The sequence below is a fragment of the Bradyrhizobium glycinis genome (assembly GCF_016031655.1).
GTDB classification, from domain to species: domain Bacteria; phylum Pseudomonadota; class Alphaproteobacteria; order Rhizobiales; family Xanthobacteraceae; genus Bradyrhizobium; species Bradyrhizobium glycinis.
The window spans coordinates 57,672-113,904 of record NZ_JACCHQ010000007.1 but is presented as its reverse complement, the minus strand read 5'-3'; the positions used below and the strand labels follow the sequence as shown (position 1 = coordinate 113,904).

General features: G+C 61.2%; 55 protein-coding genes and 2 pseudogenes (2 of these 57 only partly in view). 33 read left to right on the top strand and 24 right to left on the bottom strand.

Annotation, left to right across the window (positions count from 1 at the left end):
• On the bottom strand, nt 1-2,840 hold the 5' portion of the coding sequence (locus HZZ16_RS13145; RefSeq protein ID WP_197948876.1) for an acyl-[ACP]--phospholipid O-acyltransferase. 565 nt of this gene lie to the left of the window's left edge; 2,840 of the gene's 3,405 nt are visible here — the first part of the coding sequence; the start codon lies at nt 2,838-2,840; its stop codon lies beyond the left edge, outside the window.
• Nucleotides 2,841-3,172: 332 nt separating this feature from the next.
• Nucleotides 3,173-3,439, bottom strand: coding sequence for a hypothetical protein (locus HZZ16_RS13140; protein WP_197948875.1), 267 nt, complete (start codon nt 3,437-3,439; stop codon nt 3,173-3,175).
• Between the two features lie 51 nt (nt 3,440-3,490).
• Between HZZ16_RS13140 and HZZ16_RS13135 the strand changes: the two genes are divergently transcribed.
• Nucleotides 3,491-4,111: a TetR/AcrR family transcriptional regulator gene (locus tag HZZ16_RS13135; RefSeq protein ID WP_197948874.1), complete on the top strand. Its 621-nt coding sequence runs from the start codon at nt 3,491-3,493 to the stop codon at nt 4,109-4,111.
• 8 nt (nt 4,112-4,119) lie between these two features.
• Here HZZ16_RS13135 and HZZ16_RS13130 read toward each other — a convergent pair whose 3' ends face one another.
• The 3 genes from HZZ16_RS13130 to HZZ16_RS13120 form a co-directional block, all read right to left on the bottom strand.
• The gene (locus HZZ16_RS13130; protein WP_197948873.1) at nt 4,120-5,430 is read right to left on the bottom strand and encodes a GGDEF domain-containing protein; all 1,311 of its coding nucleotides are present in this window, start codon (nt 5,428-5,430) and stop codon (nt 4,120-4,122) included.
• Nucleotides 5,431-5,672: 242 nt separating this feature from the next.
• Nucleotides 5,673-6,977 (bottom strand): nicotinate phosphoribosyltransferase, encoded by a 1,305-nt coding sequence (gene pncB / locus HZZ16_RS13125; RefSeq protein ID WP_197948872.1) that lies wholly within the window; start codon nt 6,975-6,977, stop codon nt 5,673-5,675.
• A gap of 99 nt (nt 6,978-7,076) precedes the next feature.
• Nucleotides 7,077-7,997, bottom strand: coding sequence for a LysR family transcriptional regulator (locus HZZ16_RS13120; protein WP_197948871.1), 921 nt, complete (start codon nt 7,995-7,997; stop codon nt 7,077-7,079).
• Between the two features lie 100 nt (nt 7,998-8,097).
• Here HZZ16_RS13120 and pcaH point away from each other — a divergent pair, with 100 nt between their 5' ends.
• Nucleotides 8,098-8,886 (top strand): protocatechuate 3,4-dioxygenase subunit beta, encoded by a 789-nt coding sequence (gene pcaH, locus HZZ16_RS13115; protein WP_197948870.1) that lies wholly within the window; start codon nt 8,098-8,100, stop codon nt 8,884-8,886.
• Between the two features lie 5 nt (nt 8,887-8,891).
• Nucleotides 8,892-9,518: a protocatechuate 3,4-dioxygenase subunit alpha gene (gene pcaG / locus HZZ16_RS13110; protein ID WP_197948869.1), complete on the top strand. Its 627-nt coding sequence runs from the start codon at nt 8,892-8,894 to the stop codon at nt 9,516-9,518.
• Nucleotides 9,519-9,542: 24 nt separating this feature from the next.
• Here pcaG and HZZ16_RS13105 read toward each other — a convergent pair whose 3' ends face one another.
• Both HZZ16_RS13105 and HZZ16_RS13100 read right to left on the bottom strand, forming a co-directional pair.
• On the bottom strand, nt 9,543-10,151 hold the full coding sequence (locus HZZ16_RS13105) for a LabA-like NYN domain-containing protein (protein ID WP_197948868.1): 609 nt from the start codon (nt 10,149-10,151) through the stop codon (nt 9,543-9,545).
• Between the two features lie 348 nt (nt 10,152-10,499).
• Nucleotides 10,500-11,405, bottom strand: a complete 906-nt coding sequence (locus HZZ16_RS13100; protein WP_197948867.1) for a helix-turn-helix domain-containing protein — start codon at nt 11,403-11,405, stop codon at nt 10,500-10,502.
• 51 nt (nt 11,406-11,456) lie between these two features.
• Here HZZ16_RS13100 and pobA point away from each other — a divergent pair, with 51 nt between their 5' ends.
• Nucleotides 11,457-12,629 carry a 4-hydroxybenzoate 3-monooxygenase gene (pobA, locus tag HZZ16_RS13095; RefSeq protein WP_197948866.1) on the top strand — a complete coding sequence of 391 codons (1,173 nt, stop codon included), beginning with the start codon at nt 11,457-11,459 and terminating at the stop codon, nt 12,627-12,629.
• Between the two features lie 214 nt (nt 12,630-12,843).
• On the opposite strand, the gene HZZ16_RS13090 is transcribed toward pobA, so the two are convergent.
• Nucleotides 12,844-14,994, bottom strand: coding sequence for an adenylate/guanylate cyclase domain-containing protein (locus HZZ16_RS13090; protein WP_197948865.1), 2,151 nt, complete (start codon nt 14,992-14,994; stop codon nt 12,844-12,846).
• Between the two features lie 20 nt (nt 14,995-15,014).
• Entirely contained in the window at nt 15,015-15,686 is a 672-nt protein-coding gene (locus HZZ16_RS13085; RefSeq protein ID WP_197948864.1) for a hypothetical protein, read from the bottom strand.
• Nucleotides 15,687-16,100: 414 nt separating this feature from the next.
• Between HZZ16_RS13085 and HZZ16_RS13080 the strand changes: the two genes are divergently transcribed.
• A complete protein-coding gene (locus HZZ16_RS13080; protein ID WP_197948863.1) occupies nt 16,101-16,370 on the top strand; it encodes a hypothetical protein in 270 nt (89 codons plus the stop codon).
• 757 nt (nt 16,371-17,127) lie between these two features.
• Here the strand turns inward: HZZ16_RS13080 and HZZ16_RS13075 are convergent.
• Nucleotides 17,128-17,415, bottom strand: a complete 288-nt coding sequence (locus tag HZZ16_RS13075) for a hypothetical protein (protein ID WP_197948862.1) — start codon at nt 17,413-17,415, stop codon at nt 17,128-17,130.
• A gap of 167 nt (nt 17,416-17,582) precedes the next feature.
• On the opposite strand from HZZ16_RS13075, the gene HZZ16_RS13070 reads away from it, so the two are divergent.
• From HZZ16_RS13070 to HZZ16_RS13000, 15 genes are all read left to right on the top strand, one after another.
• Nucleotides 17,583-18,080, top strand: coding sequence for a pilus assembly protein N-terminal domain-containing protein (locus HZZ16_RS13070; protein ID WP_197948861.1), 498 nt, complete (start codon nt 17,583-17,585; stop codon nt 18,078-18,080).
• Nucleotides 18,081-18,495: 415 nt separating this feature from the next.
• Nucleotides 18,496-18,705: a Flp family type IVb pilin gene (locus HZZ16_RS13065; protein ID WP_197948860.1), complete on the top strand. Its 210-nt coding sequence runs from the start codon at nt 18,496-18,498 to the stop codon at nt 18,703-18,705.
• Nucleotides 18,706-18,992: 287 nt separating this feature from the next.
• Nucleotides 18,993-19,499 carry an A24 family peptidase gene (locus HZZ16_RS13060; RefSeq protein WP_197948859.1) on the top strand — a complete coding sequence of 169 codons (507 nt, stop codon included), beginning with the start codon at nt 18,993-18,995 and terminating at the stop codon, nt 19,497-19,499.
• A 1-nt stretch (nt 19,500) separates the two neighbouring features.
• Nucleotides 19,501-20,457, top strand: coding sequence for a Flp pilus assembly protein CpaB (cpaB, locus tag HZZ16_RS13055; protein WP_197948858.1), 957 nt, complete (start codon nt 19,501-19,503; stop codon nt 20,455-20,457).
• Complete coding sequence (locus tag HZZ16_RS13050; RefSeq protein WP_197948857.1) at nt 20,457-21,653, top strand: CpaE/TadZ family protein; 1,197 nt, start codon at nt 20,457-20,459, stop codon at nt 21,651-21,653. Before cpaB ends, HZZ16_RS13050 begins: the two co-directional genes overlap by 1 nt.
• Entirely contained in the window at nt 21,650-23,080 is a 1,431-nt protein-coding gene (locus HZZ16_RS13045; RefSeq protein WP_197948856.1) for a TadA family conjugal transfer-associated ATPase, read from the top strand. The genes HZZ16_RS13050 and HZZ16_RS13045 overlap by 4 nt, the downstream gene beginning before the upstream one ends.
• Nucleotides 23,077-24,009, top strand: a complete 933-nt coding sequence (locus HZZ16_RS13040; protein ID WP_197948855.1) for a type II secretion system F family protein — start codon at nt 23,077-23,079, stop codon at nt 24,007-24,009. Before HZZ16_RS13045 ends, HZZ16_RS13040 begins: the two co-directional genes overlap by 4 nt.
• Nucleotides 24,006-24,893 (top strand): type II secretion system F family protein, encoded by an 888-nt coding sequence (locus HZZ16_RS13035; protein WP_197948854.1) that lies wholly within the window; start codon nt 24,006-24,008, stop codon nt 24,891-24,893. Before HZZ16_RS13040 ends, HZZ16_RS13035 begins: the two co-directional genes overlap by 4 nt.
• A 39-nt stretch (nt 24,894-24,932) precedes the next feature.
• Nucleotides 24,933-25,358 (top strand): hypothetical protein, encoded by a 426-nt coding sequence (locus HZZ16_RS13030; RefSeq protein ID WP_197948853.1) that lies wholly within the window; start codon nt 24,933-24,935, stop codon nt 25,356-25,358.
• Between the two features lie 9 nt (nt 25,359-25,367).
• A complete protein-coding gene (locus HZZ16_RS13025; protein WP_197948852.1) occupies nt 25,368-26,735 on the top strand; it encodes a pilus assembly protein TadG-related protein in 1,368 nt (455 codons plus the stop codon).
• Nucleotides 26,735-27,151, top strand: a complete 417-nt coding sequence (locus HZZ16_RS13020) for a TadE family protein (protein ID WP_210342451.1) — start codon at nt 26,735-26,737, stop codon at nt 27,149-27,151. Before HZZ16_RS13025 ends, HZZ16_RS13020 begins: the two co-directional genes overlap by 1 nt.
• Nucleotides 27,152-27,552: 401 nt before the next feature.
• Nucleotides 27,553-29,178, top strand: coding sequence for a type II and III secretion system protein family protein (locus HZZ16_RS13015; protein ID WP_197948850.1), 1,626 nt, complete (start codon nt 27,553-27,555; stop codon nt 29,176-29,178).
• A gap of 11 nt (nt 29,179-29,189) precedes the next feature.
• The gene (locus tag HZZ16_RS13010; protein WP_197948849.1) at nt 29,190-29,588 is read left to right on the top strand and encodes a hypothetical protein; all 399 of its coding nucleotides are present in this window, start codon (nt 29,190-29,192) and stop codon (nt 29,586-29,588) included.
• Nucleotides 29,589-29,694: 106 nt separating this feature from the next.
• A complete protein-coding gene (locus HZZ16_RS13005; RefSeq protein WP_197948848.1) occupies nt 29,695-30,231 on the top strand; it encodes a tetratricopeptide repeat protein in 537 nt (178 codons plus the stop codon).
• A gap of 144 nt (nt 30,232-30,375) precedes the next feature.
• A complete protein-coding gene (locus HZZ16_RS13000) occupies nt 30,376-30,846 on the top strand; it encodes a hypothetical protein (protein WP_197948847.1) in 471 nt (156 codons plus the stop codon).
• Nucleotides 30,847-30,848: 2 nt separating this feature from the next.
• On the opposite strand, the gene HZZ16_RS12995 is transcribed toward HZZ16_RS13000, so the two are convergent.
• Nucleotides 30,849-31,562, bottom strand: coding sequence for a PilN family protein (locus HZZ16_RS12995; RefSeq protein WP_246510098.1), 714 nt, complete (start codon nt 31,560-31,562; stop codon nt 30,849-30,851).
• 164 nt (nt 31,563-31,726) lie between these two features.
• Between HZZ16_RS12995 and HZZ16_RS36995 the strand changes: the two genes are divergently transcribed.
• Nucleotides 31,727-31,840, top strand: a complete 114-nt coding sequence (locus HZZ16_RS36995) for an excalibur calcium-binding domain-containing protein (RefSeq protein WP_311974133.1) — start codon at nt 31,727-31,729, stop codon at nt 31,838-31,840.
• Nucleotides 31,841-33,277: 1,437 nt separating this feature from the next.
• A complete protein-coding gene (locus HZZ16_RS12985; protein ID WP_197948846.1) occupies nt 33,278-34,942 on the top strand; it encodes a methyl-accepting chemotaxis protein in 1,665 nt (554 codons plus the stop codon).
• A gap of 957 nt (nt 34,943-35,899) precedes the next feature.
• Here the strand turns inward: HZZ16_RS12985 and HZZ16_RS12980 are convergent.
• Complete coding sequence (locus HZZ16_RS12980) at nt 35,900-36,094, bottom strand: hypothetical protein (RefSeq protein ID WP_197948845.1); 195 nt, start codon at nt 36,092-36,094, stop codon at nt 35,900-35,902.
• A gap of 1,028 nt (nt 36,095-37,122) precedes the next feature.
• Nucleotides 37,123-37,395: a hypothetical protein gene (locus HZZ16_RS12975; protein ID WP_197948844.1), complete on the bottom strand. Its 273-nt coding sequence runs from the start codon at nt 37,393-37,395 to the stop codon at nt 37,123-37,125.
• A 366-nt stretch (nt 37,396-37,761) separates the two neighbouring features.
• On the opposite strand from HZZ16_RS12975, the gene HZZ16_RS12970 reads away from it, so the two are divergent.
• The 3 genes from HZZ16_RS12970 (at nt 37,762) to HZZ16_RS12960 (ending at nt 39,231) form a co-directional block, all read left to right on the top strand.
• A complete protein-coding gene (locus tag HZZ16_RS12970; RefSeq protein WP_197948843.1) occupies nt 37,762-38,205 on the top strand; it encodes a hypothetical protein in 444 nt (147 codons plus the stop codon).
• Nucleotides 38,206-38,364: 159 nt separating this feature from the next.
• The gene (locus HZZ16_RS12965) at nt 38,365-38,649 is read left to right on the top strand and encodes a hypothetical protein (protein ID WP_197948842.1); all 285 of its coding nucleotides are present in this window, start codon (nt 38,365-38,367) and stop codon (nt 38,647-38,649) included.
• Nucleotides 38,650-38,784: 135 nt separating this feature from the next.
• Entirely contained in the window at nt 38,785-39,231 is a 447-nt protein-coding gene (locus HZZ16_RS12960) for a CHRD domain-containing protein (protein WP_197948841.1), read from the top strand.
• Between the two features lie 53 nt (nt 39,232-39,284).
• On the opposite strand, the gene HZZ16_RS12955 is transcribed toward HZZ16_RS12960, so the two are convergent.
• The 4 genes from HZZ16_RS12955 to HZZ16_RS37915 all read right to left on the bottom strand — a co-directional run bounded on the left by HZZ16_RS12955 (nt 39,285) and on the right by HZZ16_RS37915 (nt 42,132).
• On the bottom strand, nt 39,285-39,650 hold the full coding sequence (locus HZZ16_RS12955; protein WP_197948840.1) for a VanZ family protein: 366 nt from the start codon (nt 39,648-39,650) through the stop codon (nt 39,285-39,287).
• Between the two features lie 94 nt (nt 39,651-39,744).
• Nucleotides 39,745-41,337 (bottom strand): EAL domain-containing protein, encoded by a 1,593-nt coding sequence (locus HZZ16_RS12950; protein WP_197948839.1) that lies wholly within the window; start codon nt 41,335-41,337, stop codon nt 39,745-39,747.
• 245 nt (nt 41,338-41,582) lie between these two features.
• Nucleotides 41,583-41,747, bottom strand: coding sequence for a hypothetical protein (locus HZZ16_RS12945; protein WP_197948838.1), 165 nt, complete (start codon nt 41,745-41,747; stop codon nt 41,583-41,585).
• A gap of 253 nt (nt 41,748-42,000) precedes the next feature.
• A complete protein-coding gene (locus HZZ16_RS37915) occupies nt 42,001-42,132 on the bottom strand; it encodes a hypothetical protein (protein WP_283815804.1) in 132 nt (43 codons plus the stop codon).
• A gap of 702 nt (nt 42,133-42,834) precedes the next feature.
• Between HZZ16_RS37915 and HZZ16_RS12940 the strand changes: the two are divergent.
• A pseudogene (locus HZZ16_RS12940) lies at nt 42,835-43,636 on the top strand (IS5 family transposase).
• A 1,264-nt stretch (nt 43,637-44,900) separates the two neighbouring features.
• Here the strand turns inward: HZZ16_RS12940 and HZZ16_RS12935 are convergent.
• A complete protein-coding gene (locus HZZ16_RS12935) occupies nt 44,901-45,116 on the bottom strand; it encodes a hypothetical protein (protein ID WP_197948837.1) in 216 nt (71 codons plus the stop codon).
• A gap of 5 nt (nt 45,117-45,121) precedes the next feature.
• Complete coding sequence (locus HZZ16_RS12930; protein ID WP_197948836.1) at nt 45,122-45,301, bottom strand: hypothetical protein; 180 nt, start codon at nt 45,299-45,301, stop codon at nt 45,122-45,124.
• A 981-nt stretch (nt 45,302-46,282) separates the two neighbouring features.
• Here HZZ16_RS12930 and HZZ16_RS12925 point away from each other — a divergent pair.
• From HZZ16_RS12925 to HZZ16_RS12915, 3 genes are all read left to right on the top strand, one after another.
• Nucleotides 46,283-46,471 carry a hypothetical protein gene (locus HZZ16_RS12925; RefSeq protein WP_197948977.1) on the top strand — a complete coding sequence of 63 codons (189 nt, stop codon included), beginning with the start codon at nt 46,283-46,285 and terminating at the stop codon, nt 46,469-46,471.
• A 390-nt stretch (nt 46,472-46,861) separates the two neighbouring features.
• Complete coding sequence (locus tag HZZ16_RS12920) at nt 46,862-47,137, top strand: hypothetical protein (protein ID WP_197948835.1); 276 nt, start codon at nt 46,862-46,864, stop codon at nt 47,135-47,137.
• A 58-nt stretch (nt 47,138-47,195) separates the two neighbouring features.
• Nucleotides 47,196-47,630: a hypothetical protein gene (locus tag HZZ16_RS12915; protein WP_197948834.1), complete on the top strand. Its 435-nt coding sequence runs from the start codon at nt 47,196-47,198 to the stop codon at nt 47,628-47,630.
• Nucleotides 47,631-48,236: 606 nt separating this feature from the next.
• On the opposite strand, the gene HZZ16_RS12910 is transcribed toward HZZ16_RS12915, so the two are convergent.
• Both HZZ16_RS12910 and HZZ16_RS12905 read right to left on the bottom strand, forming a co-directional pair.
• The gene (locus HZZ16_RS12910) at nt 48,237-48,899 is read right to left on the bottom strand and encodes a hypothetical protein (RefSeq protein WP_197948833.1); all 663 of its coding nucleotides are present in this window, start codon (nt 48,897-48,899) and stop codon (nt 48,237-48,239) included.
• Between the two features lie 39 nt (nt 48,900-48,938).
• A complete protein-coding gene (locus HZZ16_RS12905) occupies nt 48,939-49,679 on the bottom strand; it encodes a metallophosphoesterase family protein (RefSeq protein WP_197948832.1) in 741 nt (246 codons plus the stop codon).
• Between the two features lie 182 nt (nt 49,680-49,861).
• Here HZZ16_RS12905 and HZZ16_RS12900 point away from each other — a divergent pair, with 182 nt between their 5' ends.
• On the top strand, nt 49,862-50,470 hold the full coding sequence (locus tag HZZ16_RS12900) for a transglutaminase-like cysteine peptidase (RefSeq protein WP_197948831.1): 609 nt from the start codon (nt 49,862-49,864) through the stop codon (nt 50,468-50,470).
• A gap of 139 nt (nt 50,471-50,609) precedes the next feature.
• Nucleotides 50,610-50,847, top strand: a pseudogene (locus tag HZZ16_RS12895) (transposase); the annotation flags it as partial.
• Here HZZ16_RS12895 and HZZ16_RS12890 read toward each other — a convergent pair.
• From HZZ16_RS12890 to HZZ16_RS12880, 3 genes are all read right to left on the bottom strand, one after another.
• Nucleotides 50,842-52,137: an O-antigen ligase family protein gene (locus HZZ16_RS12890; protein ID WP_197948830.1), complete on the bottom strand. Its 1,296-nt coding sequence runs from the start codon at nt 52,135-52,137 to the stop codon at nt 50,842-50,844. The pseudogene HZZ16_RS12895 and the gene HZZ16_RS12890 sit on opposite strands and share 6 nt — an antisense overlap.
• 161 nt (nt 52,138-52,298) lie before the next feature.
• Complete coding sequence (locus HZZ16_RS12885) at nt 52,299-52,607, bottom strand: hypothetical protein (protein WP_197948829.1); 309 nt, start codon at nt 52,605-52,607, stop codon at nt 52,299-52,301.
• Between the two features lie 70 nt (nt 52,608-52,677).
• Nucleotides 52,678-53,283, bottom strand: coding sequence for a hypothetical protein (locus tag HZZ16_RS12880; protein WP_197948828.1), 606 nt, complete (start codon nt 53,281-53,283; stop codon nt 52,678-52,680).
• Nucleotides 53,284-53,617: 334 nt separating this feature from the next.
• On the opposite strand from HZZ16_RS12880, the gene HZZ16_RS12875 reads away from it, so the two are divergent.
• Nucleotides 53,618-54,967, top strand: a complete 1,350-nt coding sequence (locus HZZ16_RS12875) for an undecaprenyl-phosphate glucose phosphotransferase (RefSeq protein ID WP_197948827.1) — start codon at nt 53,618-53,620, stop codon at nt 54,965-54,967.
• 222 nt (nt 54,968-55,189) lie between these two features.
• A protein-coding gene (locus HZZ16_RS12870) for a polysaccharide biosynthesis/export family protein (RefSeq protein WP_311974131.1) crosses the window boundary here: on the top strand, nt 55,190-56,233 show its 5' portion. The gene runs 66 nt beyond the window's last position; 1,044 of the gene's 1,110 nt are visible here — the first part of the coding sequence; the start codon lies at nt 55,190-55,192; its stop codon lies beyond the right edge, outside the window.

Below are 56,233 nucleotides of genomic sequence, written 5' to 3'. Positions count from 1 at the left end.
GCCATCGGCGTATTCATCGCCAGCACCGGCGCCGTCTCGGTGACGCCGTAGCCTTCGAGGATGCGGATGCCGTAGCGCTCCATGAACACCTGCCGCGTGCGGTCCTTGACCGCCTCGGCGCCGGCGATCACCAGACGCAGGGTGCGGAAGTCGTAAGGGTGCGCGGAGCGGGCATAGCCGGTCAGGAATGTGTCTGTGCCGAACAGGATCGTGGCGCCGGTCTGGTAGATCAGCTCGGGCACGATCCGGTAGTGCAGCGGCGAGGGATACATGTAGATCGGAATGCCCGCCAGCATCGGCATCATCATTCCGCCCGTGAGTCCAAACGAGTGGAACACCGGCAGCACGTTGAACACCTTGTCGTTGGCATTGGCGTCGACCCGCGCCAACGCCTGCGCCGCGTTGGCGAGGATGTTGCGATGGGACAGCACCACGCCCTTTGGCGTGCCTTCCGAGCCCGAGGTGAACAGCACGACGGCGGGATCGTTGGCCTGGCGGGGCACGCGCGGCGCGGTGCCGGCGAGCAGGCCCTTGATCTTGTCGGCGATGCCGATCGAAGCGCGGACGTCCTCGAGATAAACCACGCGCGCCTCGGCCGAGATCGCGGCCATCAGCTTGTCGAGCTTGCCCTTCTCGATAAAGGCCTTCGAGGTCAGCACGGTCTTGACCTGCGCGGCCTTCATGGCGGCGAGCACGTTGACCGGGCCGGCCGAGAAGTTGAGCATCGCCGGCACCCGGCCGATGTTCTGTAGTGCCATGAAAACGACGGCAACGCCTGCGGAGTTCGGCAGCAGCACGCCGACATTCTCGCCGACGGCGGTGCCGCTTTCCAGCTTCCGGCTCAGCACCTGGGCGCCGAGGATCAGCTTGCGATAGGTCAGCTTGGTGCCGAGCGCATCCTCGATGATGACCTTGCCGGTGTCGCGGTCGCGATAGGCGTGTCCGAGTGCTTCGAACAGCGTGTGATCGAGCATGGCGTTCTTGACGAGGGCGTCAATCATGACGTCCTGCAGCGCGGCGCCGGCGGCATTGCGGCGTGCCTTGCCCTTGAGCGTTTCGTCGACCGGAAGCTTGACCGGCGGCAGGATCGTGACCGTTACGCGCGGAAACCAGGACCGCTTGATCTGGCTGGAGTTGAGATAGCTGAGATAGGAGCGCTGTGCGCCTTCGATCCGGACCGGCACGACCACGGCGTCGGCCTTGTCCGCGATCATCGCGGTGCCATCATACACCTTCATCAGCGAACCGGAGACGGTGATCCGTCCTTCCGGGAAGATCACGACGGGCTCGCCCGCGGCGACGAGCTTGATCAGGTCGCGCGCGGCCAGCGGCTTGGTCGGGTCCATGGTGTAGTGCTTGACGACGCGCAGGAACGGCTTGGCCCACCAGGCCTTGGCGATGCCGGTATCGACCGCAAAGCTCGCGTCGATCGGCAGCACGGCGTGCAGCAGCGGGCCGTCGATCAGGCTGACATGGTTGGGCGCGATCAGCATGCGCGTCCCCGGAGGCGGCAGATTCTCGAGCCCGCGAATCTCAGTGCGGAGCAGGGCGCGGAATAGCAGTCCGCCGAAGTCGCGCACGCCTTCCTTGCCCCACTTGGTCAGCACGAACCACACCGCGCCGAAGCTGGCGACGCCGAGGCCGAAGAAGATCCAGCCGATATGGAGACCGGCCGCCTGCAACAGCGCGACGAACAGCGAGCCGACCACCATGAAGGCGGCCTGCAGTACGTTGCCGGCGGCGATGATGCGGGCGCGCTCGGAAGGTTCCGACCAGGCCTGGACCGCGGCAAAGGACGGAACGACGAACAGGCCGCCGCCGAACGCGAAGGCGACGAAGTCGGCCAGCATGCGCAAGCCCGCGAACGAGGTGGCGAAGCCGAGCGCGGTGACGTCGTGACCCTTGGCGGTCACGCCGATGGCCCAGGCGAGATCGAGGCCCGCAAACCCCATGATGATGGCGCCGATCGGCACCAGCGCGAGGTTCGGGCGAACATGGCTGAGGCTGGCGGCAAACAGCGAGCCTATCGCGATGCCGATGGCGAAGATGGCAAGGCACAGCGTCACGACGCCCTCGGTGCCGCCGACCACCTCCTTGATCAGCGCCGGCAGCAGCGACAGCACGATGGCGCCGACCAGCCAGAACCAGGAGACGATCACGGTGCCGTCCCAGAGCCGTCGGTCGGCGTAGAGCGTCCTGAGCAGGCTCACCGTCGAGGTCCAGGGATTGGCGTCGACGGGCAGCTCAGGCGCGGAAGGCGTCGTCTGCGGAATGCGGGATGCGAACGCCCAGGACAACACAGCCAGCACGACCACGGCCGATGCGACCCAGCCCATATGCGCGGAGCCGGCGACGAACTGGCCACCCGCGACGGTGCCGAGCAGGATCGCCATGAAGGTTGCGCCCTCGACCAGCGCGTTGCCGGTCGCGAGCTCGCCGAGCTCGAGCTGATCCGGCAGCATCGCGTATTTCACGGGGCCGAACAGGGCGGCGATGGTGCCGAACAGCGCGAGCGCGGCGAACAGGAGCGGCACCGAATGCAGGAAGAAGCCGGCAGCGGCGAAGCAGGCTGCGAAGATCTCGACGAATTTGAGCCGCCTTGCGACGACGGACTTGACGTATTTGTCGGCGAGCTGGCCGCCGAGCCCGGACAGGATGAAGTAAGGGAAGATGAAGACGGCGCCTGCCACCGTCACCAGCGCATCGCCGTGGCCGGTCGCGGCACTGTAAAGCAGGATGATGACGAGTGCATTCTTGAGCACGTTGTCATTGAGCGCCGAGAAGAATTGCGCCCAGAACAGCGGCGCGAAGCGGCGTGACGACATCAATTCCCTGATCATGACTAGTCCTGTTTTGGCAAGGCAGACTGAGGTTGTTAAGTTGTCTAACGAAACGTCACGACCGGAATCGCATGGGGCGAAGGATTTGCGCGGCAACGAAGTTGCTGGCCTGCTCCGTCCCCTCGGTTCCTCCGATCCTGTTGGTCTCCAATTGGTATCGTTAGGTTCGCGAATATCCGGTCGAGGCCGCGTCGGTGAGATCGCCGGGGCGACAAGCAAAGCTGAGCCGCCTCATGTTGACCAGCGGATCGCCCGCGAATGTCCGGACAAAGTGAGTTCTTCCTTGCGACCAGATCCGGGATTCGAATTTCAGCGGCACGGCTGCACCCGTCTCAGGTGAGATGGGCGAGGTGGCGAAACGGCGAGAGGCGGCCGAGCAGGCTGAACCGGCGCCGCTCCTGACGCGCACGGGCGCGATTGGCCCGCCACATCCGGAAGGTCGCCCGGCGCTCGGCGAGCACGCCGGCGACGTCGCAGGCATTGGCGATGCGATTGATGGGCGCCATGGCGAACCGCAGCAGAGCCCGGCCGAGAGCGGTCGCGAGGGCGGCGGCGTCATCGACGAAGGTGGCGGCGATATCGAGAGCAAGGGTTTGCATTTTCCAGGTCTCCAGGTTAAATTGAACAATGTTCACATGAGTAGCTTGAGAATGAACAATGTTCAAGAAGAATCGCTGCGGGACCAGAAAAAATTTCGGCGCCGGCTCCAGATCGTCGAGATCGCCCGCGGCATCATCTCAGCTAGGGGACTGAGATCGCTGAAGGTTCGGGACGTGGCGGAAGCGGCCGGCTGCTCGGTTGGCAGCGTCTATAACGAGTTCGGCGACTTCGACGGCGTCATCCTGACGGTGAACCGGGAAACGGTTCAGGCGCTCACGGCCCGGCTCCGGGCTGTTCCTGCCGAGGATCCGGTCCGCCAGCTCTATGGGCTCGCCGAGACCTATCTCGACTTCTTCGCCGCGCACGCCAATCTGCTGCACTCCCTGTTCGAGCATCGGATGGAGGACGATCGTCCCTATCCGGACGACATCCTCCAGATGGTGATGGATGCCTTCGCGCTGATGCATCCACCCCTGGTGCGGCTATTGCCGGATGCTGACGACGTGAAGATCGCGCTGCTGTCGCGCACGCTGTTTTCCGCCGTGCATGGCATCATCTCGCTCGGCCTCGAGGAGCGCATGGTGGCCGTGCCGTCGCAGATGCTGCGCCAGCAAGTCGAGCAGTTCGTCGAGACGCATCTCAGAGGACTCGGAATTCTGCCCCTGCGGTGACGACGCCATTACCCTCGTGCAGCGAGCGCCTCGCGTGGGCGTGGCGCAACGACGACAACGTCCGATCGCCCGTTCTCGACCTGAACGCGGTTGCGGCCCTTTTCCTTAGCGCGGTAGCAGGCCGCATCCGCGCGTCGCATCGCATCCTCGAGCGTGATGTTGCCGTCGGCGATGCAGGCAACGCCGATGCTGGCGGTCACGGCAAAGCAGCGGTCGTCCCAGGCGAAATTGAACAGCTCCAGCGACCGGCGCAGACGCTCGGCGATGTCGACGGCATCGAAGGGCGAGCATTGCGGCAGGATCAGGCCGAATTCGTCACCGCCGAGCCGGGCCACCAGATCATGCGCATGCCGGTCCTGCTGCAGCAGGCGCGAGACCTCGCGGAGCAGGCGGTCGCCGGCGAGGTGGCCGCAACTGTCATTGACATTCTTGAACTGGTCGAGGTCGAGCAGGATGAGGGCGAGCGCACCCGCTGCGCCATTGTCCAGCTCAGCTTGCAGGCGCGCCTCGAAGGCGCGGCGGTTGGAGAGGCCGGTCAACCAATCGTGCGATGCCTGCCAGGCCAGACGCTCCTTCTCGGCATGCAAGGCGTCTTCGAATGACTGCCGCTGCCGCACCAGCCGGCGCGTATGCCAGATCAGGAGCAGGATCAGCATTGCTGCGGTGAGGATGTTGATGCCCGTCAGCGTCAGCTTGATCGCCCGGGATCCTTCACCGAGGACGGTGGAGAACCGCTTGGCGTGCACCGTGAACTGGGCATTGAGCTCCGACAGCCGCGACGACAGGAATTGCAGGCGGTCGTGCTGAATGGGACCTTTCTCCAGCTCGGATCGGATGACCTCTCCGAACACGCTGAGCTCCAGCAGTATGGGATCGGTGGCGGCCCATTCCCTGATCGCGTCCCGGAGGAAGCTGACGCGATTGAAATAGCGGAACAGCCAGATCAGTCCCGGGACGTCATCCGGATGGTTGCCGCCTTGCAGAAAGCCGATGCGGGCGGCCTCGACGTCGACCGGATCGCGCTCCAGCGCCCAGCGCGCGAACTCGTCGCCGATGGGAACGGCGAGCGAAGCCTGATATTGCGCGAACTGACTCGGTTCGCCCGAATGCAGGTAGAGATTGAGGAAATAGACCGCGTTCTTCTGCGAGCGTGACCAGAGTGCTTCGCCCGCGACATAGGCGCGGACCGACGACATCACCTCGAGACTGAATCCGGCGATCGCCGCCTGCAGCACGACGACCATCACGAAAGGCGAGACGAGCTTGATGACGTGAAGGAGGTTGCCGCCCTCCGCCGACGCCGCTGTTCTGCGAAACACACTGGTCCCCAAATCGATCGACGCGCCCTGCAGGGCGTTGCGCCTGCAACGCAAAGTAGACGAGTTGGTTGCTTAACTCGACCTGAAACGTGCGGAGAACTCCGTCGCAGGGTGAAGCCGTTCTGAAGCAGGCGCCCGCAAATCGCTTCAAATGCCGGCGAACGGGCAACTGGCGCGGTATCAACGAACGATGCCGCGCATTCGTCGTGCGCGATTTACTCGATGGAGAGTTTGGCGAGGCGCTACACCAGCACCGGCTTGCGCACGCGACCGGCGTCGCCGAACACGCGCAGATAACGCTCGATTTCCGAGGGCAGGCCGGTCGCCTTCTCCGGATTGTCGGAGAGCTTGACGGCCGGACGGCCGTCGACCGATGAGACCTTGCAGACCAGCGAGATCGGATCGAGGCTGATGGAGCCGTCCGGCGTGCAGCCGACGAAATCGTTGGTGAGATTGGTGCCCCAGCCGAAGGAGAGCCGCACGCGCCCTGCGAAATGGCGATAGGTGTCCTCGATCGAGCCGACGTCCATCGCGTCCGAGAAGACGAGCAGCTTGTCCTTTGGGTTGCGGCCCTGCTTCTGCCACCAGGCGATGATCTCCTCGCCGGCCTGGATCGGCGGCGCGCTGTCGGGGCGGAAGCCGGTCCAATCGGCGACCCATTCCGGTGCATCGCGGAGGAAGGCCCTGGTCCCAAAGGCGTCGGGCAGCGCGATCAGGAGGTTGCCGCCGTAAGTCTGACGCCACTGGTCGAGAATGCGGTAGGGCGCCCAGCGCAATTCCTCGTCGTCCCTGGCGAGCGCGGCTGCCACCATCGGCAGCTCGTGCGCGTTGGTGCCTATGGCTTCGAGATCGTTGTCCATCGCGAGCAGCACGTTGGAAGTGCCGATGAAGGACGGGCCCAGGCCTTCCTTCACCGCCTCGACGCACCAGCGCTGCCAGAGGAAGCCGTGGCGACGGCGCGTGCCGAAGTCGGAGAGCCGCAGGTTCTCGAGCTGGCGCAGCCGTTCGACCTTGGTCCACAACTTGGCCTTGGCGCGGGCGTAGAGCACGTCCAGCTCGAAGCGGCCGCGGCCCTTCATGGCCGCACGCGAACGCAGCTCGTTGAGGATCGCAAGCGCCGGAATCTCCCACATCGTGGTGTGGGTCCAGGGGCCGTGGAAATGCAGTTCGTACTGGCCCTCGACCTTGCGCAGCTCGTATTCAGGCAAGCGGAATTCCGCCAGCCAGCGGATGAAATCCGCCGAGAACATATGGGTCTTGCCGTAGAAGGTGTTACCGGCCAGCCAGATCAGCTCTTTCTTGGTGAAGCGGATGGTGCGGGCATGGTCGAGCTGGGCGCGCAGCTCACCCTCGTCGATGATCTCGGCAAGCCGCACAAAGCGCGAGCGGTTGATCACCGAAAAGGTCACCTTCTGACTCGGGTAATCCTCCCGAATCATCTGTAACATCAATAGTTTGTAGAAGTCGGTATCGAGCAGGCTGCGGATAATGGGATCCAGCCGCCAGCTGTGATTGTAGGTCCGGCTCGCAATGTCAGTCACTGTCATGAGGGGATTTTAGCGCGGCTCCCCCTGCGCAACCAGTGGGTTTGGGAAGGGCAGTCTTGCGAAGCGCGGCACCTGATATCGGGACATGAGGACGGCAGCTCAGAATTTGGCGGCGGTCGCCGCGACGGCCTCGAGCTGGCTCCTGACCCAGCGGTGGGCCGGGTCCTTCTGGTAGCGCTGGTGCCAGACCATGAACATCGGCAGCTCGGCCAGGGTCTTGGTGCGGGACGCCAGCGGGATTGGTGTTTGCGCAAAGCCGCGCATTACGCCGGACGCGAGCAGGCTCGGCATGCTCGCCAGCATCTGTGAGCCGCGCAGGAATGACGGCACGCCGGAGAAGCTCGGCACGGAGATCGCGATGTCGCGGTGGAGCCCGTTCGCTGCCAGCCGGCGGTCGAAGTCGAGCCGCTCATTGTCGGTATAGACCACGGTGATGTGACGCGCCGCGAGATAGGCATTGCGGCTGGCCGGCGCGGCACGTGCCTTGGGATCGTGGTAGCAGACGTAGTGATCCCTCAGCAGTCGTTTCTGTACGATGTCGACGCCGGACGGCGGCAGCGGCGTGATCATGAGGTCGCAGCGGTTCTCGCGCAGCATCGCGGGCGAGGGCGATTGAGAGGGGATCACGCGCAGATTCAGGCTCTTCACCTGTGCGGCGACGTGATCGAAGAACCGCGGCAGCAGCAGGTCGCGCTGGAAGTCGTTGGCCGCGATCGTCAACGACAGCTGTGCGCGGGCAGGCTCGAAGCTGACGCCGCCGGCGAAGCTGCGCATCTCGTCGATCAGCGCGCGTGCCTTGCCGGCCAGTGCCTGCGCATGGGCCGTCGCGACGATGCCGCGGCCGGACTTGGCGAACAGCGGATCGCCGGCGATCCGCCGCAGCTTGTTCAGCGCGTGGCTGACGGCGGATTGCGTCAGGCCCAGGCGTGTTGCGGCCGCTGTGACCGAGCCTTCCTCCAGTACGGCGAGGAACAGCCGCAGGGCGTGGCCGTCGAGCGCCAAATGATCGATTTCTTTCATGCAATATATTATAATCGATCTATTTATCTGTGGAATAGTCCGGCCCATGATCTCCCGATAAGCCGGCCCGATTCCGGGCTCCCAGGGAGAGACAACGCCGATGAATGCCCAGGCGCCAGCCTTGCGGGATCCCCGCCTCAACCGTCCCGAGCCCTTGCCGCCGCCGCTCGGCGACGGCGGCTTCTTCCAGCGCGACCGAGCGATCCATCCGCCGGTGCATGCGCCCGGCTACAAGTCCTCGGTGCTGCGCTCGCCGCGCCAGTCGCTGCTGTCCTTGGAGAACTCGATCTCGGAGATCACCGGGCCGGTGTTCGGGCACAATGATCTCGGCCCGCTCGACAACGATTTGATCCGCAATTACGCCAAGGACGGCGATCCCGTCGGCGAGCGCATCATCGTCCACGGCCGCGTGCTGGACGAGACCGGCCGGGGCGTTCCGAACACGCTGGTCGAGTTCTGGCAGGCCAATGCCGGCGGCCGCTATCGGCACAAGAAGGACACCTATCTGGCCCCGATCGACCCCAACTTCGGCGGCTGCGGCCGCGCTCTCACCGACGACACCGGCTACTACTATTTCCGCACTGTGAAGCCGGGCCCCTATCCCTGGCGCAACTACGTCAACAGCTGGCGCCCCGCCCATATCCACTTCTCGGTGTTCGGCTCGGGCTTTGCGCAGCGGCTGATCACGCAGATGTATTTCGAAGGCGATCCGCTGATCCCGGTCTGTCCGATCCTGACGACGATCCCCGACAAGGACGCGCTCGACCGCCTCGTGGCGCCGCTCGACCTCAACGCATCGACGCCGTTCGACTCGCTCGCCTACCGCTTCGACATTGTGCTGCGCGGCCAGCGCTCCACCTATTTCGAAAATCGCACAGCAGGGAACTAACGCCCATGCCGCAGCCGCTCAACTATCTTAAGGAAACCGCCTCGCAGACCGCCGGGCCCTACGTCCATATCGGCCTGATCCCGGCCATGGCCGGCTTCGACATCTTCGAGAAGAACTTTTCCAACGTGCTGGTGACGCCGAACACCAAGGGCGAGCGCATCACGCTGGAGGGCAAGGTGCTCGACGGCACCGGCACGCCGCTGCGCGACGTGCTGCTGGAGATCTGGCAGGCCAATGCAGCCGGCCGCTACAACCATCCCGCCGATCGCTCGGCCGGCGCGCTGGATGACGAGTTTCGCGGCTGGGGCCGCGCCGGCTCCGACTTCGACAGCGGCCTCGTCACCTTCGAGACCATCAAGCCGGGCGCGATCACCGACAGGACGGGGCGCAAATGCGCGCCGCACGTCAACGTCTGGATCGTCGCGCGCGGCATCAACATCGGCCTCAACACGCGGCTCTACTTCTCGGACGAGGAAGCGGCCAACGCCGCCGATCCCGTGCTCAACCTGATCGAGCATCCGGTGCGCCGCAAGACGTTGATCGCGACCCGCAGCGAGCGCGCCGGCAAGGTCGTGTACGCCTTCACGATCAATCTGCAGGGGCCAGAGGAGACGGTGTTCTTCGACGTGTGAATATCCGGCGGTCGTCTCGCAGGGTCACTCGACCTGGTCGTCGCGTTTGATGGTTCCGCGCGCGAGGAATTGCGGTTGCCGCAGCTCGCGCAATGCCGGGCGTTCGATCGGATCGCGCCCCAATTTTTGTCTCAGGTCTGCCAAGTCGATGAAGACGTCAGCCTGCCGGCGCAGGTCGTCGGCGATCATGGGCGGCTGAGTGGAGAGTGTGGAGACGACCGTCACGCGGACTCCGCGGCGTTGCAAGGCTTCCACCAGCGAACGGAAATCCCCATCGCCCGAGAACAACACGATTTGCTCGACATGCTCGGCGAGCTCCATCGCGCTTACGGCGAGGTCGACATCCATGCTGCCCTTCACCTTGCGGCGGCCGGTGGTGGCGTCGATGAACTCCTTGGTGAGCTTGGTGACGACGGTGTATCCGTTGTAGTCGAGCCAATTGATCAACGGGCGGAGCGACGAATATTCCTGATCCTCGATGAGTGTCGTATAGTAGAAGGCCCGGAGCAGCGTACCTCGGCTCTGAAATTCGCTGAGCAGGCGCTTGTAGTCGATGTCGAAGCCGAGCGCCTTGGCGGTGGCATAGAGATTGGCGCCGTCGATAAAGAGCGCGATCTTCCCAAACGAAGACATTATGCACAATCCTTGGTTCGACACGACAGCCGACGATCCAGCCGAAATGGCGCGGTGTGTCGGCCGGAAAATAACTGAAGGCGCCGATGGCTTTGCTGAAAAAGCGGCGCAGACGACCGGACAGGGTTGGCCGCCTTGCGCCGAGGTTAGGGAGGCTCCATGCCACCAGCGCCAGGGCGCCGAATGCTGTGACGCTAGGGCGAGGGCATGTCCCGCTCAATTGTACGGAGGTAAAGCGCCTCTATCCAAAGGATGGGGCGCACTATACGAAGGTAAGTGGCAACGAGAGCCATCGCGGTTCCGCGCAGCGCGTCGATCAGACGTGCGCGAGGTCCTTTGTCCGATGCTTCAGCCTGCGCCGTCATGGAGCCGGCCGCGGAAGGCGCGCGGTGAGACCCCCGTGGCGGCGGCGTAGACCCGGCTGAAATAGGCGGGGTCCTCGAAGCCGAGGGCGTAGGCGATCGTCGAGACCGGCAGGTTGGTGTAGACAAGGTTGCGCCGCGCCTCCCGGATCAGGCGGTTGAGGATCAGATGCGAGGCGGTATCGCCGGTCGCCGCCCGCGTGATCCGGTTGAGATGCGTCGGTGTCACCGACAGCGCCTCGGCATAGTCGGCGACGCTCCAGCGTTCCAGATGATGCTGCTCCAGCAGCGCCTCGAAGCGGCGGAACAACCCGCTTTCGGCCGTGCCGTTGCCGCCGCTCTCGCCCGTGAGCGCGCGTGCCACGAGCCCGATCATGGCCGACGACAAGGCGCGGAGCACATGCGCACGGCCGAAGTCGCGCGCGGCGTGCTCGGCAAAGATCTGCTTCATCGTGGCGCGGATCTGCGGCGTGCCGCGCACCACGGCCGACCGCGACAGCGCACCGCGCAGGCCCTCGGCGGCGAGCAGCGCTTCATCGAGAATCTCCGCGGCGATGGTCAACACCCACCCTTGCGTGTCGGGCACGAAGCGGAAGCCGTGGACGTGGCCGACCGGCACGTTGACGATCTGCATTGGCCTCAGCGGCACCACGCGCCCGTCGAGCGTCGCCTCGCCGCCACCGCGCTCGATCAGCAGCACCTGGTGCAGCCGGGCATGGCGGTGCACGGCCAGCGTCCAGTCGTGCAGCACCGATCGCGAGGCGATCGTCTCGCAATGCACGACATCGGGCAGATCGCCGGACTCGCCGAACAGATTGTAGACCCGGATTGCCGGGGCGGGGGCCGCGCTTCTCATGTTCGAATAGTACAAGACAATGGCGAAACCCTCCATCGGTCTGCGGCGTAGAATATGCAAAAAAAATGCCGACGGGAGGACGCAAAAATGAAAGTTCAGGTCTGTATCATCGGCGGCGGGCCGTCCGGGCTGCTCTTGTCCCAGCTCCTGCACCTCAAGGGCATCGACACGATCGTGCTGGAGAAATACAGCCGCGACCACGTGCTGGCCCGGATCCGCGCCGGCGTGCTCGAGCACGGCTTTGCGAAGCTGATGCGCGAGGCGCAATGCGGCGAGCGGATGGACCGCGAGGGTGAGATCCACCGGGGGTTCGAGATCGCCCATGACGGGGTGCTGTCCCATATCGACCTGCACAAGCATTCCGGCGGCAATTCGGTGCTGGTCTACGGCCAGACCGAGCTTACGCGGGACCTCTACGAGGCGCGCGACCGGCTCGGCGGCAAGGTCGTGCACAATGCCGAGGACGTCACGCCGCACGATCTGACGTCGGATCGGCCCTATGTGACGTATCGCTCGAACGGGCAGACGATCCGCGTCGATTGCGACTACGTCGTCGGCGCCGACGGTTTCCATGGCGTCAGCCGCAAGTCGATCCCGAAGGACGTGCTGCGCGAATATGAGAAGGTCTATCCGTTCGGCTGGCTCGGCGTGCTGTCGCGCACGAAACCGGTATCGCCCGAGCTGATCTACGTGAAGCACGAGCGCGGCTTTGCGCTGTGCTCGCTGCGCTCGCAGGTTCTGAGCCGCTACTACATCCAGGTGCCTTTGACCGACAAGGTGGAGGACTGGAGCGACGATGCGTTCTGGGCCGAGCTGAAGCGCCGCCTGCCGGACGAGGTCGCCGGCCGCCTGATCACGGGGCCGTCGATCGAGAAGAGCATCGCGCCCCTGCGCAGCTTCGTCGCCGAGCCGATGAGCTATGGCCGCCTGTTCCTCGCCGGCGATGCCGCGCACATCGTGCCGCCGACCGGCGCGCGCGGATTGAACAGTGCCGCGTCCGACATCAACTATCTCTACCACGCGCTGCTCGCGCATTATCAGAGCGGCGACGATGCCGGTCTCAAGGGCTATTCCGCCAAGGCGCTCGCCCGGATCTGGAAGGCACAACGCTTCTCCTGGTGGATGACGATGATGCTGCACCGCTTCCCCGACCGGATCGAATATGAGGATCGGCTGCAGCAGACGGAGCTCGACTACCTGCTCTCGTCCGAGACGGCGCAGCGTCTGCTTGCGGAGAATTATACGGGGCTGCCGTTCTGAAGCCTGCGAGTTTCGAGAGGCGCGATGCTGACGTTGGCGCTGTTCCTTCTCCCCTTGTGGGAGAAGGTGGCGCGAAGCGCCGGATGAGGGGTCTCTCTCCGCGGACTCATTGAGAGAAGTGTGCGCGGAGAGAAACCCCTCACCCGTCTCGCCGCTGCGCGGCGAGCCACCCTCTCCCACAACAAGGGGAGAGGGAAGTTGGTGCCCGCGGCCGCTACTTCCCTTCCAGCGTATTGACCGGTATCCAGTCCGGCGGCGGCGGAGTCTCCGTCAGCACTTTCGCACGCTTGGCGAACCGGGCTGCCGCAGGATCGATCTTCGCGATGCGGTCGAACGCATCGGCCGCCTTGGCAAACTCTCTTGACCGCCAGCAGGCCAGCCCTTCGGCATACGCCGATGCCAGCTTCGTCTGCGCCTCGCTCTCCGCGCCGGCTTCCGCCAGCGGCTCGAACACCCTGATCGCCTCGCCGCGGCCTTGCACCCTGATCGCGTCGAGCTCGCGCCAGGCGAAGCTATCGCCGGTCTGCGCCATCGTGGTTTCCGAGGCCATGATCGCGGTGCCGTAATATTTGTTGGCGCCCTCGAGCCGCGAGGCGACGTTCACGGTGTCGCTCATCACGGTGTAGTTGAAGCGACGCCGCGAGCCGATATTGCCGACCACGGCTTCGCCGCTGTTGAGACCGATGCGATGCGACAGGCCGTGACCGGCGAAGGCGGGATGGCCGGCATTGAGCTCGGCCAGCTTCTCGTGGCACTTCAGCGCGGCACGCACCGCATTGCGCGCGTGGGCGGGATCGTCGGCCGGTGCGCCGAACATGGCGACGATGGAATCGCCGATATATTTGTCGACGTAACCGCCATGGCTTTCGATGATGTCGGTCATGGCCGACAGATATTCGTTCATGAGCGTCACCAGCTCGACCGGCGTCATCGTCTCGGCGATCGAGGAGAAACCGCTGAGGTCGGAGAAGAACATGGTGACGTTGCGAGTCTCGCCGCCGAGCGCCGGCATCTTGCCGGAGGCGACCATGGTCTCGATCACCTCGGGCGCGAGGTAAAGCGCAAAGCTCTTGCGCAGGAAACGCTCGTCGCGGTCGGCCAGCACGAAGCGATAGCCGATCATGATCGCGAGCGCGGCAAGGCTGGCGAGCGCCGGCTCGGTCAGCGGCAGCGCCAAGGCATGGACGAATGCGCTGACGGCAACGACCGCGTAGACGATCGTGAGACCGAGCCAGGCGATCAGCGCGCCACTCGGCGCGAGCACGCCGGCCGCGCAAGCGATGATGGCCGCGAACGCGATCGTGAGAACGGTGCGCGCGGGCAAGCCGAGCTCGGTCACGGCATCGCGCTCGATCAGGTTCCGGACCGCAGCGGCGTGCACGAACACACCGGCGACGTCGCTGCGGGCCTTTTGCGCGGTGCCGGCGGCGACCGGCAGGGCACATCGTGCCGACGGCGTTCCGTCATGGCCGCCGGACAGCCGCATCGAGGTGAGCTTGCGGTCCTCGAAGTTGAGGACGGTCCCGAGCAGAACGACCTTGCCCTCGAAGGCGCGCCGGAAGAAATCGCGGTCGCCTTTTTCGACGCAGGCGCGCAGATCGGCAAAGGAGAAGGTCGGAACGTCGCGGCTGAGGCCGCGGAAATTGAGCGTCAGCGTGTTCGGCACGGCGCTCGGGATTGCGTAGCCGGATAGCCCGGCCGCTCCGGATGGCGCGATCTCGAGGCTGGCGCCGAGTGCGCGGGCGGCGAGCTCGACCGCCATGGCGGGCACCGGCTTGGCGTCGATATCGAAGGTGAGCGGCATCCGCCGGATGACATCGTCGGGGTCGGTGTGGACATTGAGCGCACGGACGTTGTTGCGCACCGCCAGCTGCTGCGCACGGTATGGCACTTCCGGATGGTCGTTGCTCAGGATCTCGCCGAGCACCAGCTTGCCGTTGTCGGAGATCTGTCGCAGCGCGATCAGATAATCCCGGTCAAATCCGCGCAAGCGGGCACCGAACGAAGACTCGCCAAAGGGAATCTCGGACTGCTCGATCGAGTTCTTGAAGATGACGTCGAAGCCGATCACCTTGGCGCCGCCGTCGCTGATGCTGCCGAGCACCCGCCCGATCTCCCGCGTCCAGGTCTGCGTCGGCGATCCCTTGAAGGGCGAGGACTCGTAGGTTTGTCCGTCGATGGCCACGACGACAACCGGCGATGCCGAGGGATCGCGGCGGTCGCCAATGAGCTTGCCGCGCAGGGCGGTGAGGATGTCGAGCGAGAGGCCTTGCAGCGTCTGCAGCGGCGGGGACGTGAAGACCGCGCCCGCGAGGAGCGCGATCAGGATCGCCGCAACGATGTCCCGTCCCCCGATCCGCCGCATCGCCCCGTCGCCAGGTCCGCCTATTCGAGCCGCAGCAGGCGGCCGATGATCGGGGTCGGCGAGGAGGTGGCGCTGGCGTCGATCTGGAAGGTGTAGCGTTTGGCACCGAGGATGGCGAGGTAACTGCCGCCCGGAGTCAGTGTCTTCCCGGCCTTGGCGAAATCATAGAACTTGCCGCCGCCGGTCATCGCATCGCCCTTGAGCGGCACGCTGATCGTGGGCTCCTTGTCGTCGGTGCGCTCGATCACCAGCGTGCCGCCGGCTTTGGCCTGCACCAGCGGCGAGACGCCATAAAGCGTCGGCAGCTTGGCGGGTGCGCCCTTGGCGTCCGAGCGCATGGTGCGGAACGTCGTCGCGGCGCTCTGGTTCGCTTCGCGCTCGGACAGTTTTGCCGCATTGGTATCGCAGGGCACCTTTTCCCGCTTCACCTCGCCCAGCTGCACGGTGCTCTGCTCGGCGCCGACCAGGACGACACCTTCGCTGATGGTCTCGCGCTGGCAGGATTTCAGGTAGCTGAGCGTGATGCTGGCCTTGGGGCCGAGCTTGATGATCTTGCCCGGCGCCACGTAATCCATGAACGCGATGCCGTCGACCTTGCCCTGGACGTCCTCGACGATCGCAGCGGGAGTCTCCGCCAAAGCGGGGGCCGCAAGGCAGAATGCGCCGACACCGGCGCCGATCAGGCTTTTCATGGGAATTCTCATCCAATTCGACGATGCTCTGGTGCCCGTCCTGGTTCGATGCCTAGCAGCAGGGCGCCGGGGCAAGTGTGACCAGAATCACTCTTAGTTCTTGGTGCCACTCTAGCAGGAACAGGTTCAAACCGGCGACCGGAGAAAAAACGGAGCCGCGGCAAGATGTTGGCGGGTTGATCGGGTCAGGCGGTCGGGACGGCGTCGGGCGGATGGTCCGCGTCTGGCGAGCTCGCCGCCGCAGTCTTTATACTGTGAGCGAGAGGCGCCCCGCTCCTCTGACAGGGAATCGTCCGCTGAGACGTCACATCGAGGCTGAAGGTCTGGTCGAGGCCACCACCTTCCTCGATCCCGTGGAGGCGCTGGCCTGCGCGCAGGAGCGCGCTTTCGATCTGGTGCTGGTGGACTACGCGCGTGAGTCAAACCACCCTGGACGGCAAGTATGCTCCCGGTCTGACAGCATTCTGGGAGTTCGCGGTCGAGCACTGGTTCGCCTGCGGACCGGTGCCCTCGTTCGAGTTCGGCACCAAGCTCAATCGTCCCGCGGCCGAGCGGGATGCTTACAACGAGGAAGAGGTCCTCACCTTCTTTGGCGCCCCTCCGTTCGTGGGTTGCAGGAGCATCGCGCATTGCTGGAATCCCGGCGACCCTACGTGCAGGGATATTTCTTCTGGGCCAACCTGATCGAGCTTCTCGCCGGCACCATATGACCTTGGCTCCGGGACACGGCATGAGGAAAGGCGGCTCCGCCAAGCTCAAGTGCGACGCAGGCCATGGCGCTGGGCACCGGCCGGCGCGCGAGACCGAACCGGTCGCCGTACCCAGCGAAAACGTCTTTTTGAACGAACTGATTTTGCATGACCTGCAGGAGGATTTCGTGCTAAGCGGCCTTCGGAAATTGGTCTTCAATCTCCAGCATCGATTGCCCACAATTCGTCTTGTCGACAGCATTCGCCGCGTGAAAAGCCTCGCGCGGCAGATGACGGTTATGCAGCGAAGACCGCGTCGAAACCAAGTCTGGCATTCGCCGGCTGCTGAGACGAGCTGCGGCGCGGGCCTTTCGATCTGGCGACGAGGCGCTTTTCGTCCCACGCTCGGTAGTGCTACGGGAGTCGGGGCGGGTTCCCAGGAAGGATCCCAAGTGCTAGGGTTCGACCTGCGTAGCGACGTTTCCCAAGCCAGCCCCGGGGAGGATCGGCGCCGCCAAAAAAGTGACCTTTGGCCCGCCTCCGTACCGACATTGCCGGAGGCGGGCTTCCTTTCCCGCCAAATTGAAAGGGGCCACCTTTCGCCGGCCCCTTGCCGATCGAAAATCTAGTTCGGGATGAAATGCCGGCCCCGGCCACGCTTACGTTAGAGGTATGCAAAGACCGAAGCGATTCCGGACTGTATGAAGCGCGGTCCCATCCGTGCCGTGACGATCACCGGCCGCCCCGCGCTTCTAATCGTTGGGATAGCAGATCAGCCGGCGAGGGTGTTCGGTGCCGAGCTCGGAGATCAGGTAGGCCGGCGCCCGGCTTTGCTGAAACAGGCGCTCGGCCAGATCGCCGTCGCAACGCTTAATCTTGGTGACGTAGTCGCACCACTCATTGTCGCGCGGCTGCCGCAGGCGAGGGTCGAGGTCGGGGCAGGGCCGTTCGTCGACCAGATAGGCAGCCTGTCCGTGGGCTGCGCCGGAGCTCATCCAGCAGCAGACGAGAAAGACGGATAAAGCGGAATAAATGCGCATGGCTGTCCCCCGCGGCCCGCATTCAGCTTCTCCCAAGCCTCGTTCGAACGCAAGCGCGGGGCACATCGCATCAACACGAAAGAGACGGCTGCCGCGGACCGTGCTAGTGTTCGCTGCCCGCGTGTCATTTGCGCTCACCAGCTTTTCTGTCTCTCGGGAGGTTTTTCATGAATCGATTGATTTTACCGGCGGCATTGGTGTCGCTCATCGCGGTCTGCGTCACCGGCCCAGCCGGCGCCCAGCGGATGCAGGAGATCGTCGCCACCGAGACGATCGAGCTTCGCGCTGAGCAGGCGCGCACCTTCACCCTGGATCAGCCCGTTGCCAGGTTCTCGCTTTCCGTCGAGGATATCGCGCAGGTCATTCCCGAAACCGATCGCGTCTTCACGATCCGCGGCCTGAAGGCCGGGCGCGTGTTGATGACGGCTTATGCTGCCGATGGACAGGTGGTCCACCGCTCCAACATCATCGTGGACCAGACCCAGGGCCTGGTGAAGATCTATCGCGCGGACACCAAGGATTATGTCGGCTATTTCTGCACCAGCCGCTCCTGCGGCCGCGCGGACCCGGATGCCAAGCCGCTGCCTTACGGGGCGACACCGGAGACCCAGCAGCGCGGCGAGCCCTCCGGCCCCAGCGCCGGGCCGCCGCGGGAGTCTCGGTGAGTAAGAGGCCGGCCGTGGCGCATGACGCATAGCGGCGTTGGCGCGTACGGCCGATTGTCTTCGGAATTTCTGTTCAAGCCGGGTTGTCCTCGACCAGCCGTCAGGCGATTTTTGTCGCGGCCAGGCGCGACCTGACGCAGGTGACGCGCGCCGGCAAGCCGGGCCCTGCCAATCGTTTCGCCAAAAAACGGCTGATTGCCCCCTGACGATGCAGTTCGGTATTTCCGAACTGGCATCCACCCCTTGATACTCGGGAAAAGGTCCTCACCGTACTCGCCCGGGTGCCCTGAGTAAGGTTAAGAAAGGATTAGCAGGTGACAACTTTCCCGGGAAATATTAGAAATGTTCCTCAGTTGGCTCATTTTTGCCTGCCAACGGTAACGGTCAGTTCATCTTTAGTAGAGGGATTTTCTCCATGTTGAAGTATTACATCAAGACCACCGAAGCCCTGAAGCAGCTGCGCAAGGACGAGGACGGCGTCGTGTCGTTCGAGTACATCATCGTCGCCGCGGCCGTGATCACCGTCGTGATCGGCTTCTTCGCCGGCACCGGCAGCACCAGCCTTACGGCCGCGCTGACCGCTGCGGTTGGCAAGGTCACCACGGCTATCGCCCTTCCTCTCTAAACTTCAAATGGGAGGAGGCAGACAATCCGTTTTCCTCCTCCCACTGCAAATTATTCCCGAGCCTGTACTTAAGTTGGGTTGGCTGCACGGTCTCGTTTCAAGTTTCTCTACGTAGCGGCTGTCGCTGCTTTTATTCCGTGCTGCTGGTCCGGCCATAATGCGCTCGACCATGCGATCCGCGTGATCGGCAGCGCCGTCCGGATATCGGAGGTCAGCTCGCGAGTCCGTGACGGCGGACCTCGATATTATTGCCAGTATTCCTTGAGGTGCCCCGAGGCACGAGTTTCATGAGTTGGATCATTTCCATAGTTTCCATTTTGGAAGTCCTGTTGCTGCTGCATGTCGCGGCGGTCGATATCGCAACACGAACAATCCGTAATGAGATTTGCCTCGCGCTGGCCCTGCTTGGAATCGTCAGTCAGTTGGCAAGCCCGATGCAGCTCCTGGAATCGCTGGTCGCGGCTGCCATCCTCTTTCTGGTGCTGCTGGCCTTCTACATGCGGGGCTGGATGGGCGGCGGCGACGTCAAGCTGCTTGCTGCTCTGGCGGTCGGTCTTCCCTTGAGCGGTATCATTCAGCTGCTGACGGTCACTGCGCTGGCCGGCGGCGTTCTCGCCCTGCTGCATGTGACCATGCGCAACCTGCCATCTCCCCGGCTCGCTCCCGCCGGAGCGTCGTTCGCACGCCGCGTCTATGCCATCGAGCGCTGGCGCCATCTGCGTCATGCACCATTGCCTTACGGCGTTGCCATCGCCTGCGGCGGCATCTGGGCCATTTTCAGTCGAGGATTTTGATATGTCATCCGCCTTGCGCATCTCGATCATCATGGTCCTGTTGCTCGCGACCACGGCACTCGGACTCATTGCCTACAACATGAACCTGCCGAAGCCGGTCCCCATGCAAATTGCGGAAAAGGGGGCGGCGGCCCCTGCGACGGTCGGCTACTACGTCGCGACCCGAGCGTTGCCGAAGGGGACGCTGGCCCGCCAGGAGGATTTCGCGCTGCGCCAGGTGGCGCCGGATCGTGTTCCGACCGGAGCGATCCTCGAAACGCCGGAATCGGCGGCCGGGCTTCCCGGCTCCCTGGTCCGCAAGTTCGTGGACGCCGGCAGCCCCATCACATTGCAGGACATCCTGCGTCCGCGGGATCGCGGTTTCCTCGCCAGCGTGCTGGCGCCTGACAGCCGTGCCATCAGCATCAAGGTCGACGAGGAGTCCGGCGTCTCCGGTCTCGTCAGGCCGGGCGACCATGTCGACGTCGTGCTGACCCAGGTGTTCGAGAAGGCGGATCCCGCCCGTCGCGCGATGAGCGAGACCGTGTTGCGCAACGTCCGCGTCATCGCGATCGATCAGGAGATCGTTCAGGGCGGGCGCGGAATTGCCTCTGTGGCCGGCAAGCTGCCGCAGACGGTGTCGCTGGAGCTGACCCAAGAGCAGGTCAAGAAGGTCACCGTGGCCAAGCAGCTCGGCACGCTGTCGCTGGCGGTGCGCGCCGCCATCGACCAGTGGGACAGGGGAGACACGGGGTCGATCTCGAGCTGTGACGTCTCGCCCGAGCTTGCGCGCCAGAATGCCATGGCCGGCCAGAGGACGGCGGTGGTCGTTCATTCCGGCGGCGAGGTCAAGCAATACACGGTCCGGAAGCAGGACTCCGAAGGCAGCGACGTCGCCTTGAGCTGCGACGGGTCGGAAGCGGCCAGCCGGACCGCGAGCGCAATTGGCTATGCCGCCAGGCTGCCGGAGAAACGTTGATGAACATGGCATTGGTCACTCCGCCCCAGGAAACGTCATCGCTCGTCGCACGCAACCGGATCGTCTGTTTCGTCAACGACGAGATCAGCGCCGGCGCGCTCGGCAAAGGTCTCGAAGGCAGCAATCTAGCGATCAAGCATGGCACGATCCGCAATACCATCAAGATGCTGGAGACCGACACCGACCTGTTCGCCCTGGTCACCGACATCAGCGGTATCGATGATCCCTTTCCCGAGCTGGAGCGCCTCGCCGGCGTCTGCCCGCCCGATGTTCGCGTGGCGCTGATCGGCGACAACAGGGAGATCACGTTCTATCGCCAGCTGATGGATCTCGGCCTCACCGAGTATCTTCCCAAGCCGCTGACGCGGGATGTCGTGCTGGACCAGCTGCGCCCGAAGCTGCTGGGGGACGCCTCGCACGTTGCGGCCGATCGCGGCGGGCATGTGGTCTCGATCTGCGGCGCGCAAGGCGGCGCGGGCGCGACCAGCATCGCCATCAATCTCGCGCTGCAGATCGCCGAAACCACCAAGGCCAAGGTCGCGCTGCTCGATCTGCATCTACAGGGCGGCGAGACCGCCGTGATGCTGGGCGTTCGGCCCGGGCCGGGGCTGCGGATCGCGCTGGAAAATCCGATGCGCGCCGACACGCTGTTCATCGAACGCGCGGCCATCGAGGTCAACGAACGGGTGTCCCTGATCTCGGCCGATGAGGAACTCGACGCGCAGCTCGACATCACCGAGGCGGGGGTGCGCCACGTGCTGGGCCTGCTGCGCCAGCGCTTCAACTACGTCATCGTCGATGTGCCGGTGCCGTTTCCGCCGTCGATGCATTCGGTGATCGAGCAGTCGCGGCACGTGCTGGTCCTGCTGGAAGCCGAGGTCACCGGGCTGCGCAACGCCCATGCGCTGCGCACTGCCGTCACCAACATCGCCGGCAAGGACCGGGTGTTCACGCTGCTCAACCGTGCCGATCGTGCCGGCGGACTTCCCCGCGCCACCATGGTCAAGGCGCTCGGCGCCGAGCCCGACATGGTGATCCCGGATCTCGGCAAGGGCATGACCCAGGCGGTCAATCTCGGCATCCCCGCGCTGAAGCACGTCAGGAAGTTGCGGCGTCACCTCGCCCCCATTGTCCGGGAGATCACCGGCATCGGCGCCCAGCGCAAGGGCCGGCTGCGGAGGCTGCTCGGGCTATGAAGAAATTCGGTCGACGCCCCGACGATTTGCCGGAAGGTTTGCCTGCGCCGGCGGCGAGCCTTCCGCCGCCTATGCCCGTGGCGCCCGCGCCGCCGGCGAGCCCGTCCTTGTCATCTCCAAGCGCTGCGAGCTCCGAGGTGACGCCGAGACGCGAAGAGAGTGCGGTCCATCATCCCGTCATGCCGGCGTCGCTGCGCGAACGGGTCATCGAGCAGATCGATCCGGCGGTCGCAGCGACCGTTTCCCGCGACATCCTGCGGCGGCAGGTCGAGGAGATCATTCACGGCATCGCTAACCAGGACCGGCTCGAACTGTCGGGCCGCGAGCAGATGATGCTCGCGGACGAGATCGCCGACGACATGACCGGCTATGGCCCGCTCCGTCCGCTCCTGATGGATCAGTCGATCAGCGACATCATGATCAACGGCCCCAGCAACGTCTATGTCGAGCGGAGCGGGAAGCTGGAGCGGATCGCGGTGCGCTTTCGCGACAACGACCACATCGCCTCGGTCGCGCAGAAGATCGCCGCGCAGGTCGGGCGCCGGGTCGATGAATCCAGCCCCATGGTGGACTGCCGCCTGCCGGACGGCAGCCGCGTCAACATCATCCTGCCGCCGCTCGCCATCCACAGTCCCTGCATCTCCATCCGCAAGTTTCCGAGCCGCCGGCTGGACATGGCCGGCATGGTCGAGAACGGCTCGATGACCCCGGCCATCGCGAAGCTGCTGGAAATTGCGGGCCGGTCGCGGCTGAACGTGCTGGTCTCCGGCGGCACCGGCTCGGGCAAGACCACGCTGCTCAACGCCATCAGCCAGTTCATCGGTCACAACGAGCGCATCGTCACCATCGAGGATGCGGCGGAATTGCAGCTCCAGCAGCCGCACGTGATCAGCCTGGAGACCCGGCCGCCGAGCCTCGAAGGCACCGGGCAGGTGACGCAGCGCGATCTCCTCTGGAATGCGCTGCGCATGCGTCCGGACCGGATCGTGGTGGGCGAGGTACGCGGCGCCGAGGCCTTCGACATGCTCCAGGCCATGAACACCGGCCATGACGGCTCGATCTCCACCGTGCATGCCAACAGCACCCGGGACGCCCTCACTCGAGTCGAGAACATGGTGCAGATGGGCCAGGTCAATCTGCCCTCACGGGCGATCCGGACCCAGATCGTTGCTGCCCTGGATCTGATCGTGCACGTCGAGCGCATGCGCGACGGTCAGCGCCGCATCGTCCAGGTCAGCGAGGTGGTCGGCCTGGAGGGCGAGGTGATCACCACCAACGACATTGCAGCCTTCGAGTACAAGGAGGAGGACGTTCACGGGCGGATTTTGGGCGTATACACATCGACCAACGCGGTCCCGAAATTCAAGAGCCGTCTGGTCTATTTCGGGCTGGATCGCGCCTGGGCCGAGGCCATGAGGCAGATATGATCCCTCAATCCGCGATCCTGATCGTTCTTGTTCTCCTGCTGTGCGCCACGGTCACATCCTTGTGGCTCGACGCACGCGAGAAGCGGTTTGACCGCCAGCTGGCGACGGCTCTCAAGACCACGACGAAGGAGAGCTTGCCGACGATCCGCAGGTCCGAGGCCGCGCCTCGCTCTCAGTTGATCTACCTTTTGGCCAACTACAGGCCTGAAGTGAATTACTCGCTGCATCCGGCTTATGTATTGCTTTCGGCATTTGTCGTCGCCTCAGCAATATTCTACGTCGTTAACTTCTTCGAGTACCCCCTTGCCTATGGGGCGATCGCAGCTGCGATTGCTGCCGTCCTCGTGATGCGAGGTCTTTTTGGATGGCAGCGGCGTCGGTTCGCTGACGGGCTGTTTCGACAGCTTCCCGACACCATTCAGATCGTAACCAGTACGGTTCGCTCCGGCCTGCCTGTGCAAGAGGCCTTTCGTACCATCGCGCGCGACATGCCGGAACCGACCGCGGCTCAGTTCGCGATCGTATGCAGCGAGCTGGGCACGGGGAGAGCTCCAGACGAAGCGGTTGAAGCGGTCTATCGAAGAACGGGCGTCACCGAATACGGTATCTTCGCGGTGACGCTCGGGGTTCAGTTGAAGTCTGGCGGTAGTTTATCCGAAACATTGCAGACTTTGGGCGAAACCATCAGTCAGCGTGTTGCCCTTGCTGCTCGCGCAAAAGCACTGGCCGGCGAAGTGATCTTCTCGTCGCGCGCGCTCACGTTCGCGCCGCTTATCATCGGCGGTATTATCTACAAGCTGAGTCCGCAATCGATCGAGCCGCTCTTCCAGGACCCGATTGGCAACAACATGCTGGCTTACGCGGTCGTCTCGGTGTTGATCGGGCACTTCGTGATCCGATGGTTGATCCGGAGGGAGACGACGTTATGACCGCTGGTCTCGGTTTCGTGTCGCTTGCCATTGTAGCGGCGACCGCAACGCTCCTGTTGATCATTCGTGAAATGCACCTGCGGGCATTGAACACCCGGGTGTCGAATGCCGTTCGGGGCGTTCCCACGGCGTCGCACGACGTGACGGGTTGGATCTCGTCCATCGGCATGCGCTATCGGCGCTTCCACGCTGAGGAGAACCTGGATCAGTTGCGAGCCGTCTTGAAGTCGACCGGATTCAACCATCACAAGACTCTGCCGATCTGGCTCGGGATCAAAATCGTCAGCATGGTTTTCTTGCCGGTCGTCACCTTTGTTGGTGCGCAGCTTTCGGGAAGTGAGCCAAAGGATGTTCTCCTCCTGACGCTTGTTGGCCTGGTGGTCGGGATTGTAGGACCCCGATTCATCTTGTTTGTGCTGAAGCAGCGTTTCGATGCCGCAATTAGACTGGGCACGCCGGATGCGATAGATCTTCTAGTCGTCTGCAGTGAAGCCGGAATGGGGCTCGAGGGGGCTTTGGAACGCGTAGCTGCAGAAATGGACCAGACCAATCCGGCTATGTCCCGCGTCCTGTACGGGCTTCTGGACGATCTCCGGTTACTGCCGAATCGTTCCGATGCGTTCGAGAAGATGGGCCTTCTGTCGGATGGACTCCGGCGCTTCGGCACCATGATCAGCCAGAGCCTCCAATACGGAACGCCATTGAGTCAGGTTTTGCGCAGCATCGCCGCGGATCTTCGGCGGGAACGGATCACCAAGCTCGAGGAGCGCGCTCACAAGCTCGGTGCCAAGCTGACAATCCCGATGGTGTTGTTTCTCCTGCCTGCCATGTTCGTCATCCTGGGCGGGGGACCGCTTTTGAATCTGATCCGTGTGCTGAAGTAGGTCGGCGCGCGCTCAGGAAAATTGCACGGCGAGGCAGGCATGGGCCGCAACATTTCGTTCATCCAGGATCAACGCGGGGCTGTTTCGTTTGAATTGCCCCTTGTTTGTGTTTTCATCCTCTTGACTATCCTTTTTCCGCTCGCTGACGTTGCGATCGCTGGTTTCAAGTACCTTTCTGCGCATCAGGCTTTGCGTGATATGGGTCAGTTCACTCAGTATAAGCCGCCGAGCGATGTCACCAGCTCATCCGCTGTCAGCGACTGGAAAAGCTCACTGCCCTCGTCCGTCGGAGGCTATTCCATTACTGCGGAAGTGTACTGTAATGGCACCCCCGCTCCGTGCGCTTCGGCCGCGACATTGCCCAAGTACTACACCTTCACGACGAGCTTCTCGTTGTCTCCGATGGTGCTCAAATCGCTGTTGTGCAGCACCTGCATGGTTAAATATTCAGAACGATTTCAATAGGAGGGCATTGTGCGCAACCTTCGTGGCTGTCGTCGTGGCTCCGTTGCATTCGCAACCGTCATCGCGCTGGTCCCGCTAGTCGGAGTCATAGCGCTCGGAGCGGAGGCGGGATCATGGTACGTTACCAAGCAACACGCTCAGAGTGCCGCTGATGCGGCGGCGTATTCCGGCGGTTTGACTCTCGCCTGCACGATTTCCGGAAGCAGCAATTGTGATACGGACCAGGACTATGTTTACCGCGGCAAGCAGTTCGCCGCACAGAACTCGTTCTGCAATTCCGGCGATTCGTTTGCGGGCTGCGCCCTTCCGGCGGGTACGGTGCGGACGGTTGAGATCGATCGAGGCAGCTATTCTGTGGGGGCGTGGGCCAGTTCGGCGAGTGGCAGTTTCGTTCGTTCCGTTGTGACCCAGCAACAGCCGACATACCTTGCCGGTGTGCTTGGCCTGTCAACTGCCAACATCCGCGCTCAAGCGATTGTTGAGATCCAAAATCCTAAGGACCTTTGTGCGTTGGGGCTGTCCCCCAACAGCATCGGACTGACGTTGGGCGGCAGCGTCAACATCACCGGAAATGGCTGTGGGCTGATGGCGAATAACACCGTCAAATACGCGAGCACTCCCACTTTCTCCGGTTCGGGTTGGGCTGTGAATGCCGTCAATGGCTGCACCAATTCCGGCAATTGCGATCCCGGGGTGCCCTATAATTACAACATGCTGCCCGCGACGAATCCGCTTGCGCCATTGAATACTGCATCGTTCAACAGCAGAACCGGCAATACGGCGCCACTACAGAAAATAACGTGCGCCGCTGGGTTACCTAGTGATGTCAAGAATTGTTATAAGATCACCCCGAACAGTTCGGGCACGGGGGCATACAAGGACCTCACCGTGACGACAGGAGACTACGTAACTTTTGACACACAAGGCGCAACGTCCGGCACGTATTTCTTCTATAAGGCATCGATTAAAATCAATGGCGGATACGTCAACTGCACGTGCACGAATTCAGGAACCGGCGTAACCCTCGTTTTGCTCGGGGACTCGAGCATTTCCATCAGTGGCGCTACGGTAAGTCTCTCCGCGCCTGCAACCAACTCCTTCTCTTCTCTTCTGAACGGCGTTCTGATCGACGATCAGGCCCCGACCAAGAGCAACAACAATGTCACCATCAACGGCAGTGGTAACGTTGCTCTGGGCGGCGCGCTATATTTCCCCAATGTCGATGTGACCTGGAACGGAACGACTGCCAGTACAAATACGACCTGTACGGAGGTGATTGCCAATACTCTCACGATGAGCGGTAGTGCTTACCTCAGCACATCAGGCTGCGCGCCGGGCACCATCGCCAAGACCCAAGTCGTTGCTCTGGTGAAGTGATGAAGAAGCTCGACAATCGCGGAGTAGCTGCCTTCGAATTCTGCGTGGTCGCCGGGGTGTTCTTCATGCTGGTGTTCGCGATCGTTGACTTCGGGCGGTATGCGATCACCATGCAGTCGCTCCGGCACCTCGCGGGAGCAGGCGCCCGTGCCATGATGATCGCGTGCTACACGCCTGCCGTCACCAGCAACAACTCACCCTCGGGCTGCACGGGCGACTATCTCTCCAGCACGGAGAAGCAGAACACGGCCCCCTTCCTCTATGCCGGCGGTCTCACCCCTACGCTCGCCACGACGTCGGGAGGGGGAATGCTGACCGTTACGGCGTCTCAACCGGGCTTCGCCATGTTGATTCCGATCTGGGGCACGTCGCTCAACGCGCCGAGCGCCTCGACTCAGGTTCCGTTCTCGCCATGAACCGAATTGTCCCGGCATCAACGTGGCTTAGGCATTCTCATCGCTGGTCGTAGGTTCGTGCGATGGTACCTGTTAGTTGTGCGCGTGTGTGAGGCCCATTCTGCTGCCAACAAGGTGAGAAAAGTGGTGCCGGAGGGCAACATTTGACAGTTTTCTGTGGCGTTGCCGCACCGCAATGGACGTCTCGCCTTGCCAATTCCTCCCGGGATTGATGATGATCCTCAGGCGGGCGATTTGGCGGGGCGGTTTGGCGTCCGAAGCCCTGCCGGGATGAGGATACCCGGTAACGGTTTGTAGTGGAACGAATTGTAAGCTCTGTGGCGTCGCGTGCGAAGGAGAGTTGCTAAGGCGCCCGGGACTACATTGTTGGGCAGTCGCAGAATGCGGCAAGGGGTTTTGAAATGGGTGGCGGTCGCGTTTTCATGGGGGCCGGAAGCAGGCGTTTCGCCCTGAGCGTGTTGGCTCTGGGCACCGGCCTAGCTTTGGTCGGTTCCGCGGACGGCGCCGGCGCAGCCGACCGGCGGGTTTCAGGGGGCGGCGTCTTCGTCAGCGAGATGAGCGACGTCCAGCGCGTCAAGGTCATCGTCAACAAGTCCCGGACCTTCCGCGTCGACCAAGCCTTCGCGACCATCGTTGCGGGCTCGTCGGAGATTGCCGACGTCAAGTCGCTGAGCGATCACCTGATCTATATCCAGGGCAAGCAGACCGGCACCACCAATGTCATCCTGCTCGACGCCTCCATGAAGCAGATCGGCATCCTCGACGTCGAGGTCGCCATCGACACCAACAGCCTGCAGCAGAACATCCGCGCCAGCACCGGCTCGCACGGCATCCGCGTCTCGTCCTCCGAAGGTCAGGTGGTACTGAGCGGAACGGTTGCCGATGCCGTCGCCGCGGAGCGCGCCATGTCGATTGCCACCGGGACGGTTGCCAAGGGGGGCACCGTCGTCAACGCCATGAACGTCGCGGCGCCGCAGCAGGTGATGCTGGAGGTTCGCTTTATCGAAGCGAGCCGCCAGGCTGGTCGCGAACTCGGCGTGAACCTTTATGCCGCGAATGCCAGCGGGTCGAATATCGCCAATTCCGGGCGTGGTGGGCCGGCTTCGATTAACACGAACAGCGGCCGGGTCGATATGCCCAACGTCGGTCCTCCAGCCGGCACGATTCCTCTTTTGGGAACGGCAGGGACGCTCATTGGGAGCGCTGGCGGGATAGCTCCAACACCGTTTGGGACCCTGTTGACCAGCATTTTACGCACCAGCAACGGCAGCTCAGTCGATTTGCTGATTTCGGCTCTGGAAACAAAGGGGCTGGCTCGCCGACTTGCGGAGCCGAATCTGACTACGCTTTCCGGGGACGCCGCGCGCTTTCTCGCTGGTGGCGAATTTCCGGTGCCGATACCGACCAATACCACCGCCGGCTTTCCGACGGTGACGATCGAGTACAAGAAGTTCGGTGTCGAGCTTGCTTTCGTTCCTACTGTCCTCTCGCGCGGCGTGATCAACCTCCGGGTTGAGCCATCGGTCAGCGAACTCGATTTCGCCAACGCGGTGACGATCCAGGGAACAACGGTGCCTGCGCTGACCCGTCGCGATGCGCGCACTACGGTCGAGTTGCGCGACGGCCAGAGTTTCGCCATCGCCGGCCTGCTCCAGACCCGCAACCGCCAGGATGTCTCGCAACTGCCCTGGATCGGCTCAGTGCCGGTGATTGGAACCTTGTTCAGCAGCAAGTCCTATCAGCAGGAGGAAACCGATCTCGTCATCATCGTGACGCCGCGCCTGGTGGCGCCGGCGGCGCCCGGCCAGCAACTGGCCTCGCCGCTGGATTCGCGGCTGCCGGCCAACGACGTCGATTTCTTCCTCAACGGCCAGATGGAAGTGCGCAAGCGCTACGACGACTACGTCAATTCCGGCGGCGAGGTGAGGGGCCCCTACGGCCACATCATCGCGCCCGAGCTCAGGAGGCCGCGTCCGCCGCCTCCCGCGGCGGCCGCCGACCAGGCCGTCGTGAAAACCCTCAACTAAAGGACGCGAGGATGACCATCAGGTATCTGGCTCTGTGCGCGCCCGTCCTGCTCGGGGGATGCTACGGTCTCGCCGGCCATGACGAGGTGGACCGCTACTTCCAGCGCTCCGACACCATCACCATGAGCGCCGGCGATGCCAAGCAGGTCAACGCTGCCACCCACACCATCACGCCCTGGCCACGCTATGTCGGCGACACCCGGATCGCCACAGATGCGCGCCGCGTCGGGAAGGCCGTCACGCGCTACGGAGACACCAAGCAGCCCGTGGATCAGCTTCCCGACATCAGCGATGCGACGAAGCAAATGGGGGTACGGCCAACCCCGACCCAGTCCATCGACGTGCAAGGTCTGGGAGCCGGAGCGTCTGCCGGTATCTCCGTACCGGTGGGCAATGCGGGAGCGAGATAGAAAGCAAAGTCATTTCAATCCTATGGCTACTGTGCATGGGGTTGTTTTGCGGGATTTTTTTGGGGGCTGGCAGAGGTTAGGGAAAGCCGGCGGGGGACAAGGACTGATGCGGCGTCTGATCCTGATGCTGACCTGTTGCTGGCTCGCCATCGGCCTTGCCGCCTGTGATTACACGGTGCGGCAGGCCGCGATCGTCGCGCCCGTCGACGCCGGCGGCCCCGATCCCGTTCAGGAGCCGACCGACGTCAAATATTATCCGTCGGACGAGCCGGTGCGCTTGGGGCTGGAGCATTTCAATCGCGGCAATTACGGCATCGCCAACCGCTATTTCCGCGACGGCGTCGAGAAGTCGCCGAAGGACCTAACCGCGTGGATGGGTCTTGCCGCGAGCTATGACCGCCTGCGCCGCTTCGATCTCGCTGACCAGGCCTATGCCCAGGCGATCCGCCTCGGAGGCGAGACCGTCCAGGTCCTGAACGATCAGGGCTACTCCTACATGCTGCGCGGCAATCTCACGGCAGCCCGGCGCAAGTTCGAGAAGGCCTATGCGCTCGACCCCGGCAATCCCGTCATCGCCAACAATCTCGAGCTGCTCAACGGCAGCCGGCGATTCATCGAGCGGCCCCCGAACAACCAGCCCTGAGCCGCCTTAACCGCCGGTTGAGGGCGTTCCGCTTTCCGGGAGGGAGCGCCGGAACCCTTAAGACAGGATCAACGTTTGCGACGTTAGTCTTGTCGCATGAGTCGGCTATTCAAACTCCAGTTTCTCGGACCCCTGGCCCTGTTCGTGGCGACGCTGTCCGCCGAGCTGGCCTCCCTCGCGCTCGAGCGCGCCCCGTCCTCCGCGACGCTCTGGTACCTGAACCTCAGGGTGTTCGGGCTGTTTCAGCGTAGCCACGAGGCGCTGGCCGGTTACACCGACCTCGCAGGCGTCCAGCTGTTCGGGATTGCGCTGCCGATCTTCGCGCTGGCCTGTCTCGGCCTGATGATGCGCTCAAAGCTGCCGCTCGCAGTTTCCACGCAGTTCGCCGCCGGATATGCCGGCTTCCTGCTGATGTCGTGGCAAAGCCCTGCGCAAGCGTCGCGGCAGGCGTCATTGGGGTGGATTGCGGTGCCGTCGGGGGAGGGGTTCTACCTGCTCGCGGGAATTCTCGCGGCCACTCTGCTGTCGTGCCTCATCTCCCACTTGCTCTATTTGCAGGCCCCCAGCAAGGCCGAGACCGATTGCGTCGCGATCGCCGGCCCGTCGCGAGACTGACCTCAGTTCGGCTCCAGCACAGCATCGACCTGACGACTGTCGCGCCGCACGACGAGGATGGCACCGTTGCGAATCGTGAATCGCGCGCCGAGCAATTTGGGTACCTTCTCCGTGACGGGCGAAGGGAAGGGAATGGTCGGCCATGCGACAGGGTCTCCAACGCTTACCGGTGCGGCGGAAGGGGCGCTGGGGGGAGCTGGCTTGATGTATTCGCGAATGAGTTGAACCTCCTCGCGGGACAGGTTGAGCGGCGCCTGATGAGGAATAGCTGCCAGCCGCCGGTCGGCTTCGTCCCGCGCCTTCGCGTCCTTGGCTTCTCTAGCCTTCTCGGCCTGGTCCATGCGAGAGGGCCGCTCCTTCAGAATTGACAGCTCCCGTTGCAGCGAGGAGATTTCCATTTTCAACGATCTGATCTGCGCTAGTGCGATGGCTGCTCCGGCGCAGACGATGATGGCGAGGAAGCTGACCAGCGCAACGATGCCGCCGTTGAGGCCCGCGCTCCGACTCGCCGGTCGTGCTTTCGGCAGGTCCTGCTCTAAATGATTTCGCCACATGAGGCCCAGGCGACTGAGCTTGCCGCCTATGGTCTTGCCGGCAGGAGCGCGCGATGCGGCGACTGTGTGGCCTTCGTCGTTGGAGGTTGCGTGCCGAGTGCTCGGTCGGGGATCAGCTCCGACTGGGGGCGAATGCTCGATAGGCTCAGGAGTGGGGGACATCGCTGGATCTTCTGGATCTAGAGCTGCAATGGGAAAGGTTTGTTGCGCCGAGCCGATAAGCCGGTCGATTAGCCCAAAAGCCTCGGTGCCGGGCGTCTCGGTGGTAAGGGGTAATTGACCGCGATAGCGCCTTCATTACATCTGCGACTTCACGGCCGGCCTCGGTGATCAGTAGCTCTTTGGATGCGCCCGCAAGGCCCGGAGAGCCCGGCTATTGGAAACACCACGACCACGATCGGGACGGCATCGCTTGTGAACCATGGCCCGAACGCCGGTAAGTTGCTTCGCAGCTATTCCGCCCATAACAGAAATCAACACGTCAGACGGAGGCTCCAAGATCTCCTCCCGATACATGCCGGCGGATCAATTTTCCTTGCCCGCTCTACGCACAGCGATAGCGAACGCATCATCCGGTGGCGCATTGGCTCATCCCACTGCGCACGCAACTATGCGCCCGTTAAGAAATTGGTGAGAGGTCAATGTCACCATTTGTTGTATTGGGTCGCCACAGTGCGGCAGCGCATTCCGAGAACTCAGTTTAATACTTTGACACGCCCGGTTGGCGGTCTCTTGGAGGAGAGGCCCAATGTTTAAGGGCTTCACGGTGGTAGTTGTCGCGCTGATTAGCACAGCGCAGTTGGATCGATATTTAGCCCACGGTCGGTACACCGACGCTGCCACGGATATGCTGCGGCAGATCGGGCGCGCGTTTGGGTTTTGGTAATTCTTGGCGCGGAGGCGCGTGATGGAGATCTCATGGACCGATCTCGATAGCAATGAACAGCGCACTATTGCGATATTGGGAGCCGGACTTTCCATTGAACTGTGCGACCCTCTTGCCCTCCTGACGCTAAGAAGGCTCGGTCTTGTCCTAGGGTCCCACTTGACGGCGGCTGGACACGATCTGCGGAAAGTTGCCCTGGAGAGTGTCGCAGGTTCGCGCTGATCTCGGCCATCCGATACTTTGTGACCCGCAAACTGCGAACGTAGAAGCCGCGTTGTTGAACCGCAGATCTGATCTCGTCACTGACTTTCCGAACCCGTTTTCTGCTCTTGCGCCACCTCTTGCCTGAGCAAGCCGGCGGTATGTGCGAGCCCAAACCTAGAACGAGCAAGCCGCCCGTCCCATTGCGATAGACGTCAAACATTTCGCCCCCGTTAATCCAAGATTAAATAGGTCTTTTAGTCACCTCAATGAGCCTGCTGCGCAACAAAGATGCTGCATAGGTTGCATCTCTGCTACAACATATACTCTATGTGAATTGCTGGAAAAATGGCGGTGTGGTGGCACCATCTATTTAGATTTCTGTTTGGATGTTGTTCGCATGCCACGCCAGCGCACCAATTCTGCTCTTGATCAATACGAGCTGGCCATCGATGAGATCGTCGCCGCTCGTGACGGTGACCTGCGCGGCTCAGTTAGAGCGCTGATGCTCTTGAATGAGCAATTGGAGCGGCAGTTGGAGCTTATGAGCTGGTTCAGTCATCCGAGCCCCCACTGCAATGAGACTAGTTTCGCTATCGCACACAAGGCCCGGTCAGCGATCGGCTTTGCTCCAGCCCTACTCGGATGGACGCGACGAGGGCAACAATCTTTAGCCAATCTTTGCAGCCGAGGCGTTTAGATTGAGGTATTCACGGCATCAACCCATGGATTAGGCGTTCCTTAACGCAACCGACACATTCTTTCTATATTGCTTAAAGAAGGATTTGCCATGTTTCGCTGGATCAATCGCGCTATTAAAGATGCGCTGGCCACCGCCCAAGCCGTCAACCGGTCGCAGGCCATTATCGAGTTCAAGCCGGACGGGACGATTTTGAAGGCGAATGACAACTTTCTCAAGGCGGTCGGCTATTCACTTGCGGAGATTGAAGGCAAGCACCACAGCATGTTGGTGCCCCGGGCTGAGCGCGAGCACTCGGATTACAACGAGTTCTGGACGCGTTTGTCACGCGGAGAGTTCCAGTCCGCCTGTTACAAGAGGATCAGGAAAGACGGATCGTCCATCTGGATTCAAGCCACGTATAACCCAATTTTCGGAAAGGATGGGAAGACGTACAAAGTCGTGAAATTTGCTACCGACATCAGCGCCCAGCACCTGCGTAACCTTGAGCACTCAGGCAAGATCGCTGCCGTAGACCGGGCGCAAGCAATTATCGAGTTCGATCTAGACGGTACCATCATCAGTGCGAACAACAACTTCCTTAAGGCGATGGGTTATGGCCTTTCCGAGATAGTCGGCAAGCACCATTCGATTTTCGTCGCACCAGAATTTGCAGCAAGCGCTGCGTACAAGGATGGATGGTCAAAGCTAAACCGGGGTGAGCTTGTCAGTGGCGAGTTCAAACGATTGGCGAAGGGCGGAAGTGAGGTTTGGATTCTGGCCTCGTACAATCCGATCTTCGATGAATCCGGCAAGCCGATTAGAGTGGTAAAGTTCGCAACCGACGTAACTAAGCAAAGACTGGAATCGGCGGACACGAAGGGGCAGATCGAAGCCATTCGTAAGTCACAAGCCGTGATTGAGTTTGCGATGGACGGCACCATTCAATGGGCCAACCAAAATTTCCTTGCCGCGATGGGCTACAAGCTGGAAGAGGTCCGGGGCAAGCACCACAGCATGTTTGTTGATCCTACGGAACGTAGCTTGTCCTCTTACCAGAACTTTTGGGATCGGCTTAGAAGGAGCGAATACCAGGCCGGTGAATTCAAGAGGCTTGCAAGAGGTGGCCGTGAAATATGGATCGAAGCATCTTACAATCCAATCCTTGATCCTAACGGCAAGCCTTTCAAGGTTGTGAAATACGCCACGGACGTGACCGAGAAGGCTGTTGCACGGATGAAAGCTGAAGAGGCTAAGGGGCTCATTCATTCGGTCGCGGCCGGCAGCGAGGAAATGTCAGCTTCCATCCGGGAGATTTCCGAAACGATGGTCAAAGCACGCAACGTTGTGGACATGGCTGTTAGTCGAGTCGAAGGCGCAGACGAGCAAGCGCAGCGCCTAACAATGGCCACCGATGCAATGGGCGGGATTGTCGAACTGATCGCTAACATCACCGGACAGATTAATCTTCTCGCGCTAAACGCAACTATCGAGTCTGCTCGCGCGGGCGAGGCCGGTCGCGGATTTGCGGTTGTCGCATCCGAAGTTAAAAGCCTGGCCAATCAAGCGAAGCAAGCTACTGACAAAATCAATGCCGAAATCTCTGCGCTGACCGGCGCGTCTGGTGACGTGCTCGGTGCTTTGAATGGAATCAAGTCGGCCATTGTAAACGTCGATGAATATGTCACCAGCACGGCCGCGGCAGTTGACGAACAAAGTGCAGTGACGGCGGACATGGCAGCTAACATGCAAAGGGCCGCACTGGCGTTGTCCTAAAACTCTGTCAGAACCGGTTCATGAGCAATTTCTTGTCCGCTTCCCCCTGGACCCGCCGGAAAAATCAAAGTTGACGCTGGATGAATTACCGCGGCGTTGAATACTCGATCCAGGAAAGCACCGCCCAGAACCTTTGGCGATGGAGCGTTATTGTAGGCGTGCCTCCTACGCTACGTATCGGACAAGAAGAGACGAGAGAGCGAGCCATCATTAGAGTTGAAAGTATTATCGATCGGGCTCTCGACAGACCTTGAGGCGTGCGCCGTGGGGAAACTCAACAAAGCTCAAGCCGGCTTGCGGGAGGCAAAAGAAAAGCCCCAGCGCAGGGCGTTTGCGCTAGGGCCTCATTCCGGTACCGGTCCACTCGTCGGCTAAGACCAGTGCACGAAGTGTTGCGCAAAAGGTTACAGAGCAGTTTACTTATTCGCCTCCGCTGCCATCTCAATTACATCAAGCTCTTGCTCTAGCTGCACTATGCCACCCCTCCCTAGCCCCAATCCCATTCGCCCCGGCGCCGAGCAGCGACTACTCAAATTGCGGCGACGTTTCCGCGCGGCATCAGCGCGCCGTGATCGCACCATTAAGGTGCAGTGGGCCATTGCGGCATTGAGCGCCCACGATGTGGCGCTTCGACGCCGGCTTTGCGCGAGCGGGCGGATTGATTTCCTACGGGTCGGACTTTCCTGCCTTGGGCTCGAATTGGGGCTCACTATGTGGACCGAATTCTGAGAGGCGCCAAAACGGCCGAGCTTCCTATCGAACAACCCACCAAATACCTGCTTGTCGTTAATCTCAAGTCAGCGGACCGACCCGCATTCATTTTTCAGGACTGCTGATGCGGCCCGCCGGCGGGCTATTGCTTCGAGATATCAAAGATCCTCAAGCATACGACATGGTAGCGCGGTTCTCGGCACTTCGCATTTAAGCAGGTTGAATTGGATGCTCCGACCACTCCTTTCAGACGAGCGGCGCCACTCTGCGCTTGCGTCGCCCATCTAGGCGCAGGCGGCGCATCAATTTCAGCCGCTCGGCCGTGAACTTCTCGATCTCAGTGGCGGCCGCTCTCGCGATTGACTTCCATCCTACAGGAATGGTCGCGTGCTCTCCCATCGCTTTGAGATCGTCCAAAACTTGTTGCGTGGTCGGCGGCATACATGTCGGCTCTCTAATGAAGTGCTTTCAGCGTTGGACCCCAGCTTTAGGGCTGGCAGTTGTCCACTCCCTTCAAGGCAAAAAAAGCCCGCCACACGGACGGGCTTCTTAGATGCGCTTCTCAGGACTTAATTGTCGTCTTGCCAAATTTCGAGAAGCGGTACCAACGCCAGGGATGCAAGGGTCATTGCAGTAACGACGCTCAAGACAATGCACACGACGAGAACGGTCATTTTCTGCCTCCTCTCGCTGCCCCTCGCTCTTAAGCATATGCCGTTAAGGCTTTGGCGACTTGCCATCCGTCAACAGATCAGCGCATTGCAGCATTCTCGTCATTTTCGCTCCCTCAGGGAGAGTGAGGAAGACAAGCCTTCTCCCGAAGTAATTGCACTCAGGCGCTGCGAGGGTGTCCTCAAAAAAGTGGCTTCTGGCGCCCCGTCCGATCTAGTTCGCTCCTTTCAAGGCTTTGGGCTTGGCGACGATGGCGGCAAAGTTACCTCCCAGGGTCTTCTTCCATCGCTATCTCGGTCCCACGGACGCTTCGACTTGTCGGCCTTCTCTGCCTCTTTGTCCCGTGCGCGATCAGCCTTGATCTGATCGTGGATCGAAAGTTCGCTGGGTTTTGCGTCCGGAACAGGTGTTTGTGCTGCTCCGGCTGATGACCAGAGGGCGAGTAAAGTGACGATGATGGCTGTTTTCATCCCTGCCAGTAACATGTTTTCAGCGCCCCGTGCGATCTAGTTTGCTCACTCCTTTCAGGACATCGGCTCGCGGTCCAGATCTTCGGGGCGGATTGAAGGGCCATCCCTTCTGTGCCGACAGGCAGAGCACACAAGCTCGGTCGGTTGAAGGCCCTGTCTCGGTCGGGAGATGATGCGCATCGACATCGGCCAATGCTTGCAGCGTGGACACTTGATAAGGAGTCTGCCGGTACCAGTCATGGTTGTATGCTAACCAAGCTCCGCGCTGATCGACAAATGGGCGATGACATTAACCTAACTGATCAAGCTTAATGGCTGCCCACTCCCTCAGGGGTTGCGAACCAGTCTCACCGGCAGCTTCACCATCGCCATTCCCGGGGCTTCACCATTAAGCGCGCGCATCATTCCGATGCGCGCCATCATCGCCGGGCCGCCGCGCTCGGCAACCAGGAGCAGCGCCTCGGTCGCGGCCTGCCACTCCGGCCGTTGCTGGATCTTCGCCGGCAGCGCCGCGATATAGTTGCCGGAATCGAGCAGCGTCGGCAGCTTGTCGCCGCCAGGCAGCGCGATCGGGTCGTCGAAGCGCGTGGACCAGGGCATCTGATAACCGTCGTGGGCGGCTAGAGTTTTTGCTCAATTAGTTTGATGCCTATTATTTGTCAGGGAGACTGTTGAAGTGATCCGGATCGCGCACCGTGTAGGAGCGATCATTGGCATAGTCGCCAGTTCCTGCAGACGCTCGGGCTGAGCTCGGTCGCCACCACGCGCCGCGTCGAAGTCGTGGAAGCGGCTGACGACGGCATCGAATTGTTTTGACGTCGCTGTGCGCCGCCGCGTGCGGGCCGCGGAAATTTGACGGATTGATTTTGCGGGGCGTTAACCGTGGCGGAATGCTCGCAGTGTCGGTCATTGTCGCGCCGCAAGCTTCGTTGCAAATACGCGTGGAAATTACGGGTGGATGTTTCCATGCTGAAAGAGGGCAAATACGCGGCGTGGTTCAGAACCGCGCACGCGCAAGGCACCGGTATCGTGCATCTGGCCCAGGGACGGATCTCGGGCAGTGACAGCTTCTTCAGCTATGACGGCTCCTATCAGTTCGACAACGACCGGCATTTCACGGCCGTCCTGACCACGCGGCGACATGCCGACGGGCCGCCGACCGTGTTCGGGCTCGACGAGGTCGAGGTCGAGCTCTCCGGCGTTTATAGCGGGGCGATGGCGACCTGTTCGGGAACGGCCCGGCAAGCGCCTGACGTGAAATTCGAAGCGACGCTGATCTACAGCCAGGAAGAGCCGCCGGCTCCCGACGCCCGGGGCGCGGTCGTGAAGCTCAAGGCCGACAAGCCGCCGAAGAGGCTCGACAGCCGTTCACGGCCGCGGCATCCGTTCACGACCGGCTCGCCCAAGTGACAGTGGATCGGCAACAAACTGTGCCGGTCCACCCGGGCTCGCGTCTGCGCCGCGCTTAGCATTGCGTTGACGTTGTTGGCTCGAATTCGCGCTGCAGCAACTCTGCCTTTAGATGCGAGAGCTATCCAGTCTGCGATCGATCAAGCGTGGTGGAAGAACATGCCTCAAATCTGGATGACATATGACGAACTCGGCGCGCTTTGCGGCTGCGATGCCGTGGAGGCGAGGGACTGCGCCATCCATTTGTCGCTCGATCGTCGCAGGAGTCGCGACGGTGCAACGCGCGTCAAGCTCGATCTGGCGCTGACGGCCAAGTTCTTTGCATCCGTCCGCGAGGCGGATTTCGATCTCGACTGCGCCATCGAAGCGCTGCACGACACCCACCGGAAGATGGCCGAGCTCCTGGTTCCCTCCGAGCGTCACACGAGGCGCGGGGCGGCTTGAGCCGGCGCGTGATGCGCTTGCGAAGGCTAATTCCCGCGAGCGTTGTCCCGAATCAGCATAAACTCTGCGGTGGAATGTCTGGCATTCCTCGGTGTTTTCATCGCGGGGACCAGCGAAATCCGCAGGAGGAAATGCATGAGCAAAGCCGTGGGTCGACGGTCCGTGGCACTGTTGGGGGCGTTAGCGCTGGTCGGAGGCGTTAGCGCGACAAGCGGAACGGCAGGTGCGGAGGTCGTGAAGCTGCAGGCGGAACTCAAGGGAAGCAATGAAGTGCCGCCGAACAGCTCGACCGGGTCGGGCAAGGCGGAGGCGAGCTATGACACCGAAACGAAGGTCCTGACCTACGTCGTCACCTTCACCGGGCTGACGGGACCGGCGATAGGGGCGCATTTTCACGGCCCCGGCGAGGCCGGGAAGAATGCCGGCATCGCCCTGCCGTTCAAGACGGCGCAAAGCCCGATCGAAGGCAGTGCCACCCTCACCGAGGCGCAGGCGTCGGATCTGCTCGCCGGCAAATGGTACGCGAACATTCACACGGCCGCGAACCCAGGCGGCGAGTTGCGCGGCCAGATGATGAAGTGAGGACCGGGTCGCCCGATCGTTCCGCCGAAGACATCGAGGCCATGCGCGTCGCTTCAGGAAGGTGGTCTGGGCAGGAACGCCAGGATTATCTGGGCGAGCATGACGCCCGCGGTGCCCCCTGCCGCCTTCTGCAACACGTCGAGGAAGCCCGGATCGCGGTCGGGTATGAACGCTTGCATCAGCTCCAGCCCCATGGCGACCGCAATCACGAGCGAGCAAGCGAGGCTAAACCGTCCCGGCAGCAGGAACGATAACAGGAAGCCGAGCAGGCCATAGGCGCTGAAGCGCTCGATCACGACGACCCAATAGGCCTCGTGGTGACCCATGAGCGCAGGCCGGCCTGACAGCTTTGCCAGCGTGGCATAGACGATCAGCGCCAGACAGATGCTCGCGGCCGCTATGAGGTGGCTCCTGCGCATGGTGCCAACATACAAGCTTGCTCGCCGCTCCGGTTCGAAAGCCGAAAACATCGTTAGAAAGTATCGTTAAAGCCTCTGCGGCGATGGCGGCCAGTCAGGCCACCAAAGCCGTCGTACCGGATGTCGCCGCGTCCGGCTGCGCAGCCCGACGCGACTCGATGAGCTCATTGAATTTTGCGGCGGGCAGCGGCGGTGCAACTAGATAGCCCTGACCTTCCTCGACACCGGAGGCGAGCAATGCGCGGAGCTGCTCCTCGGTCTCGATGCCTTCGGCGACCACGCTCATATTGAGGTCCTTGGCGAGCGCCACCAGCATTTCCACGATCGTGGTCGTCGATGCGTCCACCGTGATCGTGTCCACGAAGAACTTGTCGATCTTGATCGTATCGGCGCCGAGGCCCTTCAGCCGTGACAGTCCGCTATGGCCGACACCGACGTCGTCGATGGCAACGCGGAAGCCGCGGTCCCGCAGCTCGGCCACGACCGAAGCGGCGCGCGCGAGATCATCCAATTCATCGCGCTCGGTGATCTCGACCACGATCTGTCGCGCGGAGACGCGTGCCGTCAGAACCATGCGCCGCAGCGTTTCGACGAAGCCGGCACTCAGGAGGTGCTTGGGCACGACATTCAGCGACAGCTTGAAATTCTTGTCGGCCCTGAGCAATGGCCGCAGCTCGGTGAGCGCCGATCCCAGGATCTGCCAGGTCATCGCCTGGATGCGTCCGCTGGATTCGGCGAGCGGAATGAAGTTCATCGGCGGGACCACCGAGCCATCGCGGCGCAGCCAGCGCGCCAGGATTTCGCAGCCCTTGATCCGACCTGTCCGGAGATCGAAGATCGGTTGGTAATACGGCTTGAATTCGCCGGCCGTCAGGGCCCGGTCGAGATCGGCGACTGGCCCTTCCATGCGGCGGCTGCGCGCCAGCAGGATGCCGAAGATCGCGCCAAGTCCGAGGGCCACTGCGAGCGTGGGCCAATAGGCCTCGTTGTTCCAGCTCGACAGCACCGCGTGCTCGAGCCGGATCGCGGCATGAAGCGGGAGCCGAGCGGACGTGCGCTCGAAGCTGATCGGCGCTGGCACAGACTTGCCGGCCTCGGTCTGGAATTCGCCGAGCTTCTCGCCATTGCTCAAGGCGAGGATCACCTGGCTGTGCGCGCGCAGCTCGGCGGGCATGATATCGAAGAGGCTGGCGTTGACGCCGACAATGGCGACGAGCGCGGAGCTGCCATTGACGTCCCTGAGCACGCCCAAGGCGTCGCCGCCGAACTGCTCGACGCGGAACAGCGAAAGCGTCTTGTCGCGCGAAGGCAGCATGTCGCGGCGATCCGCCCATCCCTTGTCGAATTCAAGCGTCTCGGAATAGGCCGAGCAGATCACCGAGCCGTCCGGCTTGACCAGGCGGACGTCCTTGATCGCCGAGCGCTGGTAGACGTGCAGGCGGATGGCTTGCAGCGCCGCCGGCTCGCAGCTGGCGAAATTGCGCCGCGCGAGCTCATCCAGGCTGCCCGCCGCAAAATCGACCGCAAGCTCCGATCGGCGCAGAACCACCTCGGTGAGCTCATTGAGCTGATGCGCCTGCTGCTGGCGGATGACGGTCCCGGCGGCGAAATGGCCCGCCAAGGCGAACGCCATCATGCTCGCAAGCACGAGCGCCACAAACGGGAGGTCTGGTCGCGGCACTCTCATCCGACTCAGGCGAAAACAGGCGGGCGGAAATTCAAGCAATGGAGATTGATCCTAGCCAGCGGGGGCTAAGATAGGGTTTAACGGAAAGACCGGCCCGAAGGGCCCGCCTGAGCAATGCCCCGGGCCGATGGTCTGGCGGCGGATCGGACGATCGGCCGCGCCTTCCAAGGGAACGAGGACGTCCAGCTACGGAACCAGCCCCGGGATGGGGCCCCGAAGAGGACGCACAACCTTTCGATCAGCCCTCACTGTCCGAGGCGATGGTGCACGGGAACGACCCCGGGATAACGACGGCTGGACCTGTCGATGCGGGGCGCCGCGGCATCGGGAGTCGCCCGCAGCCGCAGCACCACGAAGGCGATGTTGATGGCCAGCCAGACCAGGACTGCGGAAATGGCAAGGTGGAGCACTGCCGGACCCTCGCCGTGAGAGCCGGATCAACATCCCAAGGTTGATCTGGTTCCTCCCACCACGCGACGGCTTTGCCGCGCTGCCTGACGGCCTACCGAAAATCCGAAAGATCTGTCTGTGCTTGGCCAGCGGCTGGAGAAAGCTCAGCGCTGGAATTTGCGAAGCCGCTTTTGCGCTTTGGCCTCCGTGACGGCCCGTTGGACTGCAGCGGCCGTACATGAAACCGAGGTGAGCGCCGCTTCACTTCTAAGATCAGCTCTTCTTAGCCGCTTTCGACTTCAACGAAAGACCAAGCCGCAACGCCATGCGCTTGATCGCATCAGGCGAGCGTCCGAGAGCTTTCGCTGCCTGCTCCAGCGAGACTGAAGACTTGGCCAGCTCCATGAGCCGGCGATCCTCCTTGAACGACCAGGGCCTGCGCGCCATAACCGAAATGATCCTCTCGTCGACACAACGACAAAGCCGCCAAGCGGACCCATGTTCGCTCGACGGCTTTGCTTGGGTGGGGCCGAGCTTGGGGGAGCCCGGTGCGAGAGATGGATAAGCAATCGCTGGGAGTTCGCAACAAACAACGCGGATTAAGCTAACCGCTCAACCTTACCGACGAATGCGGCGCGGCAGGCTCCGTAATATCACGGGGATTTGCGTCAGCCGAGGCCAAGAGGCGCTTCGTTAGCCGCGATCGAGCATAACCAACGAACATCCCCGTAAGTCCGAAACCCCGCGGCGACGCCAGCCGAGTTTGCGTTCGATCTTGCCTGGATCCATTCGTGGGAAAGATTGAGGCCGGGCGGCCGGCCAAGCGCCTTGCGGTGCCGGATGAGACTTCGTCGAGCATGCGGCAGATGCGCCCGATCACTTCGAGACCAGCACACTCGTAACGCGCGCGGATGTGGTAGCTCTCGCTGACTTGCCCGCGCTCGACGACTAACGTCGGTCCTTGCGCCTAGCAATCATTGACGATCTTCATATCCCTCGCAGCGTGGGTCGCCCCGCCTCACCTGAGAGCCTGACCGGAAAATAAAGTTGAGTGATTTCAGTCCGTTGTGATTCCTTCGTGTTTGCGAAGATCGAGGGGAGCACAACATGAGTTGGACTGAAATCACCCGCGAACGATATCGGCGTGACGGACTTCGTTATGCAAGCGACATGACGGATGCGGAGTGGAATTTGATCGAGCGGCTGATGCCTTCGCGATGCCGGCGTGGTCGGCCGCGGGAGATCAGCCTGCGCGTGATCTTGAACGCAATCCTCTACATCGCAGCCAGCGGCTGCCAGTGGCGAGCGCTGCCGAAGGACTTTCCGCCGTGTTCGACGGTTCAGTATTACTTCTACAAGTGGCGTGGTTCTGGCTTGTGGCGCACGATCAACGACGCCCTGGTGCGGCGAATGCGCGAACGGCAAGGACGCAAACCTACTCCGACGGCTGGGATTATCGACAGCCAGAGCGTGAAAACCACGGAAAGTGGCGGTCCAAGCGGGTTTGACATGGCCAAGCGGATCAAGGGACGCAAGCGCCACATCGTGACCGACACCGAGGGCTCGTTACTTGCCGTGCAGGTGCATGCCGCCAACATTCAGGACAATCATGGCGCGGTCTCGCTGCTGCGGATCGTCGGCCGAATGTTTCCCAAGCTACGTCACCTCTTCGCCGATCGCATGGACCATTGAATCCGTCACCCGTTCGCAGAGTGTAGGAACGTTCAAAGCCGAGCCACGACGCGTCTATCGCGGTCCAAAGCTGCTCTGGGTCGTCGAGCGTAAATTTGCCTGGTTCGGACGCAATCGACGGCTCGCCAAAGACTTCGAAGCAACCATCGCAAGTGCGGAAGCTTGGGTTCTGATCGCGAGCATCCGCCTGTTATCCCGTCGCCTCGCGAGATCCTGATATGCCAATGACCTATTTTGAGTCAGACTCTGAGGAATCTCATCCAGCGGCGGAAACAGTGGTGCAGGAGTGTTGATTCCCATACGGAGGTGGTGAACGGAAGCAGGCCTTGCCGCCAGCGGCGACCTAATACGGCTTTCCGCCGATCGCATGGATGTATTGAATGTCATCAGACGACGAGGCTTGTCCTGACGAGTGCCTCTCGGGCTGCAACCCCAACTATTGAGGATATTGCGATAGAGAAAAGGCGAGAGATAAGCGAATCTGGGACGTCCTTCAGACTGTCGCAGGGAGCCGCGGCAGAGCAGCCATTCGGCAATTATCAGCTGCCAGGCACCGCCGCGACCTTTTCGGTTGTGACCAGCTCCGGGAGGACTGGCGAAAGCTATTGTTGGCGAGAAATTCCTAATTCTCTTTGTAGTTGTGGCGAGAGCCCCATGGCGCCTTCGCTTCGTCCCTGCCCGACTCCCGAATTTTTTGGCGCTGTAGGGTTATTCGAGGGAGGCGTCGACGACGGTTTAGAAGCATTGGGCACGTTGGAAGTGCTACCGCTGTAGGCACTTCGCGTCGTCGTCGCGTATGTGCCCTGTGCCTCGGCAGGCAGGGATGTTCCGATCAATATGGCTCCAGCCAAGAGCACGCCGTATCTGCTCATCATAGTCTCTATCCAATTCACGACGCCAATAGTATGACCGGAGGCTCGCCGCTTCCAGCCGAACTTTTGGGCCCCTCGTGCGGAAAGTCCACGGTTTCGGTAGGATCGTCGCAACAATCGAGCAGAGTTGCGAGACGATGAGCAAAAGGAGCACGACGTTGGTCTAGTCTCTTTGATCGCATTTGGAACAGATTGTTCAGCATCAAGCGTGCGACGGCGCGCCGGGCGCGAATCGCTTTAGCGACGTCACATTGTGGTCGCCGGATTGCATGAGAATTACGGGGCTGGGATGGCTACGGCAACATAAGGATCCCCCTTGACGTGTCTTACGCGGCATCTGTCAAATCCGAGCGAACGGGTGCAATAGCCGGCCGCAAACGAAGTCGCCACGATGATGATCAACAGGAAAAGCGCCGGGCCTTGAACAACACCGACACGTGGACGAGAGTGGGTGTCGTCAACTTGCGCTGCCGACATGAATCGTGGGTACTGGGTCCAGTGGAACGCGCTCTTGCGTTCGCGCTTCGCTGCTACCACCGTCCCAGAACGGCAGAACTCCCAAGAGCAACGCGCGCCGATATGCAGCGGGCAAAACCATGTCGTGCGCCATCAACGTGCCTTGGACGACGCAGTTTTCTTGAGTTGGGCCAGCCGCATCACGACCGAGCGCTCGGTACGCTCTAGTTTTGCGGCAATCAGTCGCGGCGATTCACCTGCGGCATTCAGCTCAAGTAGCAACGTTTCTTGATCTTCAGTCCAACGCGTATTCTTGTTGCGAGACATCGCAGCCTCGGCCATTCTCCTGCCGTTCAGATAATCCCGCATGGAAATCAAGGTTCCTGCATCTCAAGCAGCCAGCCGTAAGATCGTGTCATTGCGTCGGCGGCAGCTGCATCAAGACGGAGCAACTGCAACGCCGGCCCTCGAAACGTGTGTCCCTCTGCTTGTTCTTCGATCAATACGTTGCCTTGGATGTCAGCAGAATGTCGCTTTGCAAGATCGTTGCTCATGCCTAGCTGCGGCTTTTGGCAGGAACACGTCTGCAGGGTGGGGCGGCCTATCTATAACTTCGGTGTTTCGTCGCTCTGCGCCGCACGTCGCTTGGATCCTGAGCGCATGGATGAGCTTGGCGATCGCCGGCTGGCGATTGCTGGAACGGAGTAAAATCCCTTGTCCTTTACGATGAGGACAAGGTGATGTTCGCCGCGTTTTGTGGGTGATCGCTTCCGCCAGCAGCAGCGCGGACGAGGGCCAATTCGCGTTCAGAAAGAGGTGAGGTTAGTCCTAGTGCGTGCAATGGCCTCCGTCCGAAAGAGTTTCGCTTGAGGTCGACTTCATCGACAGCATTTTCCATCAGCCCAACGCTCCTATCCACCGTCGTATTGATCGCGTTCAGGTCGTAAACGAGCTGGTCTGCAGCATTCCCCTGGGCTGGCTGCGTTCCGCAGGAAGGCGCGTACAAGAGAGACCGAAGGCCATCGGTGGCAAAAACGAGATCGTCTTTGCGGGAATGCGGGTGCGGACCTAAGATAAGGAAGCGCCGAGGCGTCATCAACCCAGGTTAGGCGAGGGATTGGGTTGGCTTGCGGGCGCCTCGACTCTGGTCCGGATTGGAAGCAGAGCCGTTGATGATGCCGAGCTCGGAATTTGCACGCCGATCTTATGCAACTTTAGCGAGAAATTGCAAATCGTGTCTCGACCACAAGCGTGGCGGCCGCGGAGCAGGCCAACGATGTTGCTTCTTTTCCAGATAACCTTATTTCTCACGAGGATTGGAGGGCGCGCATTGAGCAGCCACAACATTGGTGCCTCATTGCACCCTTGCGCCCGCTCTTACTGAAACCGCTGGGGAAGACGGCTATCTGACGCGCGTTGAACAAGGATCCAATGATGCCGCGCGTGCGCGGAACTGCTCCGTCGAATCGCTTTCGGATGAACGCCCTGCATGCTCGTGATGGCGAGCGTCACGAGATCGTCGAATTCATTCGACTATGATTGCTCAAACAAACGATGCGAATACGCAGATGCTTCAAAAAGCTTGGGCGGCATTGCCTCTCACGAGAATCAGAGAGCGGGCGCTCGAAGGCGCCTTCTTCAGCGTTGCGTTGATCGCCACGGCGGGCTGGGTCTATTTCATCACGCTGTTGCTGGTGAGAATGATCTTGTGGTGCTTCGGTTGACTCTAAGTGGATGATCGATCTCCAAGCAGATTTCTGCCCTAGATTTCCCGTGCCTGACCACGAAATGAGCAGCGCTAATGATCATGTCGACACAACTGCACGATGAGAATGCTGTGCCTTGGAGAAGGAAACGTTCCGCAAATGGAAAGACTTTCGAATGACGCCAGTCCTGATCCTGATCTTGATCTTCTCCGCCGGCTTCGGAACTGGTTATGCGGCCGGAGCCAAGCGATCGCGCAAGCGCAAGCGTATGCGCCAACTGTATGCGCCGTATGGTCCGTCATCCCGACCGGCGCCTCGACGGGCATTCTGACGACATTCAAGGGATCGGGTCGCGTGATCTAGTACTCGAAGGGAAGCGGCGATCCATGCTATAGAAAGAGGCACGCCATGACCGACGCGTGGAATAGCGCTCCCCGCCGATACTTCGTTGATGCCGGCGGGCGGCGCGTCCTGATTGGGCTGACATTTGAAGAGACGTTTGAGTTCGAACGACTGGATAACCAGCCGATCGAGAATTGGTCGGACGGCCGGCTCCCGCGCGTGGGAAGTACCTTGTGGCATGTCGCGGGTGAGGAGCGCTGGCAAGAGCTGTACGCGAAGCACGAAAGCGCTTGGAAGAGATGGATGATGCAAAACCAACTCGGCGAGATTCGGAGGCTTTAATCTTTATTAACTATCTGGCTCCATTTTCCTTTGGCTCTTCAAACCGGAAGATGAATGCATGTTCCAGCTGTTCTGGCGGGCCCGTACTCACAATTTCCTAAGAGGCCGTTCTAGCGGCGAAAGCGCGTTCCGCGCGCGTTCACCGGAGCGAGACGCTGAGACGGACCGGGCGCGCGTCGACGCCATCATACTCGCGATCAATGACGCCCTACATGCAGCCGAGCGGGAGCAAACCGGCTTGAATCGACGGGTGGAAGACGTATTGGCACGGGCCGCGGTGACCTTCGGCAATGGTGACGACGAATACCTCGAGCGCGAGGCGCTTGATAATCATCATCAGGATTTGCTCGAAAAAGAAATCCAGAACGGCCAGCGCAGGTTAAAGGAGCTTGGCTCCTCTATTGCACATTTCAAGTTCATGAAGGCAGCAGCGCTGAGCCGATTTCCTGATTACGAAGCAGCCACGGGTAGACCAAGCCGCGAACGCCGCTAGAATTCGCCTACCGCATCAAACAGAACGCAGCGCGACATAACTGCCAAACAACTTTGTGGCGCATAGGACGAACGCGCGCACGGTAGCTTGGTTCGCGACCAGTGAATCGTCACGTTCGATCAACGAGACTACCCGAATGCACTCGAGAGGCCATCAAGCTCTGCGGTAGACGGAATCTAACTAGTAAGCCAAGACTCGATCGGGGGCCAACGGATTCACGAAGCGCACATAGGTGCGAACTGGCCCGTAGTAGTAGTGAGGCTCATCTCGCGTACGCGGATCGAATGTGGAGGGATAAGCCTGTAGAAGCGACTTGTGCCGGACCTGCACCACGGTCGGGCATCCGCACCGAGGCCCACAATACGGGTGGGGACCACGGTCAATATACGGCGCGCTAGTCGCGTGCCGCGTGATCGGAGGCACGGCATAGTCTGCTGCCGATGACGGTGCCGCGGAAGCGACGGTCAGGCTCAACGCGAGTGCAAGAAGGGCAAGAGATGATTGCATGACTGTGCTCCCCAATATGTTCCAATCTTAAACGTTCCAATTAGAACGAGCAATACGCTCTCTCGATCTCCCGAGGCTGAAAAAACGCGCGGAAGGCGGCTAGCGATGCAGCGCTGAAGAAAATGTGGGTGCGATCATTAGAATTGCCTCCTCTAGGAACGCTTTGCCTCGACCGGAAGCGCGGTGATAGGCCGATACGACAGCGGCGTTCTGGTCCGGTTGACGTGTCAGCATCAAGCGCAAGTCGCCTCGGACCAATTCCCTCAGATCGGGGTCGGCAAGCGCATCGAACCGGGTCGCTGCATCCAGCCGCACCGGCATCAACTCGGCCTCGTTTGGAGCCGTCAAGTAGGCCATCCGGAGTGCTTCGACGGTGGCGGGTCCACTCGGATCGCGCTGCTCCTCAAGCAACGCCAAGGCAAGCCAAAGTTCGGCGTCGTAAGGAAGCTTTGCAAGTGCGTTCGTGAGCTGTAATCGGGCGAGGTCGTTCTCACCGCCGGGGCGGGTTGCCGACCGACCATGCTGAATTGCCTGAAAAGCCAGATTGAGCGCTTGACTGCTCTGGACGTCGGAATCGAATAGGGCGAGCAGATCAATCCAACTCGGCAGGGTCGGGGAGGCTGTTATCGCCTGTTGCGGGTCGCGTGGAAATTTAGGGCGCTGAGGGGCAATCGTGCCGGCGAGGGACGATGCAAGTCCATAACCAGCGAGGAACAGAGCAAGGCCGATCAGAACGGCGCGAATGGTGGTCGACGAGCTCATTCAAATCTCTAGGGAGTGGACCAAATCCCGCTGCCTGCGTCAAAGCGCAAGTAGACTATCGTGCTGAATGGTCAACAGCGTCAAATTCCCTGTTGCGTAGGCGCCGGTGTCGATGTTGGCTCGGTTAGCCCGGATATCCGGCTGCTGAACCGGAGTATGCCCATGGACGATGTACTTGCCGAAATTGTCGTCACTCAGCAGAAACTCCTCCCGGATCCACAGCAGGTCATTTTCTTCCTGCCTGGCCAGCGGCACACCTGGTCGCACGCCGGCGTGCACGAAAAAGAAGTCGCCGCACACGAAGCGCGATCGAAGTCCTTGGAAGAACCGCATCTGACGCGGCGGAATGGCCTGCGCCAGTTCGATCATCAGTTCTGCCTGTTCGACCGGATCCGGGTTGAGCGAAGGCTTTAGTCCATAAGAAGTCAGTGTTTGGAGCCCGCCAAATTGCCGCCACTCGTTCAGGCGAGCGGGCTCCCGCAGCACGTCAAGCAGAAAAGCCTCGTGATTACCCCTCAGGAAAACAGACTCGTGCTTGAGGCCACGTTCGATCAGAAGGTCGATCGTGCGATTGGAGTCCGGACCGCGATCAATATAGTCGCCAAGAAAAACGTGAATCGCCCGCCGTGAGCCAATGGTGGTGAGGTCACGGTCGATGACGGTAAACATTTGCTGTAGAAGATTGGCGCATCCGTGGATGTCGCTGATCGCATAAATGCGCAGCCCATCCGGCAGCCTCGGCTTGCGTAGCCTGGATTTTGATCGCGACGATCTTAGCATCTACTGAACTTAGTATCCTTGCGACGTCCTGGTGGTGCAACGTCGCACAACCGTAAACGAACATAGTAAACGCAAATGCAAAATCGAGCCTAGCATTTGCTTCTATTTGATTGCCCAAAAGCTTCAGAATCTCAAACCATTAGGGGTAGCGTGCCGGCTAGAAGCATACCGGGAGTTACCAAATGCGCAAGATTTCAAGTTTGGCCGTAATGGCCGTCGTGACTGCTCTTAGCTGGTTTGGCCCGGCTGAGGCGGGGCTCTTGGGAATGCCGATGGGTCTTCACTCCGCAATCCAGCGCATCAAGCTCGATACGCCTACCCTGCCGCCCATGGCGTACACGCAGTTTTGCTTGCGCTATCGGGACGACTGCCGTACGAGGCCGATCTTTCGAGGCGGTTCCGTCAAACTGACCGAGCAAAGATGGGCCGATCTCAAGGAGGTTAACCGGATCGTCAATCGTGACATCGCACCCGAACCAAATGAACTCGGTTTGGCCGGCGAGCAATGGCTGATCAATCCGGCGCGAGGCGATTGCAACGACTATGCGGTTACCAAGCGGCATGAACTACTGGCGCGAGGATGGCCGTCGCGTGCGCTACTGTTGAGCGAAGTAATTGCTAATTCGGGCGAGCATCATCTGATTCTGGTCGTCCGCACGGCGGAAGGGGATCTTGTGCTCGACAACATGACGCAGGCGATCAAGCTGTGGTCGCGCGTTCCCTATCGTTGGGTTCGGATGCAGATGCCGAATTCCAGGCTATGGGCGACCATTGCGACGAGCCGGGTCTGAGCCAGCGGTCCCCAAGGTGTGGTCTCGCAGAAGTTGTCCGTATGTTCTGAACCGAGCAAGCTGAGATGGTGAAGCTTCGGTATTCCAAGAGAGACCAGATGAACGTCTACCAGACTGTGTGGCTTCTTGGGATTCTCAAATCAGACGGAACACGAGCGACGCGCACTGGGATCGTATCTCCGGCTTGATCATCGGTCGGCCGGACCGGCGAGGTTCGACCGACCGCGACAACCGGGTGTTTGTCGAGGGCTTATTCTGGGTTGTGCGAACCGGTGTGTCTGCCCGAAGCGTTCGGCGAATGAGATAGCGTGTTCCGGCGCTTCTGTCGGTGGAGCGCCAAAGGGGTGTGGCTGCGCATGTTCGAGGCTGCGCTAGACCCTGCTGGTTCGTCCCGAGCATTGCGCGATGCCGAGACCGACCATTACCGCGAGAATGATCTGCACGACGGGCGTTAGTAGCCCCGGCTCGACGAAGCTTCCACACAAAGCGCAAAGCACGCCGGCGGCAGCCAATGATGCGAAGAATGAATCGCGCCCGCGACGGATAGCGCCGCGCAAATTGAAGATGAAGATCTGAAGCGCAAGCGCGGCGAGAACCAGCGGTGCCGCGCGCCCCCATTCAATTGCTATGGAGACGGCGGTTGACGGCGGTACGGCGGGGCCTGCGCTTCCAAAATCCCGGTAGACGCGTGAAATTTCGGCGAAACTGCCGACGCCACTTCCGACCCATGGCACCCCTGCCAGCGCGCGTTGGGCAATTTCGGTCGAATCATCCGACGACTCTGCGATCTTCAACAAATTCATCGAAGCAGATGATCGGGCGAGCCCAGCTCCGGTGGCTGCGATCAGAATGACTGCGAGCAACGTTGCCGAAAATGGACGAAGACGCAATCGGCGCACGAGTGCGATAGATGCCATCAGTGCAAATCCCAGGACCGTCAGGCCTAGGAGATGAAGCCGGCCAAGAGCCGCGATCGCTCCAACTGAAACCGCAGTGCCGCAAAAACTCAGGAGTATCTGCACGAGGCGCGGCGCAGAAATTGAAAAGATCGCTTCGGAATGGTTGAGGTGCCGTTCGATCGCCATGGCGAGCATCGCTGCGTTGGCCAAAGCGGCAAGCAGGGAGGTCAACGCGATCATGCCGTTTGTCGTGCCATCATACGACACTCTTGCTGTCAGCTGGTCGGCGCGTCCCAGTAAAGGGCCGAGCGCAACGAGAGTCGCAGCCGCCGTCAAAACCAGGAGAATCAACTCGGCCCGGCGCCGGTCTTGGGTCACGAGAATGGTCGACGCGATCACCGCCAAGAGGGCCAGATACCAGATCAGGCTGTGCAATGTGGCGCCGGGATCGATACTGATGTGCCCCACAAGAGAGGGCGCATTCAAAGCGATGGCTGCGCTCGACCAGATGGGGTTTGCAAACCAGGAGACGGGAGCGGGAATAATCTGCACGACCATCCAGACAATCGGGACAAGAATTGTCGGAGCGAACTGCTTCAGTGTTTGCTTGATAGTGGCGATCTCAGGCGAGCGAGCAGACGCAGCGGCAAATGCCAGGGCGAGAGCGGCGAGGAGAAGAGTTGCAGGCGGCACGTAGCTGCCATTGGCAAAGACGCCTGCCGGCGCCGTGGCCAAGAGTGCAATCAGCAGGTAAGAGGCGATGGACAAGCGAGGCTTTTCGATGCGTGCGAAGTTGCAGATGAGGGGGACGCGGACCCGAAGGTGAATATCGCATGTGAATTGCTCGTCTCCAAACGATATCGGGGCGGCCGGAAGATTGCGATTCCGCGGGTTGGGATGTTAAAGAGCTAACCCTATCTGCCGAGCAGCTATCGCCGTTGATCGAGTGATGCTCTCTTGTATAGGAGCGCTACGGAGGCCCTGCGTCCAGATTGACGCTGCGGAAGTCGCGCGATCAGCATGCTCTGTGCCAAAAGACCAAACGCATAGCCGAACTGCGGCGCGAATCCGACAACAAGGCCAGAGCCCAAGGCGGCGACGATGCTCGCGTCGAGACAGAACTCGATCGCGGTAGTGGCAAGCATCGCGAGCAAGCAGAAGGGGACCAGAATCCAGACGCGGAAGGCCCATGCCAGGACTGCACCCACAAGAAACAGGAATATGGCCGCCGGAATCATAAATGTGTCTCCGGCGTCCACCTTTTCACCCGAATTCCTAAGGAACCGTCAATCGTGCCCTATGCTGTCGCTAAGGGTTAATGGCAGCACAGCTGGCAACCAAAGCCTTCATTGCTGCGCCGAGACCCAACAGAGGTATAACGCCACGGATTGGATCGGGTCGAGCTTCGATTTCAACTGATAGTTGAGGCGTATTTTGCCAATCATGAGCCGCGAGGTCCGTGGCCGCCTGCGGCAACAGCAGGGCTTCGCCGGATTGGATGACCGTTCCTTCAAATTCGCGTCGTCCGTCGGTCGTACTCAGTGCTACCCTCGGACGATCACCAATCGATCCCCGTTGCACAGTCACCAGAATGACTTCAACGCCCCTCTTGCCACATTGAAGGTTCACGCCGGCGAGGCGGAGGTCTGACGTCGAAGAGTCTGCGACATGCATTACCGAGACCGCGTCGGGTCCCCCGGACGGGTTTTTGGTGCGCACAAGTCGCCATCCACCCTCAAGTGTGGTCATGCGGCTGGACTTTGTGAGCTGCTCGGATGCCTGTTGGTCGCATTGTCGTTGCTGATCTCGGCTGACGCCCGAGGTACATCCTTGAAGTGGGGGATTCGCCGGCTGCGCCTCGCTAACTGCTACGAGCAACAGCGAGAGCAGCGGAATGAGATGCAAGGTCTTCATAGGTCGCAGCTTTGCCGCAATGAGTCGCCAAACAGGCTTGACCCGTTGCCCATTGATTTGGCATAGGTCAATCATAAGAAGTTTATCCATTATATCCGATAATTTTATTGCAATGCAGCATTTTTGATGGTTCTTTAGTTAGGCTTCAATTTAGCGTCGGCGTATCGCGGAGGTGATTTTGATCCCTCAAAATCCAATTTCGGCCGTCCCTGCTAAGTCTCGGGGCGGAGATCAGCCAGAAGCAGCCCTCCAGATTGTCGGCCGCCGGTCCGGGCTCCGCATTAAGATTCCCTACTTTGCATGCAAGCACGCACTGGCGTTTGTTGACGCTTCGGTGATCGTGCTCGCCAGTGTGTTTGGGGGCGGGCTGTACCAGATCATTGCCTACGGCGATCTCGACCACGTAGAGCCGGTCCTCCGCGCCGGGCCGGTGGCGGCCTTGCTGTACGTTCTTCTCGGGCATTCAACAGGATTTTACGAGCTGCGCGAGGCGTTGGCGAAAAAGAGAAGGGATGTCGGACCCATTTTCGCGCATTGGTCGTTGGTCGGATTGTTGCTGGCGCTTCTTGCGTTCCTGATGAAGAGCGGTGCCTCCTTTTCCCGTGGATCCGTGATCTGCTTTGGCGGTCTCGCGCTTGTCTTGCTCCTGACATCCCGCCGACTGGTGAAACGACTCGTATCTGCTGCCGTCGCGGAAGGGCAAGTCCAAGGTCGGCGCGCGATCTTGCTGGGCACGCGTGAGGAGCTGGCATCGCTTGGGGCAGAGGAGTTGTTGGAGCAGCATGGCCTAAGCGAAGTGGAGCGTGTGACTTTTTCAAGCCGGAGCAACGGCGGCTTCGCTATGACTGCCGATGAATCGTCTTCGCTTGAGCGAGCCCTTGCGGTCGCGCGGGAATGGGGGGTCGACGAGATCGTTCTCGCATTTCCGTGGAGCGATACTCGCAAGATCGAGCTCGTGCGCGACGGCCTGAGGATCTCGCCGCTTCCGATCCAACTGTTGCCGGACCGTCGTATTCGATCGGTGGCGAAGAATCCGTCGTATCGCCTGCAGAGCTCACTGTCCGTCGAGATTCAGCGCGGACCGCTGACGCGCACGGAGCAGATGTCAAAGCGGATACTCGACATCGTCGGAGCGTCGATCGGCTTGATCTTGCTTGCGCCCTTGATACTGATGAGCGCGGTCGCCGTCAAACTCGACTCACGAGGGCCGGTGCTGTTTCGGCAACGACGTAACGGCTTCAACATAAAGCAGTTTTCGATCTTCAAGTTCAGAACCATGACGGTCATGGAGGACGGCGCAACCGTCGTGCAGGCTCAGCGTTTCGACCCCCGGGTCACAAAGGTCGGGCGAATCCTCCGTCGCACAAGTATCGATGAGGTTCCGCAGTTGCTGAACGTCTTGCGAGGAGAAATGTCCCTGGTTGGTCCGCGGCCGCACGCGCTTGCACATGACAGTCACTTCGGACAACTATTGTCCGACTATGCGTTTCGGCATCACGTCAAGCCCGGCATCACCGGGTGGGCTCAGGTCAACGGATACCGGGGCGAGACTGCGCGCGTCGAGCAGATGAAGGGGCGAGTGGACTGCGATCTTTGGTATATCAACAACTGGAGCCTGCGGCTGGATCTCAAAATCCTTTTGCTCACCTGCCTAGAACTTATTCGCCGCAACAACGCGTATTAGGGACGTTTACGAGGCATCGCGGCTGAATCTCCTGTAGCCGCATTGCAACAACTCTTGCTTATCTTCTTCGCGACGGCGCTTACGTCCTCCATATCGTTGACTCATCGCCGGAATTCCCCGAAATTTAAGCAAGTTAATCGGGGACTGAGTGTGTTGAAGCGGGGCTTCCTCCTAATTTCGTTGCTTTCGGCTGTCCTGCTGAGTTCGGCGGGATGTTCAATTATGCCGATGTCGGGTCCTGAGGATCACGTCATCAAGAGCGAGCGCACGGTCAATGGCCCAGAGTACGGGCTGATAAAGCTTACGCCAACGGTTGTTGACATCGTTAAGGAATATGGTCCTGGAGCGATTGCCGGGTCGTTCCCAGACAACCGCCCGCCGCCTTCGATTAAGTTTGGCATTGGCGACGTCGTTGCAGTGTCGATCTTCGAAGCGGCTGCGGGCGGACTGTTCATCCCGGCCGAGGCTGGCGTGCGTCCGGGCAACTTTGTTTCGTTGCCAAATCAAAATGTCGATTCAGCCGGATTCATTACGGTTCCGTATGCCGGCGCTGTCAAAGCTGACGGCCGCACGCCCAGCGAAATTCAGCAGGACATTGTCAAGGCAATCGGCAACCGCGCGATTGAACCACAGGTCGTTGTGTCGCTCATCACCCAAAATACCTCTCTGATCAGCGTTTTGGGCGAAGTTAATGCGCCAACCCGTCTGACCGCAAACGCGGCTGGCGAACGCATTCTGGATGTCATCTCTCGCGCTGGCGGACCAAAGGGACAGGGCTGGGAGACCTGGGTGACGCTGGAGCGCAAGGGCAAGCGCGCGACGGTCCCGTTTGGAGCCCTGGTTTACACACCGGCGAACAACGTCTGGGTGCATCCTGGCGATACAATCTATGTCTATCGCGAGCCGCAAATCTTCTTGGCCTTTGGCGCATCGGGCTCGCAGGGGCAGTTCCCCTTTGATATGTGGAAGATCAATATGGCGCAGGCCATGGCCAAAGCCGGTGGTCTCCTAGACTCGCAAGCCGAGCCGAGTGGCGTCTATGTGTACCGCCGAGAGCCGCGGGAGCTCGCGGAGCGATTGGGCGTGGACTGCTCCAAGTTCGTTGGTCCGACCGTACCGGTGGTGTATAACGCGGATTTTCGCGATCCGGCGGCCTACTTCTTGGCAACCAGGTTTGAGATGCGCGACAAGGACGTCTTATTCGCCGCCAATGCAGCGACGGTCGATACGGCCAAATTCCTGCAGTTCGTCCGGGTCGTGATCGCA

Coding starts and splice junctions, on each gene's coding strand:
- HZZ16_RS13135 (WP_197948874.1), top strand. CDS start 3,491: ATGAACAATGTTCAAGAAGAATCGCTGCGGGACCAGAAAAAATTTCGG.
- HZZ16_RS13065 (WP_197948860.1), top strand. CDS start 18,496: ATGTTGAAGTATTACATCAAGACCACCGAAGCCCTGAAGCAGCTGCGC.
- HZZ16_RS12915 (WP_197948834.1), top strand. CDS start 47,196: ATGTTCCAGCTGTTCTGGCGGGCCCGTACTCACAATTTCCTAAGAGGC.
- HZZ16_RS13050 (WP_197948857.1), top strand. CDS start 20,457: ATGAACATGGCATTGGTCACTCCGCCCCAGGAAACGTCATCGCTCGTC.
- HZZ16_RS12880 (WP_197948828.1), bottom strand. CDS start 53,283: ATGAAGACCTTGCATCTCATTCCGCTGCTCTCGCTGTTGCTCGTAGCA.
- HZZ16_RS12905 (WP_197948832.1), bottom strand. CDS start 49,679: ATGCTAAGATCGTCGCGATCAAAATCCAGGCTACGCAAGCCGAGGCTG.
- HZZ16_RS37915 (WP_283815804.1), bottom strand. CDS start 42,132: ATGGAGCTGGCCAAGTCTTCAGTCTCGCTGGAGCAGGCAGCGAAAGCT.
- HZZ16_RS13085 (WP_197948864.1), bottom strand. CDS start 15,686: ATGAAAAGCCTGATCGGCGCCGGTGTCGGCGCATTCTGCCTTGCGGCC.
- HZZ16_RS13075 (WP_197948862.1), bottom strand. CDS start 17,415: ATGCGCATTTATTCCGCTTTATCCGTCTTTCTCGTCTGCTGCTGGATG.
- HZZ16_RS13030 (WP_197948853.1), top strand. CDS start 24,933: ATGGGCCGCAACATTTCGTTCATCCAGGATCAACGCGGGGCTGTTTCG.
- HZZ16_RS13090 (WP_197948865.1), bottom strand. CDS start 14,994: ATGCGGCGGATCGGGGGACGGGACATCGTTGCGGCGATCCTGATCGCG.
- HZZ16_RS13140 (WP_197948875.1), bottom strand. CDS start 3,439: ATGCAAACCCTTGCTCTCGATATCGCCGCCACCTTCGTCGATGACGCC.
- HZZ16_RS13020 (WP_210342451.1), top strand. CDS start 26,735: ATGAAGAAGCTCGACAATCGCGGAGTAGCTGCCTTCGAATTCTGCGTG.
- HZZ16_RS13040 (WP_197948855.1), top strand. CDS start 23,077: ATGATCCCTCAATCCGCGATCCTGATCGTTCTTGTTCTCCTGCTGTGC.
- HZZ16_RS12980 (WP_197948845.1), bottom strand. CDS start 36,094: ATGCCGCCGACCACGCAACAAGTTTTGGACGATCTCAAAGCGATGGGA.
- pcaH (WP_197948870.1), top strand. CDS start 8,098: ATGAATGCCCAGGCGCCAGCCTTGCGGGATCCCCGCCTCAACCGTCCC.
- HZZ16_RS13060 (WP_197948859.1), top strand. CDS start 18,993: ATGAGTTGGATCATTTCCATAGTTTCCATTTTGGAAGTCCTGTTGCTG.
- cpaB (WP_197948858.1), top strand. CDS start 19,501: ATGTCATCCGCCTTGCGCATCTCGATCATCATGGTCCTGTTGCTCGCG.
- HZZ16_RS13010 (WP_197948849.1), top strand. CDS start 29,190: ATGACCATCAGGTATCTGGCTCTGTGCGCGCCCGTCCTGCTCGGGGGA.
- HZZ16_RS13070 (WP_197948861.1), top strand. CDS start 17,583: ATGAATCGATTGATTTTACCGGCGGCATTGGTGTCGCTCATCGCGGTC.
- HZZ16_RS12935 (WP_197948837.1), bottom strand. CDS start 45,116: ATGCGGGATTATCTGAACGGCAGGAGAATGGCCGAGGCTGCGATGTCT.
- HZZ16_RS12925 (WP_197948977.1), top strand. CDS start 46,283: ATGATTGCTCAAACAAACGATGCGAATACGCAGATGCTTCAAAAAGCT.
- HZZ16_RS13120 (WP_197948871.1), bottom strand. CDS start 7,997: ATGAAAGAAATCGATCATTTGGCGCTCGACGGCCACGCCCTGCGGCTG.
- HZZ16_RS12975 (WP_197948844.1), bottom strand. CDS start 37,395: ATGCCCTGGTCCACGCGCTTCGACGACCCGATCGCGCTGCCTGGCGGC.
- pcaG (WP_197948869.1), top strand. CDS start 8,892: ATGCCGCAGCCGCTCAACTATCTTAAGGAAACCGCCTCGCAGACCGCC.
- HZZ16_RS12950 (WP_197948839.1), bottom strand. CDS start 41,337: ATGAGAGTGCCGCGACCAGACCTCCCGTTTGTGGCGCTCGTGCTTGCG.
- HZZ16_RS12960 (WP_197948841.1), top strand. CDS start 38,785: ATGAGCAAAGCCGTGGGTCGACGGTCCGTGGCACTGTTGGGGGCGTTA.
- pncB (WP_197948872.1), bottom strand. CDS start 6,977: ATGACAGTGACTGACATTGCGAGCCGGACCTACAATCACAGCTGGCGG.
- HZZ16_RS12995 (WP_246510098.1), bottom strand. CDS start 31,562: ATGTCCCCCACTCCTGAGCCTATCGAGCATTCGCCCCCAGTCGGAGCT.
- HZZ16_RS12930 (WP_197948836.1), bottom strand. CDS start 45,301: ATGAGCAACGATCTTGCAAAGCGACATTCTGCTGACATCCAAGGCAAC.
- HZZ16_RS12910 (WP_197948833.1), bottom strand. CDS start 48,899: ATGAGCTCGTCGACCACCATTCGCGCCGTTCTGATCGGCCTTGCTCTG.
- HZZ16_RS12985 (WP_197948846.1), top strand. CDS start 33,278: ATGTTTCGCTGGATCAATCGCGCTATTAAAGATGCGCTGGCCACCGCC.
- HZZ16_RS12920 (WP_197948835.1), top strand. CDS start 46,862: ATGACCGACGCGTGGAATAGCGCTCCCCGCCGATACTTCGTTGATGCC.
- HZZ16_RS12955 (WP_197948840.1), bottom strand. CDS start 39,650: ATGCGCAGGAGCCACCTCATAGCGGCCGCGAGCATCTGTCTGGCGCTG.
- HZZ16_RS13100 (WP_197948867.1), bottom strand. CDS start 11,405: ATGGAGGGTTTCGCCATTGTCTTGTACTATTCGAACATGAGAAGCGCG.
- HZZ16_RS12900 (WP_197948831.1), top strand. CDS start 49,862: ATGCGCAAGATTTCAAGTTTGGCCGTAATGGCCGTCGTGACTGCTCTT.
- HZZ16_RS12965 (WP_197948842.1), top strand. CDS start 38,365: ATGCCTCAAATCTGGATGACATATGACGAACTCGGCGCGCTTTGCGGC.
- HZZ16_RS12970 (WP_197948843.1), top strand. CDS start 37,762: ATGCTGAAAGAGGGCAAATACGCGGCGTGGTTCAGAACCGCGCACGCG.
- HZZ16_RS13005 (WP_197948848.1), top strand. CDS start 29,695: ATGCGGCGTCTGATCCTGATGCTGACCTGTTGCTGGCTCGCCATCGGC.
- HZZ16_RS13105 (WP_197948868.1), bottom strand. CDS start 10,151: ATGTCTTCGTTTGGGAAGATCGCGCTCTTTATCGACGGCGCCAATCTC.
- HZZ16_RS13045 (WP_197948856.1), top strand. CDS start 21,650: ATGAAGAAATTCGGTCGACGCCCCGACGATTTGCCGGAAGGTTTGCCT.
- HZZ16_RS13015 (WP_197948850.1), top strand. CDS start 27,553: ATGGGTGGCGGTCGCGTTTTCATGGGGGCCGGAAGCAGGCGTTTCGCC.
- HZZ16_RS12885 (WP_197948829.1), bottom strand. CDS start 52,607: ATGATTCCGGCGGCCATATTCCTGTTTCTTGTGGGTGCAGTCCTGGCA.
- HZZ16_RS13035 (WP_197948854.1), top strand. CDS start 24,006: ATGACCGCTGGTCTCGGTTTCGTGTCGCTTGCCATTGTAGCGGCGACC.
- pobA (WP_197948866.1), top strand. CDS start 11,457: ATGAAAGTTCAGGTCTGTATCATCGGCGGCGGGCCGTCCGGGCTGCTC.